This window comes from Glycomyces sp. NPDC049804, assembly GCF_040674615.1.
GTDB classification, from domain to species: domain Bacteria; phylum Actinomycetota; class Actinomycetes; order Mycobacteriales; family Micromonosporaceae; genus Glycomyces; species Glycomyces niveus.
The window spans coordinates 1-56898 of the sequence record NZ_JBFAMQ010000002.1; the positions used below are offsets into that span (position 1 = coordinate 1).

The 56898-nt window shown below is 70.1% G+C and carries 51 protein-coding genes and 2 pseudogenes (1 of these 53 only partly in view); 18 read left to right on the forward strand and 35 right to left on the reverse strand.

Annotated features, from left to right (window positions below; genetic code table 11):
• The 4 genes from AB0K52_RS02450 to rimP all read right to left on the reverse strand — a co-directional run.
• On the reverse strand, positions 1-662 hold a 662-nt coding region (locus AB0K52_RS02450; RefSeq protein WP_363525078.1), incomplete at its 3' end, for a translation initiation factor IF-2 N-terminal domain-containing protein.
• Positions 663-742: 80 nt separating this feature from the next.
• Complete coding sequence (locus AB0K52_RS02455; protein ID WP_363526142.1) at positions 743-1084, reverse strand: YlxR family protein; 342 nt, start codon at positions 1082-1084, stop codon at positions 743-745.
• A 7-nt stretch (positions 1085-1091) separates the two neighbouring features.
• The gene (gene nusA, locus AB0K52_RS02460; RefSeq protein WP_208493855.1) at positions 1092-2126 is read right to left on the reverse strand and encodes a transcription termination factor NusA; all 1035 of its coding nucleotides are present in this window, start codon (positions 2124-2126) and stop codon (positions 1092-1094) included.
• Positions 2127-2200: 74 nt separating this feature from the next.
• Positions 2201-2662 carry a ribosome maturation factor RimP gene (gene rimP, locus AB0K52_RS02465; RefSeq protein WP_363525082.1) on the reverse strand — a complete coding sequence of 154 codons (462 nt, stop codon included), beginning with the start codon at positions 2660-2662 and terminating at the stop codon, positions 2201-2203.
• A gap of 84 nt (positions 2663-2746) precedes the next feature.
• On the opposite strand from rimP, the gene AB0K52_RS02470 reads away from it, so the two are divergent.
• The 5 genes from AB0K52_RS02470 (at position 2747) to AB0K52_RS02490 (ending at position 7841) form a co-directional block, all read left to right on the forward strand.
• A complete protein-coding gene (locus AB0K52_RS02470; protein ID WP_363525085.1) occupies positions 2747-3142 on the forward strand; it encodes a hypothetical protein in 396 nt (131 codons plus the stop codon).
• Entirely contained in the window at positions 3139-3552 is a 414-nt protein-coding gene (locus tag AB0K52_RS02475) for a DUF4439 domain-containing protein (RefSeq protein WP_363525088.1), read from the forward strand. The genes AB0K52_RS02470 and AB0K52_RS02475 overlap by 4 nt, the downstream gene beginning before the upstream one ends.
• Before the next feature lie 116 nt (positions 3553-3668).
• The gene (locus AB0K52_RS02480) at positions 3669-4262 is read left to right on the forward strand and encodes a PadR family transcriptional regulator (protein WP_363525091.1); all 594 of its coding nucleotides are present in this window, start codon (positions 3669-3671) and stop codon (positions 4260-4262) included.
• A gap of 20 nt (positions 4263-4282) precedes the next feature.
• Positions 4283-5005, forward strand: coding sequence for an ABC transporter ATP-binding protein (locus tag AB0K52_RS02485; RefSeq protein ID WP_363525094.1), 723 nt, complete (start codon positions 4283-4285; stop codon positions 5003-5005).
• A 1-nt stretch (position 5006) separates the two neighbouring features.
• Positions 5007-7841: an FtsX-like permease family protein gene (locus tag AB0K52_RS02490; protein ID WP_363525097.1), complete on the forward strand. Its 2835-nt coding sequence runs from the start codon at positions 5007-5009 to the stop codon at positions 7839-7841.
• Positions 7842-7986: 145 nt separating this feature from the next.
• Here AB0K52_RS02490 and map read toward each other — a convergent pair whose 3' ends face one another.
• The 10 genes from map to AB0K52_RS02540 form a co-directional block, all read right to left on the reverse strand.
• Positions 7987-8883 carry a type I methionyl aminopeptidase gene (map, locus tag AB0K52_RS02495; protein ID WP_363525100.1) on the reverse strand — a complete coding sequence of 299 codons (897 nt, stop codon included), beginning with the start codon at positions 8881-8883 and terminating at the stop codon, positions 7987-7989.
• A 430-nt stretch (positions 8884-9313) separates the two neighbouring features.
• Entirely contained in the window at positions 9314-9844 is a 531-nt protein-coding gene (locus AB0K52_RS02500) for a hypothetical protein (RefSeq protein WP_363525103.1), read from the reverse strand.
• A 238-nt stretch (positions 9845-10082) separates the two neighbouring features.
• Complete coding sequence (gene ispG, locus AB0K52_RS02505) at positions 10083-11264, reverse strand: flavodoxin-dependent (E)-4-hydroxy-3-methylbut-2-enyl-diphosphate synthase (protein ID WP_363525106.1); 1182 nt, start codon at positions 11262-11264, stop codon at positions 10083-10085.
• A gap of 28 nt (positions 11265-11292) precedes the next feature.
• Complete coding sequence (locus AB0K52_RS02510; RefSeq protein WP_363526144.1) at positions 11293-12558, reverse strand: site-2 protease family protein; 1266 nt, start codon at positions 12556-12558, stop codon at positions 11293-11295.
• Positions 12559-12573: 15 nt separating this feature from the next.
• Positions 12574-13758 (reverse strand): 1-deoxy-D-xylulose-5-phosphate reductoisomerase, encoded by a 1185-nt coding sequence (gene dxr / locus AB0K52_RS02515; protein WP_363526146.1) that lies wholly within the window; start codon positions 13756-13758, stop codon positions 12574-12576.
• A 36-nt stretch (positions 13759-13794) separates the two neighbouring features.
• Positions 13795-14640 carry a formyltetrahydrofolate deformylase gene (gene purU / locus AB0K52_RS02520; protein ID WP_363525109.1) on the reverse strand — a complete coding sequence of 282 codons (846 nt, stop codon included), beginning with the start codon at positions 14638-14640 and terminating at the stop codon, positions 13795-13797.
• A 190-nt stretch (positions 14641-14830) separates the two neighbouring features.
• The gene (locus AB0K52_RS02525) at positions 14831-16144 is read right to left on the reverse strand and encodes an ABC transporter substrate-binding protein (RefSeq protein WP_363525112.1); all 1314 of its coding nucleotides are present in this window, start codon (positions 16142-16144) and stop codon (positions 14831-14833) included.
• 44 nt (positions 16145-16188) lie between these two features.
• Entirely contained in the window at positions 16189-16965 is a 777-nt protein-coding gene (locus AB0K52_RS02530) for a carbohydrate ABC transporter permease (RefSeq protein ID WP_363526148.1), read from the reverse strand.
• A 100-nt stretch (positions 16966-17065) separates the two neighbouring features.
• Complete coding sequence (locus tag AB0K52_RS02535) at positions 17066-18076, reverse strand: sugar ABC transporter permease (protein WP_363525115.1); 1011 nt, start codon at positions 18074-18076, stop codon at positions 17066-17068.
• A gap of 217 nt (positions 18077-18293) precedes the next feature.
• Entirely contained in the window at positions 18294-20459 is a 2166-nt protein-coding gene (locus AB0K52_RS02540; protein WP_363525118.1) for an MMPL family transporter, read from the reverse strand.
• Positions 20460-20616: 157 nt separating this feature from the next.
• Between AB0K52_RS02540 and AB0K52_RS02545 the strand changes: the two genes are divergently transcribed.
• Entirely contained in the window at positions 20617-21387 is a 771-nt protein-coding gene (locus tag AB0K52_RS02545) for a TetR/AcrR family transcriptional regulator (protein ID WP_363525121.1), read from the forward strand.
• Positions 21388-21697: 310 nt separating this feature from the next.
• Entirely contained in the window at positions 21698-21829 is a 132-nt protein-coding gene (locus AB0K52_RS02550; protein ID WP_363525124.1) for a hypothetical protein, read from the forward strand.
• Positions 21830-21877: 48 nt separating this feature from the next.
• On the opposite strand, the gene AB0K52_RS02555 is transcribed toward AB0K52_RS02550, so the two are convergent.
• Complete coding sequence (locus AB0K52_RS02555) at positions 21878-23443, reverse strand: Rieske 2Fe-2S domain-containing protein (RefSeq protein WP_363525127.1); 1566 nt, start codon at positions 23441-23443, stop codon at positions 21878-21880.
• 130 nt (positions 23444-23573) lie between these two features.
• Between AB0K52_RS02555 and AB0K52_RS02560 the strand changes: the two genes are divergently transcribed.
• On the forward strand, positions 23574-23792 hold the full coding sequence (locus tag AB0K52_RS02560; protein ID WP_208496595.1) for a hypothetical protein: 219 nt from the start codon (positions 23574-23576) through the stop codon (positions 23790-23792).
• 1986 nt (positions 23793-25778) lie between these two features.
• Here the strand turns inward: AB0K52_RS02560 and AB0K52_RS02565 are convergent.
• The 7 genes and pseudogenes from AB0K52_RS02565 to rpsB all read right to left on the reverse strand — a co-directional run.
• Positions 25779-26042 (reverse strand): annotated as a pseudogene (locus AB0K52_RS02565) (DivIVA domain-containing protein); the annotation flags it as partial.
• Between the two features lie 21 nt (positions 26043-26063).
• A complete protein-coding gene (gene rlmN / locus AB0K52_RS02570) occupies positions 26064-27212 on the reverse strand; it encodes a 23S rRNA (adenine(2503)-C(2))-methyltransferase RlmN (RefSeq protein ID WP_363525130.1) in 1149 nt (382 codons plus the stop codon).
• Between the two features lie 100 nt (positions 27213-27312).
• A complete protein-coding gene (locus AB0K52_RS02575) occupies positions 27313-28239 on the reverse strand; it encodes a phosphatidate cytidylyltransferase (protein WP_363525133.1) in 927 nt (308 codons plus the stop codon).
• A complete protein-coding gene (frr, locus tag AB0K52_RS02580) occupies positions 28239-28796 on the reverse strand; it encodes a ribosome recycling factor (protein ID WP_363525136.1) in 558 nt (185 codons plus the stop codon). Before frr ends, AB0K52_RS02575 begins: the two co-directional genes overlap by 1 nt.
• 119 nt (positions 28797-28915) lie before the next feature.
• Positions 28916-29641, reverse strand: coding sequence for a UMP kinase (gene pyrH, locus AB0K52_RS02585; protein WP_208496590.1), 726 nt, complete (start codon positions 29639-29641; stop codon positions 28916-28918).
• Positions 29642-29869: 228 nt separating this feature from the next.
• Positions 29870-30682 carry a translation elongation factor Ts gene (gene tsf / locus AB0K52_RS02590; protein WP_363525139.1) on the reverse strand — a complete coding sequence of 271 codons (813 nt, stop codon included), beginning with the start codon at positions 30680-30682 and terminating at the stop codon, positions 29870-29872.
• A gap of 11 nt (positions 30683-30693) precedes the next feature.
• The gene (rpsB, locus tag AB0K52_RS02595) at positions 30694-31512 is read right to left on the reverse strand and encodes a 30S ribosomal protein S2 (protein WP_208496588.1); all 819 of its coding nucleotides are present in this window, start codon (positions 31510-31512) and stop codon (positions 30694-30696) included.
• Positions 31513-31976: 464 nt separating this feature from the next.
• On the opposite strand from rpsB, the gene AB0K52_RS02600 reads away from it, so the two are divergent.
• The 4 genes and pseudogenes from AB0K52_RS02600 to dprA all read left to right on the forward strand — a co-directional run bounded on the left by AB0K52_RS02600 (position 31977) and on the right by dprA (position 35709).
• Positions 31977-32510: a M23 family metallopeptidase gene (locus AB0K52_RS02600; protein ID WP_363526151.1), complete on the forward strand. Its 534-nt coding sequence runs from the start codon at positions 31977-31979 to the stop codon at positions 32508-32510.
• A gap of 131 nt (positions 32511-32641) precedes the next feature.
• Positions 32642-32860, forward strand: a pseudogene (locus AB0K52_RS02605) (YraN family protein); the annotation flags it as partial.
• A 67-nt stretch (positions 32861-32927) separates the two neighbouring features.
• Positions 32928-34469 carry a YifB family Mg chelatase-like AAA ATPase gene (locus AB0K52_RS02610; protein WP_363525142.1) on the forward strand — a complete coding sequence of 514 codons (1542 nt, stop codon included), beginning with the start codon at positions 32928-32930 and terminating at the stop codon, positions 34467-34469.
• A 76-nt stretch (positions 34470-34545) separates the two neighbouring features.
• Complete coding sequence (gene dprA / locus AB0K52_RS02615; protein WP_363525145.1) at positions 34546-35709, forward strand: DNA-processing protein DprA; 1164 nt, start codon at positions 34546-34548, stop codon at positions 35707-35709.
• A 459-nt stretch (positions 35710-36168) separates the two neighbouring features.
• Here the strand turns inward: dprA and AB0K52_RS02620 are convergent, their stop codons facing one another.
• Positions 36169-37398 (reverse strand): hypothetical protein, encoded by a 1230-nt coding sequence (locus tag AB0K52_RS02620; protein ID WP_363525148.1) that lies wholly within the window; start codon positions 37396-37398, stop codon positions 36169-36171.
• 82 nt (positions 37399-37480) lie between these two features.
• Entirely contained in the window at positions 37481-38512 is a 1032-nt protein-coding gene (locus tag AB0K52_RS02625; RefSeq protein ID WP_208496628.1) for an SIS domain-containing protein, read from the reverse strand.
• A 451-nt stretch (positions 38513-38963) separates the two neighbouring features.
• Between AB0K52_RS02625 and AB0K52_RS02630 the strand changes: the two genes are divergently transcribed.
• The gene (locus AB0K52_RS02630; RefSeq protein ID WP_363525151.1) at positions 38964-39560 is read left to right on the forward strand and encodes a TetR/AcrR family transcriptional regulator; all 597 of its coding nucleotides are present in this window, start codon (positions 38964-38966) and stop codon (positions 39558-39560) included.
• A gap of 182 nt (positions 39561-39742) precedes the next feature.
• On the opposite strand, the gene rsrA is transcribed toward AB0K52_RS02630, so the two are convergent.
• The 4 genes from rsrA to AB0K52_RS02650 form a co-directional block, all read right to left on the reverse strand.
• Complete coding sequence (gene rsrA / locus AB0K52_RS02635; RefSeq protein WP_208496582.1) at positions 39743-40039, reverse strand: mycothiol system anti-sigma-R factor; 297 nt, start codon at positions 40037-40039, stop codon at positions 39743-39745.
• A complete protein-coding gene (locus AB0K52_RS02640; RefSeq protein ID WP_363525154.1) occupies positions 40036-40818 on the reverse strand; it encodes a sigma-70 family RNA polymerase sigma factor in 783 nt (260 codons plus the stop codon). Before AB0K52_RS02640 ends, rsrA begins: the two co-directional genes overlap by 4 nt.
• Positions 40819-41299: 481 nt before the next feature.
• Complete coding sequence (locus AB0K52_RS02645) at positions 41300-41653, reverse strand: WhiB family transcriptional regulator (protein ID WP_205327957.1); 354 nt, start codon at positions 41651-41653, stop codon at positions 41300-41302.
• 180 nt (positions 41654-41833) lie between these two features.
• Complete coding sequence (locus AB0K52_RS02650; protein ID WP_363525158.1) at positions 41834-42541, reverse strand: SOS response-associated peptidase; 708 nt, start codon at positions 42539-42541, stop codon at positions 41834-41836.
• Between the two features lie 134 nt (positions 42542-42675).
• Here AB0K52_RS02650 and aroA point away from each other — a divergent pair, with 134 nt between their 5' ends.
• The 3 genes from aroA to hisN all read left to right on the forward strand — a co-directional run bounded on the left by aroA (position 42676) and on the right by hisN (position 45888).
• Entirely contained in the window at positions 42676-44007 is a 1332-nt protein-coding gene (aroA, locus tag AB0K52_RS02655; protein ID WP_363525161.1) for a 3-phosphoshikimate 1-carboxyvinyltransferase, read from the forward strand.
• Positions 44007-45023 (forward strand): ribosome small subunit-dependent GTPase A, encoded by a 1017-nt coding sequence (gene rsgA / locus AB0K52_RS02660; protein WP_363525164.1) that lies wholly within the window; start codon positions 44007-44009, stop codon positions 45021-45023. Before aroA ends, rsgA begins: the two co-directional genes overlap by 1 nt.
• Before the next feature lie 64 nt (positions 45024-45087).
• A complete protein-coding gene (hisN, locus tag AB0K52_RS02665) occupies positions 45088-45888 on the forward strand; it encodes a histidinol-phosphatase (protein WP_363525167.1) in 801 nt (266 codons plus the stop codon).
• Between the two features lie 53 nt (positions 45889-45941).
• Here hisN and AB0K52_RS02670 read toward each other — a convergent pair whose 3' ends face one another.
• Complete coding sequence (locus AB0K52_RS02670; RefSeq protein ID WP_363525170.1) at positions 45942-46907, reverse strand: acetylxylan esterase; 966 nt, start codon at positions 46905-46907, stop codon at positions 45942-45944.
• A 242-nt stretch (positions 46908-47149) separates the two neighbouring features.
• Between AB0K52_RS02670 and AB0K52_RS02675 the strand changes: the two genes are divergently transcribed.
• Positions 47150-48100 (forward strand): pectate lyase, encoded by a 951-nt coding sequence (locus AB0K52_RS02675; RefSeq protein WP_363525173.1) that lies wholly within the window; start codon positions 47150-47152, stop codon positions 48098-48100.
• Positions 48101-48154: 54 nt separating this feature from the next.
• Here the strand turns inward: AB0K52_RS02675 and AB0K52_RS02680 are convergent, their stop codons facing one another.
• From AB0K52_RS02680 to gcvT, 6 genes are all read right to left on the reverse strand, one after another.
• The gene (locus AB0K52_RS02680) at positions 48155-49273 is read right to left on the reverse strand and encodes a Gfo/Idh/MocA family oxidoreductase (RefSeq protein WP_363525176.1); all 1119 of its coding nucleotides are present in this window, start codon (positions 49271-49273) and stop codon (positions 48155-48157) included.
• Entirely contained in the window at positions 49270-50628 is a 1359-nt protein-coding gene (locus AB0K52_RS02685; protein WP_363525179.1) for a mannitol dehydrogenase family protein, read from the reverse strand. The genes AB0K52_RS02680 and AB0K52_RS02685 overlap by 4 nt, the downstream gene beginning before the upstream one ends.
• Positions 50616-51908, reverse strand: coding sequence for an enolase C-terminal domain-like protein (locus AB0K52_RS02690; RefSeq protein ID WP_363525182.1), 1293 nt, complete (start codon positions 51906-51908; stop codon positions 50616-50618). The genes AB0K52_RS02685 and AB0K52_RS02690 overlap by 13 nt, the downstream gene beginning before the upstream one ends.
• A complete protein-coding gene (gene uxaC / locus AB0K52_RS02695; RefSeq protein ID WP_363525185.1) occupies positions 51909-53342 on the reverse strand; it encodes a glucuronate isomerase in 1434 nt (477 codons plus the stop codon).
• A gap of 13 nt (positions 53343-53355) precedes the next feature.
• Positions 53356-54663, reverse strand: a complete 1308-nt coding sequence (locus AB0K52_RS02700; RefSeq protein ID WP_363525188.1) for a Gfo/Idh/MocA family oxidoreductase — start codon at positions 54661-54663, stop codon at positions 53356-53358.
• Between the two features lie 77 nt (positions 54664-54740).
• Positions 54741-55823, reverse strand: coding sequence for a glycine cleavage system aminomethyltransferase GcvT (gene gcvT, locus AB0K52_RS02705; RefSeq protein ID WP_363525191.1), 1083 nt, complete (start codon positions 55821-55823; stop codon positions 54741-54743).
• Between the two features lie 75 nt (positions 55824-55898).
• Between gcvT and AB0K52_RS02710 the strand changes: the two genes are divergently transcribed.
• On the forward strand, positions 55899-56898 hold the 5' portion of the coding sequence (locus tag AB0K52_RS02710; RefSeq protein WP_363525194.1) for a leucyl aminopeptidase. The gene runs 458 nt beyond the window's last position; only the first 1000 of its 1458 coding nucleotides appear in the window; the start codon lies at positions 55899-55901; its stop codon lies beyond the right edge, outside the window.

Genomic DNA, 56898 nt, shown 5'->3' on the forward strand with positions numbered 1-56898 from the left:
CAGCTCGGGTCGGGGATGCAGTCGGGGTGATGCTTCGCCAGCCAAGCGGCCATGTGCTCGCGCAGCTCGCAGCGCAGGTCCCACTGGGCGCCGGGACGGGCGGCCGGAGCGGGCTTGGGGCCGGGCTTCGGAGCGGCGGCGGCGCGCTTGGCGGCCTCGGCCTGCTCCTGCTGGCGCTTGACCAGCTCCTCGGCGCGTTTCTGCTCCGCGGCCACCTCGATGTCGCGGGCGCTCGTGGGCTGGGCGGCCGGGGCCGGCGCGGGGACTGGCTTGGGTCCGGGCTTCGGCGCGGCCGCGCCCGGCTTCGGGGCGGCCTTCTTCACGGCCTTCTTCGCTTCGGCCTCGGCCTTCGCCTCGGTCTTGGCGTCCTTGGCCTCGACCTTGGCCTGCATGATCTTGGACGGGCTCGGTGCCGCCGGGCGCGGGCCCTTGGGGGCCGCCGCCTTGGCGGGCTCGGGCGTCGGCGCCGTCTTCGGCGCCGGCGCGGACTGGGCGCCCTGTGCGGCGTCGTATTCCTGCCGCAGTCGACGCGCCACCGGGGCCTCGACCGTGCTCGACGCTGACTTCACGAACTCGCCCATGTCCCCGAGGCGGGCGAGCAGTTCCTTGCTCGTCGTGCCCAGTTCCTTGGCAAGTTCATGTACGCGGGGCTTTGCTGCCACTGCACTCCTCAATTCGAGGTCGTACGGGCAGCGCCCGCCGACCTTATCTACCGACTAGCAACGCGTTCATTCGAAGAACTTCATCGCGTGGTCTTCATTCGGTCTCTACCTGCTTCGTGTGCGGGAGTCGGCCTCTCGGCCGACTCCGACTCGACATGGGTTCGCACCGCTCCAACGTCTACCGCTCCCTCGATTCTGAGGGCTCGGGCGAACGCACGCTTGCGAACTGCCTGTTCAAGGCAGTTCAGGTCGTGGTGCACATGGGCTCCGCGGCCGCTGAGGCGGCGCTGCGGGTCCGGAACCAGGCGGTTCGGGGAACCCTCAGAGCGTTGAACGACGACGCGCAGGAGCTCGGCGGCCGATGCGCGTCTGCGGCACCCCACACAAGTGCGGACTACCGCTGCGTCACGTTGCGATCCGATGTTCAGTCTACCTCCCGGACCGCCGACCGCCACCGGCCGGGCCGGTCTCCTCCTTGGCGCCGCCGGAGACGTGCGCGTCGGACTTGATGTCGATCCGCCACCCCGTGAGGCGCGCGGCGAGACGGGCGTTCTGGCCTTCGCGGCCGATCGCGAGCGAAAGCTGATAGTCCGGGACGATCACCTCAGTGGACCGTGTCGCCTCGTCCACGACCCGCACCGACAGGGTCTTCGCCGGGGAGAGGGCGTTCGCGACGAACCGTGCGGGGTCGGCGTCCCAGTCGACGATGTCGATCTTCTCGCCGCCGAGTTCGCTCATGACCGCGCGCACGCGCGAGCCCATCGGGCCGATGCACGCGCCCTTCGCGTTGACGTCCTTCGTTGTGGCGCGCACCGCGATCTTGGAACGGTGACCGGCCTCACGTGCGATCGCCGGGATCTCCACGGCGCCCTCGTCGATCTCGGGCACCTCGAACGCGAACAGCTTCTTCACCAGGGCGGGGTGGGTGCGCGACAACGTGATCTGGGGACCGCGGGCGGTGCGGTTCACCTGGATGACGATCGCGCGGATGCGCTTGCCGTGCTCGTAGTTCTCACCGGGGACCTGCTCGTTGAGGGGCAGGGTGGCCTCGATCTTGCCGAGGTCCACAGTGACGATCCCGCGCTCGTTGCGCTCGCCGTGGGCCTGGACGACACCGGTGACGATGTCGCCCTCCTTGCCGGAGTACTCCCCGTAGTTGACCTCGTCGGCGGCTTCGCGCAGCCGCTGCAGGATGACCTGCTTCGCGGTCTGGGCGGCGATGCGGCCGAAGCCCTCGGGGGTGTCATCGCGCTCCGAGACGACCTCGTCCTCTTCGTTCACCACCGGCACAAGGACATTGGCGATCCCATTGTCGCGGTTCACCACTACTCGCGCGCGCTCATCGGCCCCGGGGGTGTGCTTGTAGGCGGTCAGCAGCGCCGATTCGATAGCGCCGAGGATTGTCTCGAAAGGGATGTCGCGCTCGCGTTCCAGCGACCGCAGCGCGGCCAGGTCGATATGCACCCGTTCTCCTTAAGTCTTGAGTTGTCCTCACCGCGGCCGTTCAAGGCGTGCGAGCCGCGTCTTCGAGCAGACGCTCATCTCAGCTCGATCTGCACCTTGCCGGGCCCCAGCTCGGCATAGGTAGCCGAGCGGCGCACGCCGTCGGCTTCTAGTTCAATCCCCCGCTCGCTGGCGGCCGTGACGCGCCCGGCGACGGGCTCCTCCCCGATGTGCACGGCTACCAAGCGCCCAATATTACGCCGCCAGTGCCGAGGCTCGGTCAGCGGACGGTCCACGCCCGGCGAGGACACTTCCAGGGTATAGGGGGTGTCGGCGAAGGGCCCACCCGTGGAGTCCGACTCGTCCAGGGCCTTCGAGCAGGCTTTCGAGACAACCGCCACATCGTCCAGCGAGATCCCGCCGTCCTTGTCGACGAGCACGCGGACGAGCAGCCGCCGGCCGGCCTTGGTGACCTGCAGCCCTTCGAGGTCGAAACCGACCTTCGCCACGGCCGGGGCCAGGATCGCCTCGACCTCCGCTTGCCGCTCATTTCCCATGCGCAATTCCCCTCCATGTCGCCTGTTCGGCCGAGATTAACCGCCCGGAGACAGAATGGAAAGGCAGCCTGGGAAACTGGGTGGGTGTTCACGACCCGACGCGGACTCCTGGTCGGGGCGGCCGTTCTCACGGCCGCCGGATGCACCCGGGAGACGGCGCACATCATCACCTCGGACGCGGACCTCACCGCCGCGCTCCGCACCGCCCGCACGCTGGCCGCCGCCGGGGACGCCCTCGGCTACGGCGACTTCGCCGAGGACCACCGCACCCATGCGGCCACATTGGAACGGCTCCTGAAGCCCAATGTGGTCGCCGAGGAGATCGGCGAGCTCCCGGCCGACGCCGCCGCGCTCGCCGAAGCCGAGAGCGCGGGGAGCAAGGAGGCGGGCGACGCCTGCCTCGGCACCGACTCGGACTACGCGGTCGTGCTCGGGGAGATCGCGGCCTGCCGCGCCGCCCACGCGGCGGTGCTCGCATGACCGTCGTGGACACCGGCCTCGCCGCCGAGTACGCGGCGATCTACGCCTACAGCGCCGCCGCGGTGCATCTGGACGGCGACCCGCGCTGGATCGCCGAGGAGCTCGAGGCCGAGCACCGCTCGCGGCGCGACGCGCTGCTCGACTTCTACGACGAGCACGGGCTCGAAGCGGCCCCGTCCCTGGCGGGCTACGACATCGAGCCCATCGCCGACGCCGCCGGGGCGCAGCGGCTGCTGCTCGCCGTCGAGACGAGCGTGACCACCGCCTGGCGCGCGGGCGTGGCCTCGACCGAGCCGCGCGACCGCGAGATCTGCCTCAGGATGTACGGCGACGCCGCGGTGGCCCTGGCCCGCTGGCGGATCGCCGTCGGCGAGTCCGCCGCCGACCCGTGGCCGGGCCGCCCCGAGTAGGCGTTCGCCTGCGCCTCCAAGAAACAGCCTTACCTGTATCCGCCTTCTGCATACCAGCTATGCCATACTCGGTATCTCTCCGCTTGGAGAGGACTAGTAGCGATACGAGGTAGCTCATGAGTGTCAAACACAGCCTCCTCGCGCTGCTCGAACGGGGACCCGCCTACGGCTACCAACTGCGGGCCGCGTTCGAGAGCGCCACCGGCAACACCTGGCCGCTCAACATCGGACAGGTCTACACCACCCTCAACCGGCTCGAACGCGACGAGCTCGTCGAGGCCATGCCGGAGAACGACTCCGGCCAGCGCCCCTACCGGATCACCGAGAGCGGCCGCCGCCACCTGGCGGGCTGGTTCGCCTCGCCGGTGCAGGCCGCCGACCGGCCCCGGGACGAGCTCACCATCAAGCTGGCGCTGGCGGTGACCACGCCCGGCGTGGACGTCGCCGACGTCATCCAGCGCCAGCGCGGGGCGACCCTGCGCCTGCTCCAGGAGTACACGCGGCTCAAATCGGCCGAGGACCACCCGGAACTGGCCTGGCGGCTGGTGCTCGAGTCGATGATCTTCCGCGCCGAGGCGGAGATCCGCTGGCTCGACCACACCGAGGCCGTGGTGGCCCGCGCAGAACCGCAGGCGACGTTGCCGTTCGGCGTCGGCGAGCACGACTCGGCCGACGCGGCATCCGAAGTCAACCGATCCCGATCCCACTGAGAAGAGAACGCGGTACCCCCATGACCGTTCTGCATCTGAAAGGCGTGAGCCGGACCCACGGCTCGGGCGAGAACATCGTCCACGCCCTGATCGACGCCGAGCTCACCATCGCGGCCGGTGAACTCGTCGCCATCATGGGCCCTTCGGGGTCCGGCAAGTCGACCCTGCTCAACCTCGCCGGCGGCCTGGACGCCCCGACCTCGGGCCAGGTCCTGGTCGAAGGCACCGTCCTGGCCTCGCTCAACAAGAAGAAGCTCGCCGCGCTGCGCCGGCGCAGTGTGGGCTATGTGTTCCAGGACTACAACCTGGTGCCGAGCCTGACCGCGGCCGAGAACGCCGCGCTCCCGCTGGAACTGGACGGGATGTCCTCGCCCAAGGCCCGCAAGATGGCGCTCGCGGCCCTCGAAGAGGTCGGGCTGGATGTGAAGCAGGCCGACCGGTTCCCCGATGAGATCTCGGGCGGGCAGGCCCAGCGCGTGGCCATCGCCCGGGCCCTGATCGGTGAGCGGCGCCTGGTGCTGGCGGACGAACCGACCGGCGCGCTCGACTCCCACACGGGCGAAGAGGTGCTGAAGCTCCTGCGCCGCCGCGTCGACGCCGGCGCGGCCGGACTCCTGGTCACCCACGACGCCAGGCACGCGGGCTGGGCCGACCGGGTCGTGTTCCTGCGCGACGGCCGGATCATCGACACCTCCGCGCCGCTCGCCGGAGCGGACAGCCTGCTCGAAGGCGCGGGTTCGTAGCGTGAAGCGACTGCTGGCGAGCCAACGTCTCGCTTTCAGGATCGCGCGCCGCGAGGCATGGCGCTACAAGGGGCGCTCGGCGCTCTCGATCTCGCTGCTGGGGCTGCCGCTGCTCGGCGTCGCCATCGGGGCCAGCGCGTTCGACACCGTCACGCTGGACGCCGAACAGGAGGTGGAGCAGTACGTCGGAACGAACGACGCGTACATCGAAGAGGTCTACGCCGGACTGCCGATCTCCCAGTTCACCTGGGACGAGAGCTACCCGTGGTGGGAGTGGACGGACCCCGAGACCGATCAGGAGCCCCCGGGGATCACCGAGGGGGGCATCCTCAACCGGCTGCCCGTCGGGACCCGGATCGCCCCGTACAGCACGTGGCCGGGCGGCGCGGAGCAGGCCGAGGTCGAGACGCCGAGCGGCATCGGCGAGGTCGACGTCATCGGCTACGACCTGAGCCACCCCAACTACGAGGCGGCCGGCTTCACCTACCTCGAGGGTTCGGCGCCGATCCGCGACCAGATCGTGCTCAGCGAGGACGCGGCCGCGCGCCTCGAGGTGGGCGTGGGCGACACGGTCACGTTCCTGGCCGGGCCGTCCGGCGAGGAGCACGAGGTCAGCGGGATCGTGGAGATCCCGTGGGACATCAACGGCCAGTACGCGATCGCCTCGTTCTTCCCTACCGACACCACCGGATGGCTGGTGGACACGCCTGAGACGTTCACGCGCGAGGACGCCTCGGCGCTCAACGAGGTCGGGCTGACCGTGTGGTCGGAGGCGCTGCTGGACACGCCGCCCACCACCCCCGGGGGCATGTACTACGACGACCCGATGGACTCGTTCTACCTCACGTTCTACGCGCTGATCGTGGTCTCCGTGGTCATGGAGGTCATCCTGCTGGCGGGTCCGGCGTTCGCGATCAGCGCGAAGCGGCGCACCCGCGAGTTCGCGCTCATGAGCGCCAACGGCGCGACGCCGCGCCAGATCCGCGGCGTCGTGCTCGCCGGCGGCATCCTGTTCGGCATCATCGCGGCGGTGGTCGCGGTCCTCATAGGCGTCGGCGTCGTCGCCGTCGGGCGGCCGCTGCTCGAGCAGCTCGTCGGCCACCGCACCCCGGGCCTGGAGATCCTGCCGTGGCTCCAGGGCCTGCTCGTCCTCGCCGCCATCGCCACAGGACTGCTCTCGGCGCTCGCCGCCGCGATCAGCGCCTCGCGCATCAACGTGGTCGCGGCGCTCATGGGCCGCACGCCGAACCGCAAGGGTTCGAAGCGCTGGCTCGTCATCGGCCTGGTCATGGTCGCGGGCGGCATGGTGGCGGGCTTCGCGGGCATCTCGATCTGGAACATGCCGCTCATGGCGAGCGCCATCGTGCTGCTGCAGCTCGGCCTGGTCGCCTGCACGCCGGCGCTCCTGGCGGTGACGGCGAAGCTCGGGCGCTGGATGCCGCTCGCGCCGCGCATGGCGCTGCGGGAGGCCGGCCGCAACCGCGGCTCCGCTGCCCCCGCGATCGCGGCGGTCCTGGGCGTCGTGGCCGCCGGCATGGCGTTCACGCTGACGATGGCCGCGGACAACGTGCGCAACGAGGCCGGGCAGGAGCGGCTGCTGCCGGAGGGCACCGCGTCGCTGGTCCTGTACAACGACACCGACGAGTACGACCCGGAGACGGGCGAGCCGATCGGCGATCCCGACTGGGAGAGCGGGCTCGCCGAGTCCGAGGCGCGGCTGGCCCAGCACCTGGACGACCTCGAGCTGATCCCGGTGCAGACGGTGGGCGAAGCGCAGGGCTGCGGCAGGGAGGCCGACTTCCCCGACGCCGAGGAGATCTGGTGCTGGGTGCAGCTCGTCCGGCCCGACGAGAACGTGTGCGTGTACTGGGAGCTCCCGACGGAGACCGAGGAGCAGGCCGCGGCGGCCGTGGAGCAGGCCCGCCAGGACCCGCGCTGCGACGAGGAGTCGGCCGCGTACGGGTACGGCATGTACGACGTCCCCACCACCACCGATCCGGCGGTGGTCGCCGCCTACACCGGGCTCGATGGCGACGAGCTCGACGCTGCCGTGGCGGTCCTGGAGGACGGCGGCGTGCTCGTGGCCGACAAGTGGGCCGTCACCGCCGAGGGCACCGCGGTCTTCGAGCAGGAGGTCTCTGAGATCGTCGAGGAGGGGCCGGACCAGGAGCCCAAGTACTACGAGGTCGAAGTGCCCGCCATGGCGGTGCACCGGGATCTGCTGGGCTACGCCGGGGTCATGTTCAGTCCTGCCGCGGCCGAGCAGGTCGGCATGAAGCCGTCGGTGTGGTCGCAGCGGTACCTGATCGAGACGTCCACGCCGATCGACGAAGCGCTCCGCGAGACGATCAGGGCGGACATGCGCGCCAAGCTGTCTGACGAGTCGGTGTCGGCGGGCTTCGACGTGGCCGATTACCGGGACACCGAGACGCTCTACATCCTGCTGGCCGTGGCCGGGCTGTGCGCGCTCATCACCCTCGGTTCGACCGCCGTGTCGACCGGGCTCATCATCGCCGAGCAGACTAAGGACATGACCACGCTCGGCGCGGTCGGCGCGGCGCCGGGCCTGCGCAAGCGGTTCGCGATGTGGCAGACGACGATGATCGCGGTGTTCGGCACGCTGATGGGCACGTTCGCGGGCCTGATCGGTTACGCGCTGATCCGCGCGGCGCTGAACCGGCCCCTGACGAACAGCTACCCGTTCGAGACGCTCTACGGCTGGGAGCTGCCGTGGGCGAGCTTCGTGATCATGCTGGTGGCCGTCCCGGTCATCGCCGCGGTCGGGGCGCTCCTGTTCACCAAGGCGCGGCTCCCCAGTGAGCGGCGCTTGACGTAACCCTCCAAGGAGGCCAAGGGCCCCAGTGCGGTTCGCACTGGGGCCCTTGGTCTGTCTCGTGGGGGCGGCGCCGGCTCAACCCCTCGGAGACATCGGCATCTCACGGACCGGCGCCGCCCGCGTCAGGGTAGGAACCCGCTGCCACTCAACGCTTGTGCTCGGGCGTCCCGGCCGGGACGCCGCTGGAGGGCATGGTCAGGATCTCGAAGCCGTCGTCGGTGACCAGCAGGGTGTGCTCGAACTGGGCGGTCCACTTGCGGTCGCGGGTGACGGCGGTCCAGCCGTCGTCCCACATCTCGTGCTCGGCGGTGCCGAGGTTGATCATCGGCTCGATCGTGAAGGTCATGCCGGTCTCGATCTCGACCTCGAGGCCCGGGTTGTCGTAGTGGGGCACGTAGAGGCCGGAGTGGAACGCGGTGCCGATGCCGTGGCCGGTGAACTGGCGGACGACGCCGTAGCCGAAGCGCTTCGCGTAGGCCTCGATGACCTTGCCTACGACGTTGAGCTGGCGGCCGGGCTTGACGGCCTTGATGCCGCGCCAGGTGGCCGCCCAGGTGCGCTCCACGAGGTCGCGGGCCTCCTGGGAGACGTCGCCGGCGAGGAAGGTGGCGTTGCAGTCGCCGTGGACGCCGCCGATGAAGGCGGTGATGTCGATGTTGACGATGTCGCCGTCCTGCACCACGGTGGAGTCGGGGATGCCGTGGCAGATGACCTCGTTGAGCGAGGTGCAGCAGGACTTCGGGTAGCCGCGGTAGCCGAGCGTCGAGGGGTAGGCGCCGAGGTCGCACAGGTATTCGTGGACGATCCTGTCGAGTTCGTCGGTGGTGACGCCGGGGGCGACGGCCTTGCCGACGTTCTCGAGGGCGTCGGCGGCGATGCGCCCGGCGACGCGCATCCGCTCGATGGTCTCGGCGTCCTTCACCTCCGACCCGGTGAAGGGGGACGGCGCGGGCTTGCCGACGTACTCGGGCCGCTCGATCGCTTCGGGGACGCTCCTGCGGGGGCTCTGCCTGCCTGGGCGCAGCGCGGGACGGGTTTCCATCCGCCAAGCCTAACTTGAGGGTCCGCGGGGGCCGCCGCGGCGAAGCCCGCGGTCCACCGCCGGGCGGCGTCCCTGTTACCGAGCGGCCGCCCGGAAATCGGCCCGCGGATGCGAAAACCTCTTGCGTTCCCGCTCGCCAGGCCGCATGCTGGGACGACCGGCGCACCCCTGTCCGAATGCTCGGGCGGGGCGGTCCGGGACCCCGTGACGACTCTCCTACCGAGCCGGCGCGGGGCGCGGCTCCCGCGAGAGCGCCGCCGCCCGGCTCCGGCCGGACGCGGCAATACGACACCTCCCGCGGTCGAGCGCCCCGCCTGACCAACCCAGGCGGCGTGCAGTCGCCCCGCGTCGGCTCACCACCCCCTCCCCCGCGCAACGCGAAGGCCCGCGACCTTCGGATCGGCTGCGGGCCTTGGCGAAAGCCTCGTGATCAGGCGGCTTCGAGCGCCTTGGTGGGCGCTTCCGCGTCGGCCTCGGCGGCCGCGTCCATGTCGGCGGTGCCGACCTCCTGGGCCAGCCGCTCCCAGAGCATCCCGCCGGAGTGGGCGAGGGCGCCGATGATCGAGGGCACGAACGGCAGCACCCAGTCGGCGAGGAACCCCGAGTGGGGCACGTTCAGCACGAGCATGGCCGAGCCGGCGCACAGCAGTCCTTGGAGGGTTCCGCGCCAGGCGGCGCGAGTGCCGTCGACGACCGCCTCGCGGCGCTCGGTCGCGGGGTCGTGGAACTCCGAGAGGCCCGCGGCGTCACGGCGGCCCAGGTAAGCGCCGACGACCGCCTGGACGGCGGTGCCGGAGACGACCGCGGCGAGCAGGCTGTTCTTGGTGACCACGTAGATCAGGGCGAAGAGCAGGCCGCCGCCGAGGACGGTGAGCGCGCCTCGGATCCAGTCGATCTTCTCGCCCGGGTACCAGTAGTACTTGGTGACGCCCTCGGAAATCTGCCGTTCGAACTTCCCCATGCCGGTCGCCCTCCCCTTTCGCGGACGCAGCCGTCAGCTGCGCTTGACACGCACGGAAGTCATTATGCGCGGCACCGGACGGCGGTTCGGCGGAATCCCCTGTAGTCACCTTTGTGGAATTTTGCACAAGATGCGCTCTATGTCGGGTTTTCGGTCGTACCGCGAAGCCCTCAACTGGTGCTACGGACCAGCCTAGGGAAGGATCGCCGACGGGTGAGTCGGCGATCCGACAGTTCCATCAGTGGACTTGGACTACCGGTCCGGCCAGGCCCTTGAGCTCCTCGGGCAGGTCCGCGCCCATCGCCTCGGCCAGCTTCACGGCCTCCTCGATGAGCGTCTCCACGATCTGCGACTCCGGGACGGTGCGGATGACCTCGCCCTTGACGAAGATCTGGCCGCGGCCGTTGCCGCTCGCCACGCCCAGGTCGGCCTCTCGGGCCTCGCCGGGGCCGTTCACGACGCAGCCCATCACGGCCACGCGCAGCGGGACCGGCAGGCCCTCGAGCCCGGCCGTGACCTGCTCGGCGAGTGTGTACACGTCCACCTGAGCGCGCCCGCACGACGGGCACGAGACGATCTCCAGGCCGCGCTCCTTGAGGCCCATCGACTCCAGGATCTGGTTGCCGACCTTGACCTCCTCGACCGGCGGGGCCGAGAGGGAGACGCGGATGGTGTCGCCGATGCCCTCGGCGAGCAGCGCGCCGAACGCGGCGGCGGACTTGATGGTGCCCTGGAAGGCGGGGCCGGCCTCGGTGACGCCCAGGTGCAGCGGGTAGTCGCACTGCTGGGAGAGGAGCCGGTAGGCCTTGATCATGACGACCGGGTCGTTGTGCTTGACCGAGATCTTGATGTCGCGGAAGTCGTGCTCCTCGAACAGCGAGGCCTCCCACAGCGCGGACTCGACCAGCGCCTCCGGGGTGGCCTTGCCGTACTTGGCGAGCAGCCGCTTGTCGAGCGACCCGGCGTTCACGCCGATGCGGATCGGCGTCCCGGCGCCCTTGGCGGCCTTGGCGATCTCCCCCACCCGGTCGTCGAACTGCTTGATGTTGCCGGGGTTGACGCGCACGGCGGCGCACCCGGCGTCGATCGCGGCGAAGACGTACTTGGGCTGGAAGTGGATGTCCGCGATGACCGGGATCTGCGACTGCTTCGCGATGACCTTGAGCGCGTCGGCGTCGTCCTGGGTCGGGCACGCGACGCGGACGATCTGGCAGCCGGTGGCGGTGAGCTCGGCGATCTGCTGCAGCGTCGCGCCGATGTCCGAGGTGCGGGTGGTGGTCATCGACTGCACGCTGATGGGCGCGCCGCCGCCGACGAGCACGCCGCCGACGTTGAGCTGCCGGGTCGGGCGGCGCGGGGCGAGCGGTTCGACCTCGTGGTCGTGGCGCTTGGTGGGGATACCGAGGTTCACTGCGGTCATGTGGCCAGTTTCCACCCTGATTCGCGGGTTAGTTGAAGATAGTGATCGGGTTGACGATGTCTGCGGTGATCGTCAGCAGCATGAAGCCGCCCAGGAGGACGATCACAGCGTAGGTGAGCGGCATGAGTTTCATGTAGTCGACACGCCCGGGATCGATTTTTCCTCGCTTCACGGCGAGCCACGACCGGGCCTTCTCGAACCAGGCGATCGCGATGTGCCCGCCGTCCATCGGCAGGAGCGGCAGCAGGTTGAAGATGCCGATGAAGTAGTTCAGGACCACCAGGAGCATGAAGAACATCGCCCACTGGTCGTACTGGACCATCTCGCCGCCGAGACGCGAGGCGCCCACCACGCTGACGGGCGAGTCCGCGCTGCGCTCGCCGCCCATGATCGCGTCCCACAGCGGCGGGATCTTCGAGGGCAGCTGGCCGAGGGCGATGAACGTCTCCTTGAACATCTCGCCGGTGGAGCTGAAGGTCTCGCCGACGCCGTCGATCGGGCCGACCGCGACGGTCGGGGCGATCGCGGGGTCGCTGTACACGAAGACGCCAAGGCGGGCGACCGTCTCGGTCGTGCCGTCCTCCTTCTCGGCGGTGGCCGCGTACGGGACGACCTCGACGGTCTTCGCGGCGCCGTCGCGGTCGACGGTGACCTCGACCGGCTGCTCCGGGGTGAGGCCGGAGACGGTGTCGACGAGCGACTCCCAGTCGGTGACGGCGGTGCCGCCCACGGAGGTGATGGCGTCGCCGTCCTCGATCCCGGCGGCGTAGGCCGGGCCTTCGATCTGGCCTGCGGCGCAGTCGCCCGCCGCGGGGGCGGCGGTGTCGGTGGACTCGACGCACGGCGCGACCGTGACCTGCGCGTTCTGCTCGGACTCGGTGATCTGCTCGGCATAGGCCGGGTTGGCGACCACGCCGACGAAGGAGACGAGGATCCACAGGGCGATGAAGCCGATGATGAAGTGCGTGACCGAGCCGGCCGCGAGCACGACCGTGCGCTGCCACAGCGGCTTGCGCCAGAACACCCGCTTCTTGTCGGCCTCGGAGAGCTCCTCCTCGTCCTCCTCGAGCGGCGTCATGCCGACGATCTTGACGAAGCCGCCGAGCGGGATGCCCTTGAGGCCGTATTCGGTCTCGCCCTTGCGGAACGACCACAGGGTGGGTCCGAAGCCCACGAAGTAGCGGGTGACCTTCATGCCGAAGCCCTTGGCCGTGAGCATGTGGCCGAATTCGTGCAGGCTCACGGAGATGAGGATCGCCAACGCGAACAGGACGATCCCGGTGATGTAGGCCAGCAAGTCGGTCTCCTTCTAACGCTCGGACGCGTCCAACACTAGCCGTCGGGCGCACGCGCGCGCCCAGTTCTCCGCCTCGAGTACGTCTGCGACACTTCCGGGTCGGCCGAACTCGGGAGCGGCCTCGAGCACGCTCGAGATCGTGTCGACGATGCCGAGGAACGGGAGCCGCCCGTCGCGGAAGGCCGCGACGGCCTCCTCGTTGGCGGCGTTGTACACGGCGGGCATGAGGCCGCCGGCGCGGCCGGCGTCCTTGGCGAGGGCGACGGCCGGGAACGCGGTCGCGTCGAGCGGCTCGAAGTGCCAGTCGGCGGCCTTCGTCCAGTCGACCGGGCGGGCGGATCCGGGGAGGCGGTCGGGCCAGGCGAGCGCGTGGCCGATGGGCAGGCGCATGTCCGGCGGGGAGGCCTGGGCGATGGTGGAGCCGTCGGTGAACTCGACCATCGAGTGGATCACCGACTGCGGGTGCACGACCACCTCGATGTCGCCGTACGGCACGTCGAAGAGCTCGTGCGCCTCGATCACCTCGAGCGCCTTGTTCACCATGGTCGCGGAGTTGATCGTGACGACCGGGCCCATGGCCCAGGTCGGGTGCGCCAGCGCCTGTTCGACCGTGACCTCGGCGAGCTCGCCGCGCGACCTGCCGCGGAAGGGCCCGCCCGAGGCGGTGAGCACGAGCTTCGCGACCCGCTCCATCGCACCCGAGCGCAGGCACTGCGCCAGCGCGGAGTGCTCGGAGTCGACCGGGACGAGCTGGCCGGGCCGCGCGACCTCCCGCACGAGCGGGCCGCCGGCGACGAGGGACTCCTTGTTGGCGAGGGCCACTCGGCGTCCCGCCTCGAGGGCGGCGAGGGTCGGGGCGAGCCCGATGGAGCCGTTGATGCCGTTGAGCACGGTGTCGCAGGGCCAGGCGGCGAGCTCGGTCATGGCGCCGCGGCCCGCGATGAGCTTGGGCATGCGGGCGTCGCCGGAGGTCCAACCCTGCTTGGTCGCCGCGGCGAACAGGCGCAGCTGCACGTCCTCGAGGGCCTTCGCGTCGGCGACCGCGACGACGTCCACGCCCAGTTCGATGGCCTGCTCGGCCAGGAGCGCCGGATTGCCTCCGCCCGCGCCGATGCCGACGACGCGGAAGCGGTCGGGGTTGCTGCGGACGATGTCGATGGCCTGAGTCCCGATGGAGCCGGTGGACCCCAGGAGCACGATCTCGCGTTGGTCAGTCACGGGAATGATTATCCGCTAGCGGAAAACCACCGTTTTGGTGCCGTTGATGAGGACGCGGTCGTCCAGGTGGGCGGCCAGGCCGCGGGCCAGGCAGGTCGATTCGAGGTCGCGGCCGGCGGCCACCAGCTCCTCGGGGCTGTGCGCGTGGTCGACGCGCGCGACCTCCTGCTCGATGATGGGGCCCTCGTCGAGGTCGGCGGTGACGTAGTGGCAGGTCGCGCCGATGAGCTTGACGCCGCGGTCGTGCGCTTGGTGGTAGGGCTTGGCGCCCTTGAAGCTCGGCAGGAACGAGTGGTGGATGTTGAGGATCTTGCCGGGGAGCTTGGCGCAGAAGTCCGAGGAGAGGATCTGCATGTACCGGGCCAGGACCACGGTGTCGATGCGCTCCGCTTCGATGAGGTCGAGGATCCGCTGCTCCTGCGCGGCCTTGCCCTCGGGGCCGACGGGCAGGTAGTGGAAGGGCACGCCGGAGGAGGCGGCCAGGTCGGCCCAGTCGGGGTGGTTCGAGACGACCGCGGCGGCCTCGCCGTGGAGGGCCCCGATGCGGAAGCGGTAGAGCAGGTCGTTGAGGCAGTGGCCCTGCTTGGAGGCCATGATGAGGACGCGGCGCTTGACGGCGCGGTCGTGGAGCTGCCAGTCCATGTCGAATTCGCGGGCGATCTCGGTGAAGCCCACGGCCAGCTCGTCGCGCGCGGCGGCGGTGTTGAACTCGACCCGCATGAAGAAGCGGCCTGATCCGTGCTCGGAGAACTGCTGGGAGTCCTCGATGTTGGCGTCGCGGCGGGTGAGGAAACCCGAGACGGCGTACACGATGCCGAGGCGGTCGGGGCACGAGAGCGTGAGCACGAACTGGCTGGTCATCCTACCAATGATACGGAGGTGTCCGGGCGGGCGACAATGGAGTTCACTCACGGGCGGATTGTCACGGGGCGTCACGCTCGGGGAGGCGGACCCTGGACAAGGAGGAAGGGCGGACTCTTTCAAGTTCGCCCTTCGACCTTTACTTTACCACACCCAGAGTGAAATGCAAGTCACCCTCGGTATTTGTTTTCTAGGCGCCGATCTCCGCGCTCAGCTGCTCCATGAACGACGCCGTGGTCTCCTCGACCGTGGTCGAGTCGAAGATCATCGTCTCGAACACCCCGAGCATGATGTCCGCCGCCGAGCCCGAGCCGACCGGCGGCACCGGCGGGCCCGCGGCCAGGTCAGGCGTCAGGTCGGCGATGTACGCCGCGCCCAGCGCCTGGTCCGCCGGCAGCTGCGGCAGGATCCGCTCCCGCTGCGCCATGTTCGCGGGCAGGCCCCGGTCGCCGAGCATGAGGTCCAGCGACTCGTCGCTGTTGAGCAGGAAGTCCACCAGCTTCGCCGCGGCGGCCCGGTCCGAGGTGGTCCGCGAGACCGACCAGAACATGGCCGACTTCAGGTACAGGCCCGGCTGCGCGCCCTCCGACTCCCCCGGCACGCGCAGCAGCACCAGCTCCGACCCGAGCACCTTCTGGAGCGCCCCGATCTGGTTCGTCCAGTAGAACTCGGTCGCCCCGGCGCCGGTCGCCAGCGGGGCCTGGTCCTGGCCCGCGGCGAAGGACTCGACGATCTTGCTCGCCTCCGGGATGGCCCCGGAGTCGCGCAGGTCGAGGACCATCTGCCACCAGGCGTTCATCGTCTCGGGGGTGAAGCCGAGCTTGCCGTCCTCGGTGTACAGGCTCTCGCCGCGCTGGCGGGCGAACACGTTGAACAGCGACTCGTTCGGGAAGGTGATGGCCGAGTTGCCGATCGCCTTGCCGGACGCCGAGATGTCCGCGGTGAACTGCATGAAGTCGGCCCAGGTCCAGGTCTTGTCGTCGGGCATGGCCACGCCGGCGGCCTCGACGAGCGCCGGGTTGACCACGAGTGCCATCGCGTTCACGCCGGTGGGGATGCCGTAGGTCTTGCCGTCGAACCGGCCTGTCTCGAGGGTGCCCTCCTCGATGTTCGACAGGTCGATGTCGAGCTCTTCGAGCGCGAGGAGCGCGTTCTTGTCGGCGTAGTCGCGCAGGTAGCGGTCGTCCTGCTGGAGGACGTCCGGCGCGTTGTTGCCCGAGACCGAGACGTTGAGGGCGTCCCAGTAGGAGTCGAACTCGTTCGGGCTGGGCTTGATCGTGATGCCCTCGTTCTTGGCGAGGAAGGCGTCGACGATCTTCTGGGTGTACTCGTGGCGGGGGTCGGAGCCCCACCACCAGAAGTCCAGTTCGCCGTCGCCCTTGTCGCCGCCGCCTTCGCCGCCGCAGGCCGCGAGGAGGGGAGCGGCCGCGGCGCCGGCGGCGCCGAAGATCCCGGCTTTGGCGAGCGTTCTCCGAGAGACGCCCGAGGGGTTGGATGACTTCATTGTCTGTCGTCCTTTCAGGACTGTGCGAGGGTCGGTTGCCGGATTTACTTGATGCCGGTGGTGGCGATACCCCGGACGAGGTAGCGCTGCCCGGCGAGGAAGAACCCGAAGATCGGGCCAAGAGCCACAATAGACATCGCGAAGAGCGCGCCCCAGTTGGTGGTGCCCGTCGAGTCCATGAACAGGCGCAGCGCCAGGGGCACGGTCTGGAGGTCGACGTCGCGCAGGTAGATGAGCTGCGAGTAGAAGTCGTTCCAGGTCCAGATGAAGGTGAAGATCGCGGTCGTCGCCAGCGCGGGCATGCACAGCGGCATGATGACGCGCAGGTAGGTGCCCCAGTAGCCGCAGCCGTCGATGGAGGCGGCCTCGTCGAGCTCCTTGGGCAGTCCGCGGATGAACTGGACCATGAGGAAGACGAAGAACGCGTCGGTCGCCAGGAGCTTGGGCACGATGAGGGGCCAGAAGGTGTCGACCCAGCCGAGCTCGTTGAACAGGATGTACTGCGGGATGATCACGACGTGGATCGGCAGCATGATGGTGCCGAGCATGATCGCGAAGAGCATGCCGCGCATGGGGAACTTGAGCCGCGCGAAGGCGTAGGCGGCCATCGAGCAGGAGACCAGGTTGCCGAGGATGGACCCGGCGACGATGACCATCGAGTTCCAGATGTACTTCTCGAACGGGTGCGGCAGGGCGTTCCAGCCCTCGGCGTAGTTGCCCCACTCCCAGGAGGAGGGGATGAGGCCGGGGTCGGAGAAGATCTCGTCGAGCGGTTTGAGGCTGGCCGAGAGCATCCACAGCAGCGGGTAGATCATGACCATCGCGGCGGCGATGAGCACCAGGTGGAAGACGAATCGTTGCAACCCGACCGTGGCGGAGGACTGCTTGGCGCGCGGCCGGGCCGGCGCGGGGGTCGGAGTCTCAGTCATTGTCGCCATAGAACACCCAGAATTTCGACATGAGGAAGTTGAGCGCGGTGAAGATCGCGATGATGGCCAGCAGGAGCCAGGCGATGGCCGAGGCGTAGCCCATGTCGAACTGGGTGAAGCCCTGGTCGTAGAGGTAGAGCGTGAGGAACATCGTGGAGTCGGCCGGGCCGCCCTTGCCGCTGGAGATGATGAACGCCTGCGTGAAGGACTGGAACGAGTTGATGATCTGCAGCACGAGGTTGAAGAAGATGATGGGGGTCAGCAGCGGCAGGGTGACGCTCCAGAACCGCTGCAGGACGCCGGCGCCGTCGATCTTGGCGGCCTCGTAGTACATGCTCGGGATCTGCCGCAGGCCCGCCAGGAAGATGATCATCGGTGAGCCGAAGGTCCACACGTGCAGGATGATCAGGGTGCCGAGGGCGTAGTCGGGGTGGGAGACCCAGCCTTCGCCTTGGATGCCGAACAGGGCGAGGAGCTGGTTGACGAGGCCTTCGGTGCCGAAGACCTGCCGCCACATGATCGCGATGGCGACGGAGCCGCCGAGCAGCGAGGGCAGGTAGAAGATCGAGCGGTAGAAGGCCATGCCGCGCAGGCCGCGGTCGAGGACGATCGCGAGGAGGAGTGCGGCGGCGAGCTGCAGGGGCACCGAGACGAAGGTGTAGACGGCGGTGACCTTGATGGCGTTGGCCAGTCGCGGGTCGTCGAGCATGCGGGCGTAGTTCTCGCCCCCTACCCATTCGCCGTAGCCGAGGCTGTAGTCGGTGAACGAGAGGTAGAACGAGGCGATCATGGGGCCGATGGTGATGGCCAGGAGGCCGATCAGCCACGGCGACAGGAAGCTCAGCGCGGCCCACCGCTCGCGGGAGCGGATCGTCGTGCCGGTCGTGCCGGTCCTCCTGCGGGCCTGTGCCGGGCCTGCGGAGGGTGCGGAGGCGGCGGGCCCGGGGGGTGCTCCCGAGCTGCGCTGCTTCGGGCGCACCACAGCGACATCGTTGTCGGTCATAAGGGTTCGGGACCTTTCGGAGGTGAGGGCTCCTAGATCACATCAGGCTATGCAACCGCTTGCCTCTTGTCAATGCTTCGACTTAAATTCATGGATATCTTTCAGGTCGCGGAGTGGGAACGTTCCCGCGCAGCGGTTTCGCCACTCCCGCGACACGGAGACGGCCCGCCCGGTTCGCACCGGGCGGGCCGCTGGTTCCCTAGTGAACGGTCGGGACTCAAACGTGCGCGTGCGACCGATCCTCGACGGGCGCGACCGAATCGTCGCTCTCCTTGATGCCGTACTTGGAGTAGAGCTTTCCGAGCGGTCCCGGGACCCACCAGTTGGCCCGCCCGAGCAGCCGCATCGTGGCGGGCACGAGGAGCATCCGCACCACGGTGGCGTCCAGAAAGATCGCGATCGCCATGCCCAGGCCGATCATCTTCATGAAGGTGATGCCGCTGAAGGCGAACGCGCCCACCACCACGATGAGGATCAGGGCCGCGGCCGTGATGATCGAGCCGGTGGACTGCATGCCGCGTAGGACGGCGGTGCGGTTGTCGGCGCCCTTGTCCCACTCCTCGCGCACCCGCGAGAGCAGGAAGACCTCGTAGTCCGTGGCCAGCGCGAACAGCAGCGCGATCATGAGCAGCAGGTTCGACGGGTCGATGTACCCCGAGGGCGTGAAGCCGAGCGGGCCGGACATGTGTCCCTCCTGGAAGATCCAGACCACGATGCCGAGCGCGGCGCCGAGGGAGACGGCGTTCATCAGGACCGCCTTGAGGGGCAGCAGGACCGAGCCGAAGGCCAGGAAGAGGACCACCATGGTGACGATGACGATGTAGCCGAGCATGTAGGGCAGGCCCTCGCCGATGGCGTCGAGCATGTCGACGCGGTCGGAGGCGCCGCCGGTCACGTACAGCTCAGCGCCGCTGACGTCGATGGCGCGGGCGTCCTCGATGAGGGCGCGGGCGTCGGCGCTGAACGGGTCGAGGTCGTAGAGGACGTCGAGGAGCGTCGCGTCGTCGTGGGGCTGCGCGGCGGGCAGCACGTCGTCGACGTTCTCGAGCGCCAGGAGCGCTGCAGTGGCTTCCGCGGCCGCTTCTTGGCTACCGGTGACCATGACTTGGAACCGCTCTTCGTCCCCGCCGGGGAAGTCGGCGGCGATGGTCTCGGTGACGACGCGGGACTCGGCGTCCTTGGGCATGTCGCGCTCGTCGACGCCGCCGAACTGGACGCCGAGGATCGGGCTCGCCAGGAGGGCCATGAACCCGAGGACCGGCAGCAGCACGAGGACGGGGCGGCGCATGACGCCGGCCGCGAGGCCGTGCCAGAACCCGGTGTCGGTCTTGGGCCGCTTGTGCTTCCGCCAAGGGAGCCGGCCCTTGTCGACGCGGTGGCCGAGCAGGTAGAGCACCGCGGGCAGGGCCACGAGCGCCGAGAGCATGGCGACGCCGACCGCGGACATCACGCCGTACGCGATGCCGTGCAGGAAGGGCACGTCCACCAGGAGCAGGCCGCCCATCGACAGGACGATGATGATGCCGGAGACCATGACGGTGCGGCCGGCCGTGGCGACGGTGTTGAGCACTGCGGCGCGCTTGTCGCGGCCGTGCGCCAGCTCCTCGCGGAACCGGCGCAGCACGAACAGCGAGTAGTCGATGGACATGCCGAGGCCGATGATGGTGATGACGTTCGCGGCGAAGACCGAGACGTCGGTGAACTCGGTGATGACGCGGGTGATCGCGAAGCCGCCGAGGATCGACATGCCGCCGATGAGCAGCGGCAGCGAGGCGGCGACGAGCGCGCCGAAGACCACGATCATGATGAGCAGCAGGATCGGCATCGAGATCATCTCGGCGATCTCGAGGTCGTGCTGGACCTGCTCGTTGAGGTCGGCGAAGATCGCGGCGCCGCCGCCGAGGGAGACGGTGAGGTCGCCGGTGTCCCCCGCGTCCCGCAGCTGGCTCTCGATCGTCTCGAAGACCTCGGCCTGCGCCTCGTCGGAGGAGCCCGCGAGCGAGACGGCCGCGTAGGTGGCGTGCCGGTCCTCGGAGACGAACGAGGGCAGTTGCGTGTCGTAGTAGGAGGTGACGCTCTCGACCTCGTCGATGCCGTCGATGTCCGCGACCGCGCTCTGGACGGCCTCGGCGAACGCCGGGTCGTCCACGGTCAGGGAGTCGGACTCGTACAGGACCACGACCTCGGCGCCGGTGGAGCCGAACTCCTCCTCGATCGCCTCGGCGTCGAGCACCGACTGGGAGTCGGCGGAGACGTAACCGCCGTCGGTGAACTCGTCGAAGACGCCGAGCCCCCAGGTGCCGCCGATCGCGAAGACGGCCGCGATCCCGGCGACGATGAACCAGCGGGCCCTGATGACCGCTCTGCCTAGCAGGGAGTACATGAGCTTCTCCAAGAAATGGTGAGCCGTTGACCGCTGGTGCGCGAGGGGCGTCCGGCGGTAGGATGGTGAGCGTTGATTAGTTTGCTAACGGTGTTAACTTTATTGAACACCAATAGCCGAGTCAACACCGTTCACTAAATTGTGGCAGAGGAGAGCAGTGACTTCGAACACCGCGGGAGGCCCGTCCCGCCGCGAGCGGATGCGAGCCGAGACGATCGCCGAGATCAAGGCGAGCGCCAGGAGCCAGCTGCTGGAGCACGGCCCGAGCGGGATCTCGCTGCGGGCCATCGCCCGCGACGTCGGCGTCACCGCGGCGGCGCTGTACCGCTACTTCGACAGCCTCGACGCGCTCCTCATCGAGCTGTGCTGCGACCTCTACGACGAACTTATCTCCGAAACCCGCGCCGCGATGGACGCATCGCCGCCTGAGGCGCACCTCGAACGGATGAAGGCCTGGGTGTGGGCCTTCCGCGACTGGGCCGTGGGCAACCGGCGCGAGTTCGAGCTCATGATCTCCTACCCCGAGGGCAACGCCGCCATGTCCGTGGACAGCCGGGTGCTCGAGCAGTCCCCCGAGCACATGGACCCCGTGACCCGCAAGTCCCTCGAGCACTCGCGCCTGTGCGGCCGGGAGCTCGCGGCGTTCTACCGCAAGTCCGAGAACGGGGAGGTCCAGGCCGCCGGGCCGATCGAGGTCCCGGAGATCTCCGACGCGCTCAAGAACGAGCTCATGGAGACATGCGCGACGTTCATCGTGGGCGAGCCGATCCCCCTCCCGTGGGTGTTCACGTTCACCTCGGCCTGGGTGCGGGTCTTCGGGCTGGTCGTCATGGAGGCCTTCGGGAACCTGCCGGTGCAGGAGAACGTCGACGAGTTCTACAAGACCCAGATCATGACCATGATGCGCGACTTCGGCATCGAAGGCTGAGCGTCCGAAACCCGGCACCGCGTTTCCACCCTTTCCCCGCTGACGGGACCGCCCGACCCCACACTGGGGATCAGGGCCGGGCCGTCGGGCGCGGCCCGGGAAGAGGGGGGCGCCATGTCACACCGGTCGGCCAGTACGGTGATCGCGATCGGCGCATCGGTCGCACTCGTGTTCGGCGGCACGGCGGCGGCGTCCGCCGCCGACACCGCGCAGCCCGAACAGGACTGCGTGGCCGCCACTTCGGCGGACAACGTCCATGTGCGGGACGGACCCGGCGGTTCGTTCGACAGCCTCGGCAAGCTGCAGCCCGGTGGACTACGAGTGGAACTGCCTGTACATCGACGGCGAGCCGTACACCGCCTGCGGCTACACCGACAACGTGTGGCTCGGCCTCTGGTTCAACGGGCGATGGGGCTTCGCCGCGGGCGGGTGCCTCCACTGACGGCATGCGAAAGGGCCGGGACGCGAGCGTCCCGGCCCTTCGGCGCGTCTAAGTGGCGGCGGCCTCGTCGGCGGGGCAGCTCCTGATGTCGTGCCCGACGCTCGTCATGCACTTGCCGGACTTCAGGTTCCACTTCCAGCCGTGCATCTGGCAGGTCAGGACCCCGTCCTCGACCTTGCCGAACACCGAGAGGTCGGCCTTGAGGTGCGGGCAGCGGCGCTGGAACTGCCAGCCCTGCACCGTGATGTCCTCGTCGTCGGGGCGCTGCTCGGCGTACCAGCCCTCGGCGTACTGCAGGCGCTCCTCGGAGAGGCACTTGAAGAACGCGTACACGTACTCGTTGTACTGGCCGATGCGCGCGGCCGTGAAGCGGCAGGACAGGAACAGCGAGTTGACCCAGTCGACCTCGCGGACGTGCAGCAGGTGCTCGATGAGGCGCCGCTCGGTGCGGAAGCGGTAGCGGACCTTCGCGCCGTCGTCGGGGTAGATCTTGCGCTCGAGGAAGTCGAACACGATCGACTCGACCACCTGGTCGGAGTCGGGGGCCGTGAGGTCGAAGCGGACGGGCCCGCCGATGCCGGTGGCGATGTGCTCGGCCTGCGCCATCAGCGGCTCGATGCGCTCGCGCAAGGTGGTGAGGACGTCGATCTCCGGGTGCGACCAGGAGGCCTTCTCCGCTTCGAGGCGCGGCTGCATCCGCTCCTTGTACTCGTCCAGGTGCTGCTTCTTGCTGTCGAACCACTCGCGCAGGTCGTCGACCGGGTGCGCGACCGAGGCCGAGCCGTCGGCGCTGATCTCGGCCACGGAACCGGGCAGCAGGATGATGTTCTGCTTGCGGCCCTGCTCCTCCAGCCAGTCCACATAGGCCATCTGGTCGGGGAAGATGTTGCCCTCGTCGCCGAACACGTCGTTGAACTGGTACAGCGAGTCGTCCAGGAAGCAGGGCGGGCCGGCGATCGGGAACACCCAGTCGCCCTTGACGTCGTCGATGTACCGCAGCGAGCGGTCGAAGCCGCGCTCGCGCTTCTGCTTCCCGAAGGCGCGCTTGGCGTTGTCGGGCAGCTCGTAGACCATCGGGAACCAGATCGCGCCCGAGAACTGCAGCAGGTGGGCGTGGATCTTGCCGTGCTGCAGGAACACGCTCATGTCCGTGGGGCGCGCGTCGTTCTGGTTGAGCATGCGGGTGCCGTCGGCGTCCTCGACCCACAGCGACGAGTCGCCGATCGGGCCGTCGGTGGGGCTGGTGAGCGCCTGGATCATGACCTTGACGCCGCCGGGGAGCTCCACGATCTCCTCGGAGACGGTCTTGATGAACTTGTGGAAGCCCAGGGCTCGCAGCTCGGTCTCCAGCTCCGAGGTGGGGTACTCGGGCAGCAGGACCGTCGTCTCCTTGCTGATGCGCCCCGAGAGGTGCTCCTCGTCGAAGTGGTCGCGGTGCAGGTGCGAGACGTACAGGTAGTCGGCCCGGCCGAGGGTGTCCCAGTCCAGCTGCGAGTTGTCGGGGAAGGGGAACCACGAGGCGAAGTAGGCGGGGTTCACCCAGGGATCGCACAGGATCGACCCCGCGGCGGTCTCGATGAACATGCTGGCGTGGCCAGTACCGGTGATTCGCACAGTGACCCTTCCGGACAAGAGGACGACGACGCCTTCCAGCCTACAAGTCACAGCATCGACGGGGCCCGGACGTTCGGGCTTGTGGCGTGGGAGACTGTGGCCGAACAACGAAGAGGTCGGAGGAAGTCACATGGCCGCAGAAGAGCAGGTGCTCTCGCCCGCGCAGCGCAAGCCCACCAGCCGCAAGGCCCTGTACACCGCGCTGAGCGTCGCCATCGTCATCAACCTGGCGTACCTGTTCGGCAACCACCAGGGCTGGATCGAGGACGTCTTCATCGGCATCACCGTCCTCGTGCTCCTGGGCGTCATCGTCTCCGACGCCTGGATGCGCAAGACCGGCCTGCGCTAGGCCGCCGCCCCGGGAACGGGGTCACGAACGCCGGAGGGGCGGGTCCGCTGTCGCGGACCCGCCCCTCCCTCGCGTCTCGTGTCAGTGCATCATGCCGCGGCGGGCGAACATCTCGCGCACCTCGCGCAGGGCCGAATCCACTTCGGCCTCGAAGTACCCGCCCTGGACCAGGGAGAACTGGCTCGTGTCGAGTTCGCGGTCGGAGAGCGGCACGGGGTTGCGACCGGTCATCGCCGCGGAGACCGCGTCGAACATCTGGTCGACCTGGCTGGGGTCGTAGCCCGAGCCGAAGCGGCGCGGCTGGAAGGCCCGGCGCATCTGCTCGAGTCGCTGCACGTCGTCAGGGGTGAACGGGGAGTCGGACGCCCGCATCTCGGTCGTCATCTCCTCGCGGCCGTGGCGGCCGGGGGCCTCGAACGCGCCGCGCCCCTCGTACGGGTTGCGGCGGCCGAAGTCCGGCGGGGTCGCCGCGCCGCGCGGCGCGCCGCCCTGCTGGCCGAACCCGCCGGTGTTCTCGACGGGAGGCGCGGGCGGGGCGCCCTGCGGCCCGCCTTGGGGGCCAAACCCGGGGCCGTCGGCGGGGCCGGGAGGCGGCCCGGCGGGCGCGCCGAAGCCGCCCGTCGGCTCGTGCTGCGGGCCGCGGTCGAAGCCCTGCGGCTGCATGGGCGGGCTCGGTGCGGCCGCGCGGCGGCCGTATCCGGTGTCCTCCTGCGGCTGCGGGCCGCCCTGCGGGCCAAAGCCGCCGCCCGGCTGGCCGTAGTCGCGGCCGCGCGGGCCGCCGTACGGGTCGGACTGCTGCGGCTCGGGGCGGCCCATCGGGTTCTGCCCCATGCCGTTCACGAGGTTCTGCGGGATCGCCTGGGTCGGCGCCGCGGGCGGCATCGGCTCGGGTTCGGGCGGGGCGTAGCGGTCGGCGCGCGGGATCGCGCCGGACGGCGGGCCCTGGTGGCCGCCCTGCATGGGCGGCTGCTGCATCGGGGGCTGCTGCGGCATGCCGCGGCGGCTCCCGGTGTCGCTGAACTCGTCGTCGTAGGCCGCGCCGAACCCCGGGGCGGGCTCGGGGGCGGAACGCCGCGCCTGGCCGTACACGCCCTCGCCCTGGCCGAAGCCGGGGCCGTCGTTCGGGCCGAAGCCGCCGGGGCCGTCGCCGCCCGGACCGAAGCCCGCGGGGGCGTCGTTCTGCCCGAACGGGGCGGGAACGTCGTTCGGCGCGCTCGGCTGGCCGAAACCACCGCCGCGGCGGGGGTCGGACTGGAGCGGCAGCTGCTCGGTGGCGCCGTGCGGGATCGGGCCGGCCTGCGGGCCGTCGTGCATCGGCATCCCGGCTCGCGGCACGGCCTGGGTGGGCGGGGCGAAGTCGCCGCGCACCGGCTCAGGGGCGCGGGGGGCGCCGTACTCGTTGCCGAAGCCGGGCTCGGGGGCGCCGCCGCGCGGGCCGAAGCCGTTGCTGCCGTTGGCGCCGCGCTGTCCGGCGAAGTCGCCTGGGGGCGGGCCGAAATCGTTCGCGGGGGCGCCGAAGTCGGGGCCGCCGCGGCCGAAATCGCCCTGGCCGGGACCGAAGTCGTTCGGGCCGGGGCCGAAGTCGCCCTGGCCGCCGCGGCCGAAGTCCTGGCCGCCGCCGCGCTCGGCGCTGAGCCCGTGGTTGGCTCCGTTGCGCTGCGCGAACGGGTCGTCGTAGTCGTCGTCGGGGGGGCCGGCGAGGAAGCCGAAGCCCTCGTCGTCGCCGCCGCGCAGGTCGCCGAAGCCCTCGTTGTCCTGGGGGGCGGGGGCGGCGGCGCGACCGCCGCGGCCGCGGCCGACCGGTTCGGGGGCGGGGGGCGGTGGGGCCATCTCGCGGGCGGCCATCATCTCGTGCGCGGGGATCGCTTGCGTCGCAGCGGGAATGACCTGGGTGGCCTGCGGTTCGGGGGCGCGCCTGGAGCCGGGGGCCGCCTGCATCGGCGGGGCGGGGGCGGCGCCGACCTCGGCCTTCCCGTAGTCGGGGGCGGGGGCGGTGCCGAGGACGCCGCGCTCCTCGAGCTCGGCGAGCTGGCGCGCGACCCGGTCGAGGTAGACGTCCACCTGCCACTCGTCGTAGCCGCCGAAGCGGACCCTGAAGACGACGTCGTCGACCTCGTCGGCCGACACGGGGCTGCCCACCGGCTCCCCGGCGAGGGTCGCCTCGACGCGGTCCAGGAACGCGTCGACCTCGTCGACCTTGTAGCCCCGGCTCAACGCCCGGCGCCGGAACCGGTCACCATGACTCGCCACTACCAAGCCACCCTTCTCCGCCTAATCCTCGGCGCCGGTGGCGCCGAGCGGCTTCGCGCCGGCGCGGCCGGGCGTGCCGGCCTCCCGGACCGAAGCGGCCAGCTGCCCGCAGGCGCCGTCGATCTCTTGGCCGCGCGTATCGCGCACCGTCGTGGACACACCCGCGGCTCGCAGCCGCCGTACGAACTCCGCTTCGACCGGCTTGGGACTGGCGTCCCAGCGGCTTCCCGGAGTCGGGTTCAATGGAATCAGGTTGACGTGCACGAGCTTGCCCGCGAGCAGCTTCCCGAGGAGGTCCGCCCGCCACGGCTGGTCGTTGACGTCCCTGATCATCGCGTACTCGATCGAAACACGACGTTTAGTCACCCGAGCGTACTCCCAGGCCGCGTCGAGCACTTCGGCGACCTTCCAGCGGGTGTTGATGGGGACGAGCTCGTCGCGGAGCTCGTCGTCGGGGGCGTGGAGCGAGACCGCCAGCGTCACCGGCAGGCCCTCCTCCGCGAGCTTCTTGATGGTGGGCACCAGGCCGACCGTGGAGACGGTGATGTTCCGCGCCGACATGCCGATCCCGTCCGGCACGGGGCCGGTGATGAGGTGCAGGGCGCTCTTGAGCCGGGCCCAGTTCGCGAGCGGTTCGCCCATGCCCATGAACACGAGGTTCGACAGCCGCCCCAGCCCGCGCTCCTCGGCGATCCGCGCGGCCGCGACCACCTGGTCGACGATCTCGGCGGTGGTGAGGTTGCGGGTCAGCCCGGCCTGGCCGGTGGCGCAGAACGGGCAGGCCATGCCGCACCCGGCCTGGGAGGACACGCACGCGGTCACCCGGTCGGGGTAGGCCATGATGACGCTCTCGACGAGCGCGCCGTCGTAGAGGCGCCACACGGCCTTCACGGTCTTGCCGTCGTCGCACGAGTCGACGCGCACCGGGTCGAGGAGCCGCGGGAGCAGCGCCTCGCCGATGGCCTCGCGCGCGGCGGCGGGGAGGTCGGTCATGAGGGACGCGTCGCCGACGTGGCGGCCGAAGTACTGCTGGCGCAGCTGCTTGGCGCGGAAGGCGGGCTGCCCGATCTCGGAGAGAACGGACTGGCACCCGGCCAGGTCGAGGTCGGCGAGGTGTCGCGGCGCGGCCTTGCGGGGGCGCGGTTCGGTCAACGTGAGTGCTACAGACATGTCACGACCTAGTCTCGCATGACAGGACCGGAACCCGCCAACCCCGGATCATGGAATTCACCCCGGGCCCTCCTTCACCGGTTACACCAATCAGGACACATCACCCGAGCAGGTAGCGGAACCACACGTAAGCCACGGGTGCGACCATGAGGATCGAGTCGAGCCGGTCCATGACCCCGCCGTGGCCGGGAATGAGATTGCTCATGTCCTTGATGCCGAGGTCCCGCTTCAGCAGCGAGACCGACAAGTCCCCCAACGTAGCGGCCAGGGCGACGCACACGCCGAACGCCACGCCCATGGGGAAGGGCACGTCGAAGAACAGCCACAGGGTGACCGAACCGCCTATGGCGGCGGCCACGACCGACCCGCCGAGGCCTTCCCAGGACTTCTTGGGGCTGATCCGCGGCGTCATCTGGTGGCGGCCGATGAGGACCCCGGCGGTGTAGCCGCCGGTGTCGGAGCAGACGACCGTGAACAGCGCGATGATGACCTGCGCGGCGGCGCCGTCGATCCAGCGCGCCGAGTCGTTCTCGGCGGTCGCCAGCAGCATGATGAACCCGGCCAGGAACGGGACCTGGACGAGCAGGAGCGCGGCCGCGGCGGTGTCGGTGCGGTAGCCGGTGGCGCCTTCGGAGAGCCGCCACACGAACAGGGCGGCGACGCCGACGGCGGTGCCGAGCAGCAGGCCGGTGGCGCCGCCGAACCAGGCGAGGACCACGATGAGCGCGCCGGCGGCGGCCAGCGGGAACACCGGGACGTTCCTGCCGCCCTTGCGCATCGCGATGCCGGTCTCCCAGCAGGCGACGCCGACGGCGATGACGGCGACGCCGAGGAACGCGGCGGGCCAGATCAGGAGGGAGGCCAGGACGACCGCGGCCATGCCGAGCCCGGCGCCGATGGCGACGGGCAGGTTGCGGCCGGCCTTGGGCTTGCGGTCGTCGTGGTCGGTCTCGGCGGCGCCGGGCCCTCGCCCGTCCGGCGACGGGTGCGGGCGACGGCCGGGCGGACCGTCGGGAAGGGCGCTCATCAGATCTCGAGCAGCTCAGACTCTTTGGAGCCCATGAGCTCGTCCACGTGGCCGACGAAGCGGCCGGTGAGGTCGTCGAGCTCCTTCTCCCCGGAGCGGCCCTCGTCCTCGGAGACCTCGCCGTCCTTGACGGCCTTGCCGATCTCGTCCTTGGCCTTGCGGCGGACGTTGCGGATGGCGATCTTGGCGTCCTCGCCCTTGGTCTTGACCACCTTGATCATCTCGCGGCGGCGCTCCTCGGTCATGGGAGGCAGGTTGAGGCGCAGCTGGGTGCCCTCGTTGGAGGGGTTGACGCCGAGGTTCGAGTTGCGGATCGCGTCCTCGATGTCCTTCATCTGGGAGGCGTCGAAGGGCTTGACGATGACCATGCGCGGCTCGGGGATCGCGATGGAGGCGACCTGCGGGATGGGGGTGGGCGCACCGTAGTAGTCGACGGTGATCCGGTTGAACATGGCGGAGGAGGCGCGCCCGGTGCGGATGGCGGCGAATTCCTCCTTGGCGTGCTCGATGGCCCGCTCCATCTTCTCCTCGGCTTCGAGGAGGGCGTCGTCAATCACGGCTTTTCTCACAATCTCTCGCGGCCTGACAGCACTTCTGACCGTACCGTCCCGGCGGCGTGGCTCGGTGGCGTGGATGTCGATGGACGCGGCCGGTTTCGTGGGCGGCGTCCGCGAGGTCAGTCGTCGGCGGCGTGGATGAGGGTGCCGAGCTGCTCGCCGACGATGGCGCGGCGGAGGTTGCCGTCGTCGTCGGCGCCGAAGACGAGCATCGGCAGGCTGTTGTCCTTGCAGAGGCTGAAGGCGGCCTGGTCGACGACCATGAGCTCGCGCTTCAGGGCCTCGTCGAAGGTGATGTCGTCGAGGCGCTGCGCGTTGGGGTCGGTGCGCGGGTCGGCGGTGTAGACCGCGTCGACGCCGTTCTTGGAGACGAGCACGACCTGCGCGCCGATCTCGAGGGCGCGCTGCGCGGCCACGGTGTCGGTGGAGAAGTAGGGCATGCCGGCGCCGGCGCCGAAGATGACGACGCGGCCCTTCTCGAGGTGCCGGATCGCCCGCAGGGGCAGGTAGGCCTCGGCGACCTGGGCCATGGCGATGGCGGTCTGGACGCGCGTGTCGACGCCCTCCTTCTCCAGGAAGTCCTGGAGGGCGAGGCAGTTCATGACGGTGCCGAGCATGCCCATGTAGTCGGCGCGCGCGCGGTCCATGCCGCGGCGCTGGAGTTCGGCCCCGCGGAAGAAGTTGCCGCCGCCGACGACGATGGCGACCTGGACGCCCGCGGCGACGCCCGCCGCGATCTGGCGCGCGACCGCTTGCACGACATCGGGGTCGACGCCGACGGCGCCGCCGCCGAAGGCCTCACCCGACAGTTTCAGCACGACCCGGCGGTACTGGTCTTGACTCATGGCACTCCCCTGCTCTGACGTGTCCCTCGGTGGCTGCGCTGCCGTTGACCGTACTGCCCGCGCCCGTCCCGGCCCACTCCGGTGCTGCGTTCGGGGCGCTCCTGTTCCCGGGCATGGAACGGGGCGGCGGCCTGCGCCGCCGCCCCTTCCATGCGAATTCACAGTCGCAAGCTTCGCTGAGAAGGCTTACGGCTGGAGCCAGTGTAGTCCGCGCGTGCGGACCGCTCGCTACTCCTGGCCGACTTCGAAGCGGATGAAGCCGGTGACCTCGGTGCCCGCCTCGGCGAGCACCTGGGAGACGGTCTTCTTGTTGTCGAGGACCGAGTTCTGCTCGAGCAGGGCGAAGTCGCGGTAGTAGGCGTTGACCTTGCCTTCCACGATCTTGTCCCAGGCGCGCTCGGGCTTGCCCTCTTCCTTGGCCGTCTCGAGCGCGACGCGCTTCTCGCCCTCGATGATGTCCGCGGGGACCTCGTCGCGGGTGAGGTACTTCGGACGCATCGCGGCGGCCTGCATGCCGACCTGGCGGGCGGCCTCGGCGTCGCCGGTGTACTCGACGATGATGCCGACGGCCGGCGGGAGGTCCGCGGCCTTGCGGTGCATGTAGACCGCGACGTCGCCCTGGAGCGAGCCGACGCGGCCGAGGGCGAGCTTCTCGCCCAGCTTCACCGACTCCTCGGCGATGACCTCGGCGACGGCCTTGCCGTTGAACTCGGCCTTGGCGAACGCCTCGGCGTCCGCGGGGCGGACCTCGTCGGCCAGCTCGACCAGCGTCTGGGCGAGTTCGATGAACGCGCCGTTCTTGGCGACGAAGTCGGTCTCGCACAGCAGCTCGAGCAGCGTGTTGCCGGACTGCGCGACCAGGCCCTGGGCGGTGGTGCGCTCGGCGCGCTTGCCGACGTCCTTGGCGCCCTTGATGCGCAGGGCCTCGAGGGCCGCGTCGTAGTCGCCGTCAGCCGCTTCGAGGGCCTTCTTGACGTCCATCATCCCGGAGCCGGTGGCTTCCCGGAGCTTCTTGACGTCAGCCATCGTGAAGTTGGCCATTGCTCCCCTTCTTACTTCTCGTCTTCGACGGTCTTCTCGCCGGACGGCTCGACGACCTTCACGGAGTCTTCGGTGTTCTCTGCGGAGAGGAGGTCCTTCTCCCAGTCGGCGAGCGGCTCGCCCTCGCCCTTCTCGACCTGGCCGCCGGAGCGGGCCAGCAGGCCTTCGGCGGCGCCGTCGGCGATGATCTTGGTCAGGAGGGCGACGGAGCGGATGGCGTCGTCGTTGCCCGGGATCGGGAAGTCGACCTCGTCCGGGTCGCAGTTGGTGTCGAGGATCGCGACGACGGGGATGCCGAGCTTGCGGGCCTCGTCGACGGCGATGTGCTCCTTCTTGGTGTCCACGATCCAGATCGCGGCCGGGGTCTTCTCCATGTCGCGGAGGCCGCCGAGCGTGCGCTCGAGCTTGTCCTTCTCGCGCATGAGCTGGAGCATTTCCTTCTTGGTGCGGTTGGCCGCACCGTTGGCCTCGATGATCTCGAGTTCCTTGAGGCGCATGAGGCGCTTCTGGATGGTCTGGAAGTTGGTGAGCATGCCGCCGAGCCAGCGGTGGTTCACGAAGGGCATCCCGACGCGCTGGGCCTGCTCGGCCACGGCTTCCTGGGCCTGCTTCTTGGTGCCCACGAACAGGACCTCGCCGCCCTCGGCGACGACGTTCTTGACGAAGTCGTGGGCCTTGGCCGCGTAGTCGACCGTCTGGCGCAGGTCGATGACGTAGATGCCGTTGCGGTCGGTGAGGATGAACCGCTTCATCTTCGGGTTCCAGCGACGGGTCTGGTGACCGAAGTGCACGCCGCTCTCGAGGAGCTGACGCATAGTGACAACCGACACGGTTGTATTCCTTTCGTTCCCTGGTTCATTCGCGGAGGCCGCCCGAAGTCCGGGCGTCCCGCGCCTGGCGCTCGCCTCCGGCGATCTGCAACCGGGAAGTCCCGGACCTGGGAGATCGCTAGGGCCGGACCGCATTCCGCCGCAGTGCGCCCCTGAAGGGCGTGCGATGGAGGTCGGGCCGCGGCGAGCGCGCGAAGTCGGCTCGGCGCACAGTGCGCCTTACCGCTCCGATCAGTGTACTCAGACCCCCGTGGACACTACGAACGCGGTGGACCGCAGTGACAGACGCAATGGACGCCGGCCCGCCCGGCCGCCCCCGGAACCACCCACCGACCTCGCCGCGCACCGAACCGGACGGCCGGCCCGGAACCACTCGAAGAAAGTTATCCACAGGCGAAAAACTATTTGTTGCCGATACCTGGCAACCGCGCCAGCATTGAGTCATGCGACAACTACACAACGCGATGATCATCAGTCTCATAACCGCATCACTCCTGGCCGCAGCGGCCATCGTCACCCCCACCCTCGCCAGGGCCGAGCAGCCCACCGCCCCGCACGGACCCGCCACCGGCCCCTGGCGCTCACCGGTCGGCGGTCTCGACCCCCTCACCCGCTTCGACCCGCCGCCCGAGCCCTGGCGGTCCGGCCACCGCGGCGTCGACCTCGCCGCGAGCACCGACCTCCCCGTCACCGCAGCGGGCGCGGGCACCGTGCTCTTCGCCGGCGACCTCGCCGGCCGTGGCGTGGTCAGCATCGTCCACGCCAACGGCCTCCGTACCACCTACGAACCGGTCGAACCCCTGGTCGCCGCCGGCGACACCGTCACCGCCGGCCAGACGATCGGACACCTCCTGCCCGGCCACGACTCCTGCCCCGGCCAGATATGCCTCCATCTCGGGCTCAAACGCGGCCCGCTCTACCTCGACCCGATGCTGCTCTTCGGCACGGGCAAGGTCCGCCTGCTCCCCCGCCCCGGCCGACCGGAGGCCGGACGATGACGGAGCAGACCGCCGCCGCGCCGCCGCAACCGCCACCACCCGAGCCCGCCGTGAACCTGCGAAGGCTCACCCCGCACCAGCTCGGCCGGCTCGGCGAGCAACTCGCCGCCGCCCACCTCCAACGCGACCGGATGCAGATACTCGCCCGCAACTGGCGCCACCGCCTCGGCGAACTCGACCTCATAGCACGCTCGGCCGACACCGTCGTCTTCTGCGAAGTCAAGACCCGCCGCTCCGACCGGTTCGGCGGTCCGCTCGGGGCGGTCGACGGCGAGAAGCTCCACCGCATCGAACTCCTCGCCCGCGCCTGGCTCAAACGCCACTGCCGCACCGATCAGCCCTGGCGGATCGACCGCCTCGCCCTGACGGTGGCCGGCCGCCGGCGCCTCGCTCTCGAACACCGCCAAGGGAACCGCCATGGGTTACGCGCGCACGAACACCGTCTGCATGATCGGGGCGACCGCCGTCGCCGTCACCGTCGAGGCCTCGGTCTTCAAATCGTCAGCGAAGGGCGCGGACACGGTACGCATGTCGGGCCTGCCCGACAGCGTCGTCAACCAGGCGCAGACGCGGGTCCGCTCGGCGATGGCGAACTCGGCCCTGCGCTTCCCTGACAAATCGGTGTCGGTCAATTTCGGCCCGGCATCGATCCCCACCACCGGTTCGGCGGCTGACCTCGCGCTGGCGCTCACGATCATGTGCGCGGACGACACCCTGCCGATCGAGCAGCTCAACGACACGGTCCTCCTGGCGGAACTCGGCCTCGACGGCAGCCTGCGGGCGGTGCCCGGCACGCTCCCGGCCCTGATCGAGGCCCGGAAGTCGGGGCTGCGCACGGCGATCGTCGCTCCGGCGAACGCCGCCGAGGCGGCCTTGGTCGACGGGCTGGCGGTCTACGCCCCGCCCGATCTCGCGACCCTCGTGGCGTGGCTGTTCGGGCAGACGACCCTCGACCCCGTTATGCGAACGCCGCCTGACGCGCCGCCGCCATTGCCCGACCTCGCCGACGTCAGCGGCCAGTCGAAGGCCCGGCGCGCCCTGGAGATCGCGGCGGCGGGAGGCCACCACATGCTGATGGTCGGTCCGCCGGGCGCGGGCAAGACGATGCTCGCCGAGCGGCTGCCCTCGATCCTGCCGCCGCTGTCCGACGCCGAGGCGGTCGAGGTCACCTCGCTGCATTCGCTGCGGGGCCGCATCTCGGGAGGCGCGGCGACCCTCATGCGCCACGCGCCCTTCGAGGCTCCGCACCATTCGATCACCATGCAGGCCTTGGTGGGCGGCGGGAACGGCTTCGTAGGCCCGGGTGCACTGGCCCTCGCCCACCGAGGGGTGCTCTTCATCGACGAAGCCCCTGAGTGGAAGCGGTCGGTCCTGGACTCGCTCCGCCAACCGCTCGAGTGCGGTGAGGTGCGCATCAGAAGGGCGAACACCTCGATCTGCTACCCGGCCAAGGTGATCCTGGTCCTCGCCGCGAACCCATGTCCGTGCGCGCCGAACAAGCCGTACGACTGCACCTGCGCCCCGCAGGTGAAGCGCGGCTACCTGCCCAGGATCTCGCGGCCGCTGATGGACCGGATCGACCTGCGAGTGGACCTGCCCGCGGTGCCGCCCTCGGCGATCCTGGCCGAGCAGTCGGAGGCCGAGCCGTCGGAGCAGGTCGCGAAACGGGTGGCGAGGGCTCGGGAAGCGGCCGCGGCGCGATGGTCCGAAGGGGGCGAGCCCTGGCAGTGCAACAGCGAGGTGCCCGGGCCGGCCCTGCGGTCCGACCGCTGGCGGCTCCCCGCACCGGTGAGGAAGTGCGTCGACGACCTGCTGACGAAGGAGCGGATCACGGCGCGCGGCTACGACCGAATCCTGAAGCTCGCGTGGACGATCGCGGACTTGAAAGAACACGAACGCCCCACGGCCGAGGACATAACGATCGCCAGCGAACTGCGAATCGGCTACACGCTGAGCTGAGCACCCCGACCCGCACCCCACGCCGCACAACCCGACCCAGACCCACCGACTCACCGACTCACACCGAGGAGGCACCGTGACGAATCTGCCCGACGATCCCCGCCTCGCCCTCATGCTCCTGTCATCGATGATCGAACCCGGAGACGCGGAACTCGACGACCTGCTGGACGAGGTCGACCCGATCGAAGTGGTCAAGCGCCTCTGGGAGGGCGACGTTCCCGACCGGTTGCGGCGCATCACGAGCGCGATGGTCTCGTGCACCCACGATCCGGCCGTTCGAGCCGCCGACATCGCCTCCGCGACAAGGGCATGCGGTGCCAGGGTCCTGATGCCCGGCGATCCCGATTGGCCCGACCAGCTCCGCGACCTGATGCTCGTGTGCGATGCCGACGAGCCGCATGTACGGCCGCCGCGCTGCCTCTGGGTCCGGGGCGAGCAGGATCTGGCGCACCTGTGCCGCCGCTCGGTCGCGATCGTCGGTGCAAGGGCCGCGACCGAATACGGGCAGCACCTCGCCGACGATCTCGCAGCGGACCTGACCGACGCGGGTTGGACGATCGTGTCGGGGGGCGCCTTCGGCATCGACAGGGCCGCGCACCTCGGTGCATTGGCTCGGGGCGGTTCGACGGTGTCGGTGCTGGCCTGCGGGGTGGAACTGCCGTATCCGAAGGGCAACCACTCGATGTTCAACCTGATCGCCGAGAAGGGCCTCATCATCAGCGAGTGGCCGCCGGGGACCACGGTCATGAAGCACCGCTTCCTGACCCGGAACCGGGTGATCGCGGCGCTGACCGCGGGCACGGTGGTCATCGAGGCCGCCCACCGCTCAGGGGCGCGCAACACGGGCCGGTACGCGGCCGAACTCGGCCGAGTCCTGATGTTCACCCCGGGACCGGTGACCTCGTCGATGTCGGTCGGGGTCCACCAGCTGGCAAGGGAGCCATGGGAAGCGCGCCTGGTGACCCGGGCCGAAGAGGTGATCGAGGACCTCACCGGCATCGGCGGTCCGCTGGCCGCTCCCCCGCCCCCGCAGCGGCGCCCCTTCGACCGCCTGACGGAAGTCGAGGCGCGCCTGGTCGAGTCCCTGCCGCGGGGTTACGTCGTCGAAACGACCCGCCTCGCGGCCGCCGCCGGCGTCCCCACCGAGGTCGCAGCCGAGACCCTGGACCGACTCCTCCGCACCGGCTGGGTCGACCGCATCGACGACCGCTGGCGCCTATCGAGAGGAGACCGCTCCTGACCGCGAACCGAGCCCGAGCCCCGCCCCGACGACCCCGCCGACCTGGATCGAACCACACCGCCCACACAAGAAAGGAGGCACCGCCTGAACAACCCCCGAGCGCCGCCTGCGCAGCGCCACAACACGACACGTCCGTAAATGCGGTGCGCACCGCATCCGATATCGAGGGGTGGGCGGGGTGGGGGCGGGGGGAGGGGCCCCCGGGAGGGCGCAGCGGCGGCTCCGGTGGAGCAAGGTCGGCCGGCGCAACCCGGCCCGCGGCAGCGAGCGGTCAGGTAGCGGCCCGCCGAAGCCGGCTTCGCCGTCGCGCGACGCAGGGCACGAGCCAGTCCTCGACGAACTGGACGCCAGGCCGTCGCCGGTGGCCTCGGTGTTCGCGAACAAGCCCCGTGAGGCGCCACGGCAGGCCGCCGCAGCAAGCCCGGTCGAGGCCGCTCAAGGCGAGCGGCAGTGGCCAGGTCAGGCGAGGCCGGGTTGGTCGGGATTGGGGTAGTCGGTCACGACCATGCGCGGGTTCTCGAGTTCGGCGAGCGGGGCCCAGCATTCATAGACGCCGCGCTCGACACAGGTCGCGTCGGTGGCCATGATCGCCTCGAGGTCGGGCTGGCTGAGCCGCACCCGCACCCAGTCCTCGTTGCGGCCGAGCGCGAGCACCTCGATGTCGCGCCAGCGCGCCCGCGTGTGGAACCGCTGCGGGCGGGTCACCGGGCTGCGGCTCGTAGCGCCGCGCGCGTAGACGCTGAAGCCGTGGCCGGGGTCGGCGGTGACGGGGACGCGTTCGCCCTCGTGCTCACCGATGAGTCCAGCGTGGACGGACGGGTCGGTGCGGAAGAGCGCGCGTCCGGTCTCGAGGCCGGGGATGCGGTTGACGAGGTCGCGGTGGCGGGCGCCGGCCATGCGGTCCCAGACGTTCGTCTGCGGCTGGTACTGGAAGAGCGAGATCTCCGCGCCGTCGGGCGTGTACGCCAGGATCTCGGCCCGCGCCGTCAGGGGCAGGTCCGCGAAGCCGGCGGTCGCGAACTCGGGGATGAGGTGCGTGCCGCTGGGGAGGAATCCGGTGCCGAGGATCATCGAGCCGCGCCGTTCCCGCCCGGGCACGCTGACGAGTCCGGGGAAGTTGGCGGCCTCGGTGCTCTGGTAGTCGCCGGGGCTGATCGCCTTCCAGCGCAGGGCGAACGCGGTGTCGCGGGCGTCGTCGGGGTCGCCGGAGAGGACGACCCGGTCGTGGGGTGTGCGCAGGTGGGCGACGTCGAATTCGCGGAAGCACACGCCGGAGACGACCGGCGCGGAGGTGAGCTGCCGGGTCACCTGGTGGCGGCTGAGCGGCTTCACCATGCGGGTGCCGGCGGTGACGAACGCGGTGGCGCGCACCGCGGTGACGAGCGCGCGTTCGGCGGGGCCGATGCGCGGGTTCTGGCTGTAGCGGTGGACGGTGGCGGCGTCGACGCCCGGCATCACCGGGATGGCGAGCGGCGCGACGCCGGCGAGGAGGAGTTCGCCGCCGGGGCTGGTCACCTCGGAGGCATGCACATACCGGTGGAACGCGTTGCCGCTGGGGTGGAATCCGTCTTCGCGAGTGTCCGAATAGATCTCGAATGCGGCGCCGCCCGCGATCGCTCGCGCCCGGTATCGCCGTTCGTGCCAGACGATTTCAGTGGTGCCGGTCGGCGCGGCTGGTGGTGCCTGCATGACTCAGAGTGTAGGGAAACGGGTGAACATTTCGGTGAACCGAAGGTGAACACCCGCTTCGACCATGCCCGCCGAGCTGGGGTCACACCGTCTCTGTGACCTTCTTGAGACCTCGCGGGGCGTCCGGGTTCTCGCCGCGCTCGATCGCCAGATGGAGCGCGAGTTGTTGCAGCGGAAGGATATCGAGGAGTGCGGCGATGCGCTCGTCGACGGCCGGGGTGGCGAGTCGGGCGGTTTGTCCCGGGACGTCGGCGGCGCCGACGACGACCACGTCCGCGCGCTGTTTGCCGAGTTGGGTGAGGACGTTCCACATTGCATGGCCGCCGGGGCCGGAGCCGACGACGGCGAGCACGGGCACGCCGGGGTCGGTCATGGCGAGCGGCCCGTGGAGGAGGTCGGCGCCGGAGAACGCGAGCGAGGGGAGGTAGGAGGTCTCCATGAGCTTGAGCGCGGTCTCGCGGGCGGTCGGGTAGGCGTAGCCGCGGCCGGTGGTGACGAACCGGGAGGCGAAGCGGTAGCGGCCGGCGAGTTCGGCGGCGCCGGGGTTGGCGAGGACGCCGCGGGCGAGTTCGGGGAGCTTGCCGATGGCAGTGGCCTCGGCGGCGTCGAGGCGGCCGGTGCCGGTGCGGATGCCTTCGATGAGGAGCAGGAGGGTGAGCAGTTCGGCCGTGTAGGTCTTGGTGGCCGCGACGGCGCGCTCGTGGCCGGCGCGGACGTCGAGGTGGAGTTCGGCTTCGCCGGCGAGGCGGGAGTCGGGGTTGTTGGTGACGGCGAGGGTCAGGGCGCCGGAGGCGCGGGCGGCGGCGACGACCTGGGCGAGGTCGGGCGAGCCGCCGGACTGGGAGACGGCGATGACGAGGGAGTCGGACCAGTCGGGGCGGGCGTCGTAGACGGTGACGACGGAGGGGCTGGCGAGGCTCGCGGGCAGGCCGAGGCGGATCTCCGTGAGGTAGGCCGCGTAGAGGGCGGCGTGGTCGGAGGTGCCCCGGGCGGTGAAGACCACCGAGCGGGGGCGCCGCTCGGCGATGACCGCGGCGATGCGGGCGATCTCGCCGGCGCCGTGGTCGAGCACGTCGGCGTAGACGTCGGGCTGCTCGGCGATGTCGGCGGCCATGCCCTTTCCGGGCTCGGTGGCGTTGTCGGTGGCGCCGACCTGGGGCTGGTTCACTTGACGCTCCTTGTGAAACGGGTACCGCTAAAATATTAAACAAACCTTTTTAATGAAGCGTAGTCGACCGGCACCACGCGCGTCCACCGCACTCGGGCCTTCCCGTGGCGCCGTGTCCGCTCCTCCAACCCTGCTACGACTCGGGTCGCTCGTCAATGAAGTGTGTCCACTGCCCTCCGTGCAGCCGCGCAGCTGCCGGTAAGGTTGACCCCTGAATTCCCGACCGAACTAGGAGGAAGCCGTGGCGAAAGCAGCCCGCAAGCGCAAGTCGCGTAAGAAGAAGTCCGCCAACCACGGGAAGCGCCCGAACAGCTAGCGCGTGGCGGGGCAGGCGGCCGAGGCCGCGACTGCCCCGCAGATCGCACTGGACACCCGGCGCAGAACGAGAATTGCCCACATGACCGAAGCGCCGCGCGAAGCGCGCGAGCAGCAACAGCCGAGCACCCGAGAGCGGATCCAGCAGACCGCGATCGCGCTCTTCAGCGAGCACGGCTACGAGCACACCTCTCTACGGGAGATCGCCGAGCAGCTCGGCGTCACCAAGGCCGCCCTGTACTACCACTTCAAGACGAAGGAAGACATCGCGGCCAGCTTCTTCGACTCCTACGCGGAGGACTTGGACCGCATCTGCGACTGGGGCGACACCCAGCCGCGGGGGCTGGAGACCCGCACCGAACTCCTGCGCCGCTACGCGGAGGTCATCCGCGCGCACCAGCCGGTGCTCAGGTTCATGCAGAACAATCAGGCCGCGCTCACGCGCCTCGACCGCATGTCGGTCTTCAGGCTGCGGCAGCGGCGCCTGCACGCGCTGCTCGTCGAGTCGGACGCGCCGCTCATCCACCGCCTGCGGGCGTGGGACGCGATCACGACCCTCTACAGCAACTGGATCACCTATCCGCGCGTGGACGACTCCGAGGACGACCTGCGTGAAGCGTCGGTGCAGATCTCGATCGGCATGATCCGGGCCAACGCCGCCGAGGAGTCGGATTCCTGAACGCGGTCGGCGCTGCTGGACGCGGTTCCCGGATTTCCGCGGCAGGCAGCGCGCACCGCACATGGAATGAACGTCGACTGAGGCGGGGTTAACAAGCGCCGTCGTCGCAGGAGTCGTTGCAGAGCGCAGTCGGGCCCGGGGCCACCGTCGGGCCCGATCGGCGTGAAAGGGAGCGGCCGGCCTCAGCGCTCGCGCTCGGCGACTTCGCTGAAGATCTCACTGACCTGCTCGATGGCGCTGAGCTTCTGGCGCAGGCGCGCCTTCACCTCGTCGGGCGCCTTCTCCTGGCTGCAGCAGCGGTGCACGATGGTGCGCACCTCCTGCTCGATGCCGTACTCGGAGAGGCAGGGCGTGCACTCTTCGAGATGGTCGCGGATCACGCCGCGGCGGCGGTCGGAGCACTCGTCGTCGAGGTAGAGGTAGACCTCTTCAAGGACCTCTCGACAGTCGAGTTTGGGCTTCTCCGGTTCGGCGGTCACTGCTGTACCTCCCGTGCGGGCGAAAGGCCGCGGTCCGCGGCGTACGAGCTCAACAGCTGGCGCAGCTGCCGCCGGCCCCGGTGCAGTCGGGACATGACGGTGCCGATCGGGGTGCCCATGATGTCGGCGATCTCCTTGTAGGAGAACCCTTCGACGTCGGCGAGGTAGACCGTCAGGCGGAAGTCCTCGCCGAGCTGCTGCAGGGCGTCCTTGACGTCCGAGTCCGGCAGGTGGTCCAGCGCCTCGGTCTCGGCCGAGCGCAGCCCGGAGGCGGAGTGCGACTCGGCGTCCGCGAGCTGCCAGTCCGTGATCTCGTCGGTGGGCGAGGTCAGCGGCTGGCGCTTCTTCTTGCGGTACGAGTTGATGTACGTGTTGGTGAGGATCCGGTACAGCCACGCCTTGAGGTTGGTGCCCTCGCGGAACTGGTGGAACTTCGAGTAGGCCTTGAGGAACGTCTCCTGGACCAGGTCCTCGGCGTCGGCGGGGTTGCGCGTCATGCGCAGGGCGGCGCCGTACAGCTGGTCGATCAGGGGCATCGCGTCGCGCTCGAACCGCTCGCGCCGCTCCTGGGTGTTCTCGCTGCCTGCCTCGGTCACCGTCTCCCTCTCGTAGCCGACCAGTTCCGAGCCTACGGCAGGGGTCTGGGCGGGGGCGGAGGAAATACCGGCGGTCGTGACGCCGCCGACGCGGGTGGCGCCGTTGGGCGAAGGAGACCATTCGGGGCCGCTCAACAGGGCGGTCAGGCGCTCGTGTTCGCGTCCGCGGAGGGTGGTGGTCATGCGTTTGGGCTCCTTGCTTAGACAGACTTCGTGGCCCGTGAGCCCTTCGCCGCGACTCGCGCGGCGGGTGGCCGGCGCGCCTCGGCGGGAGACTCGTCCCGAACAACAGCACCGGGCGCGGCTTCATTCCGCCGTCCGCGAAACCCCCGTAGTCGTATCCGCCACACCACCCGATCGGCGTAACCGCATAGCCGTTATTTAGGGCAAAGCGTACTAAATTCGGAATATGACCTGAAATCATTACTTAATGGATCGAAACGGTAACTTTCGGTGGGCGGAGTCGTTATCGTGTGTGGACCCGGAAGGGTCCTGATCGCACCGGGAGACCGGTGCGTGAACTCCCAGTACCTGCCCCGGGCCGGCGAACCATGACACCGTCGCCGGTCCGGGGAGGCTACCTCCCCCGCTCCCCCAGGACGGCGAAAAGCCGCGACCTTCGCTGGGGCTGCAGCGGTCGCGGCTTTCGATTCGGCGGGCTCGGCTAGGCGCCGACCGCCAGGGGGTTGATGTCCTTCCAGACTTCGATCATCGCCCGGCGCTCGCGGGGCGCGGTGGCCCCCCAGACGCCGTGGCGGTCGCGGGCCTCGAGGGCCCGGACCAGGCAAGGGGTGCGGACCGGGCAGGACGCGCACATGGCCAGGGCCTCGTCGATGGGCTCGCGGGGCTCGGGGTACATGACGTCGGGCTCGGCGTCGGCGCAGTTGCCCTGGCGGAGCCAGGCGTCGCCGCTCATCCGGTAGGCGCCTCGGATGATCTCGTTGCGGTACTCGGCGGCATCGAGCAGCCGGGGGTCTCTCCGGGCTCGGGCCACCTCGTCGGGGCGGATTCGCCGCATTGCTGCCTCCCATGTTCGTTGTGGATGCAGAGCCTTGTGGTTGCAGGGGCGTTGCGCCGCCGGCCCCTCCACGCGTCGATCAGCTCGGCGCGGGAAGTGATTCCCTATGGCCGGCGGCGGCTTGTACACGAAAGACCGCCGACATGGGGTACAGATACGTTTCACCGAAAGTGATTGGGCTCACAATCCGGGAAGGGTCGCGGGGCCCTCGTCGGCGTCGACGGGTTCGACCAGTTCGGGGCCCTCGTTGTCGGCCCGGCCGACCGCGCGGCCGACCTTGCGGATCTCGATGTCGTCCGGGAGCGAGGCGGCGGGACCGGCCAGCAGTTCGCCTTCGCCTGCGGCCTCCTCCCCCAGCCACGCCGCGTACCGCTCGGGCGGCAGGACGTACGGCATCCGGTCGTGCACGGTCTCGAACGCCTCCCCCACGGCGGGGCAGGTGAGGACCGTGAAGGTCATGAGGTGAACATCGCCTCGGTTCCAGGTGTCCCAGAGCCCCGCGAAGACGACGCCGCCGGGGCGGGTGAAGAAGTAGGGCTGCTTGCCGCCGCCGGGGAGCTTGCGCCACTCGTACCAGCCGTCGGCCGGGACGAGCGCGCGCCGCGACGCGAACGGCCGCTTGTAGGCGCGCGAGGTCGACACGGTCTCGATGCGGGCGTTGAACATCCGCGAACCGATCCCCGGGTCCGACGCCCAAGGCGGGACGAGCCCCCACCGGGCCAGCTCGACCACGCGCTCGTCCTTCGACTTCGAGCGGCGGACCACCGGAGCGAGCGTGGTGGGCGCGATGTTGTAAAGCGGGGACCACGCCCCCGCGATGAGGTCTTCGGCGTCGAAGAGCGCGGCCATGCTCGGGCTCGACTTGCTGTTGGCGTACCTTCCGCACATGCCCACACGGTAACCCCCGCCACCGACACTCCGGCTCCTCAATTTCCGCGCGGCCGGCGAGGGCGGCCCCGGCCGCGCCACCCCGGTGCGCCGACCTTCGGGTGCGCAGCTCGCGGGCCTCTAGAATGGCTGGCGTGAACGCAACCGCCGCCCCCAAGAAGCGCCGCTGGGAGACTCCGTACGCCGAGGCCGAGCTGGACGCGGTCGTCCGCGTGCCCGGCTCGAAGTCGATGACGGCCCGCGCCCTCATCCTCGCCGCGCTCGCTTCCGGCCCCTCCACGATCCGGCGCCCGCTCATCGCCCGCGACACGCTCCTCATGGTCGAAGGGCTCCGGTCCATCGGCGTCGCGGTCGACACCGGCGACGACGAGCTGTGGACCGTCACCCCGGGGACGTTCAGGGGCGGCACCGAGGTCGACTGCGGCCTCGCCGGGACCGTGATGCGGTTCCTGCCCCCGGTCGCGGCGCTCGCCGACGGCCCGGTCGCCTTCGACGGCGACCCGCACGCGCGCAAGCGCCCCAACGACGGCGTCATCAAGGCCCTGCGCGACCTCGGTGTCGCCATCGAGGACGGCGGCCGCCTCGCCCTGCCGTTCACCGTCGAGGCCACCGGCTCGGTCGAAGGCGGCGTCCTCGAAGTCGACGCGTCGAAGACCTCGCAGCTCGTCTCCGCGCTCCTCATGGCCGGCCCCCGCTTCAAGCACGGCCTCGATCTGCGCCACGTCGGCGACAAGCCCGTCCCGAGCCGCCCCTACCTCGACATGGTCGTGCACATGCTCCGCCAGGCCGGGGCCGAAGTCGACGACTCGGAGCCCGACCGCTGGCGCGTCGCCCCCGGCGAACTCCAGGGCCGCGAATGGGTCATCGAACCCGACCTGCAGAACGCCGCGCCGTTCCTCATCGCGGCCGCCGCCGTCGGCGGCCGGGTCACCATCGAAGGCTGGCCGACCGAGACCACCCAGGCCGGGGACAAGATCCGCGACCTCCTCGTCCAGCTCGGCTCCCGCGTCGAATGGAGCCGCGGCGGCCTCACCGTCGTCGGCTCGCCCTCCGTGCTGCCGGTCGAACTCGACCTCGCCGACGCCGCCGAGCTCACCCCGACGCTCGCCGCGCTGTTCGGCGTCAACAACGGCCCCTTCGCCATCCGCGGCGTCGCCCACATCCGCGGCCACGAGACCGACCGGGTCTCGGCGCTCGTCACCGAGCTGCGCAAGATCGGCGCGGACGTCGACGAGTTCGAGGACGGCTTCCGCGTCAACACGGGCGGCCACACGACCGGGACCTGGGCGACCTACGCCGACCACCGCATGGCCCACGCGGGCGCGGTCGCCGGCCTCGTCGTCCCGGGCCTGGTGCTCGACGACGTCGCCTGCGTCTCCAAGACCTGGCCCGACTTCGCCGAAGTGTGGGAGCAGGCCGTGCGTGGGCACGGGAACGCCGCACCGACCGAGGGGACTGACGCCTAGTGCCGCAGCCGGACTGGGACGCCGAAGAGGAAGACGAGTGGGACGAGGACGACGTCAGGGTGCGGCCGACCCGCCGCTCCCGGCCGCGCACCAAGATCCGGCCCAAGCACGAGCACGCGCAGGAGGGGTTCGTCACCGCGGTCGACCGCGGCCGCTACACCTGCCTGGTCGACGGCGTCACCGTCACGGCCATGAAGGCCCGTGAACTCGGCAAGCAGTCCATCGTCGTCGGCGACCGCGCCGCGCTCGTCGGCGACCGCTCCGGCGACCCCGGCACCCTCGCCCGGATCGTCAGGATCGAACCGCGCCACGGCGAACTGCGCCGCTCCGCCGACGACGAGAACGCCAACGAGCGCGTCGTCGTCGCCAACGTCGACCAGCTCGTGGTCGTCGCCAGCCTCGTCGACCCGCCACTGCGGTACGGCTTCGTCGACCGCTGCCTCGTCGCCGCCTACGACGCCGGGGTCGCGCCCGTGCTGTGCCTGACCAAGCACGACCTCGCGCCCGAACTCGTCGCCGAGGTCCGCTCCTACTACTCGCAGCTCGACCTCACCATCACCACCACCGAGCCCGAAGCGCCCCTCGACGAACTCGTGGAACTGCTGCGCGACAAGGAGAACGTGTTCTTCGGGCACTCCGGCGTCGGCAAGTCCACCCTCGTCAACCGGCTCGTGCCAGGCGCCGGTCGCGCCGTCAGCGAGGTCCGCGCGATCGGCAAGGGCTCGCACACCTCGACCAGCACCATGTCGTTCCAGCTGCCCGCCGGCGGCTGGGTCATCGACACCCCCGGCGTCCGCTCGTTCGGGCTCGCGCACGTCACCGCCGACTCGATCCTCAAGGCCTTCCCCGAACTCGAGGAGGTCGCCGAGGACTGCCCGCGCGGCTGCACGCACACGCCCGAGATCGGCGACTGCGCCCTCGACGCCGCCATCGGCCCCGACGACCCGCGCGCCGGCCGGCTCGCCTCGTTCCGCCGCGTCCTCGCCTCCCTGCACGAGGCCGACACCAAGAACTAGGCCGTTCACCTGTTCGTTGCCTCGCTGGTCGAGGCCTCCTCCAGGGGCTCAGTAGGATGTGCCCATGCCCACCTCCAGCTACAACGACGATCTCGGCCTCGCGCACCTGCTCGCGGACAGCGCCGCCCAGATCGGCAACAGCCGGTTCCGCTCCTCCGACCTGCGGGTCTCCTCCAAGCCGGACATGACCGAGGTCAGCGACGCCGACACCACGATCGAGGAGGTGCTGCGCTCGACGCTCGGGCGCGCCCGCCCCCGCGACGGCATCTTCGGCGAGGAGTACGGCGACAACCCCGGGGCCTCGGGCCGCAAGTGGGTCATCGACCCGATCGACGCCACCCGCAACTACGTTCGCGGCGTGCCGGTCTGGGCCACGCTCATCGCCCTGTTCGACCGGGGCGAGCCCGTCGTCGGCGTCGTCAGCGCACCTGCGCTCGGCCGCCGCTGGTGGGCGATGAAGGGCGCGGGCGCGTTCGCCGGGCGCGACCAGCGCGCGGGCAAGCGGATCCAGGTGTCGAAGGTCGCGAAGCTCTCCGACGCCTCGGTGAGCATCTCGTCGATCACGAGCTGGTCGAAAGTGGACCGGCAGGGGGCGATGCTCGGGCTGCTGCACGAGGCGTGGCGCGAGCGCGGCTTCGGCGACTTCTACTCGTACTGCCTGCTCGCGGAGGGCGCGGTGGACATCGCGGCCGAACCCGAAGTGGCCCTGTGGGACCTGGCGCCGCTGGCGCTGATCGTCGAGGAGGCCGGCGGGACGTTCACCGACCTGCGGGGCCGTCCCGGTCCCGACGGCGGCACGGCGCTGGCGACGAACGGGCTGCTCCACGAGCAGGCTCTGGAGCGGTTGAGGATCCGGGAGTCTTAAGGCGTACAGCGAAGGGGCGCGGCCGGAAACGGCCGCGCCCCCGCTGCGTCCCCCTAGCGTTCGGCGAGGAACTTGAGCTGCTCGGCGCGCTGCAGGATGCCGCCGCCTTCGTGGCCGTTCCAGGGCCACACGGTGATCTGCTTCTCGCCCTGCCAGCGGTTGTAGGCCGCGAACACGGTCGAGGGCGGGCAGACGTCGTCCATGAGGGCGACGGAGTAGAGCGCGGGGGCGGTGCCGCGGGCGGCGAAGTTGACGCCGTCGAAGTAGTCGAGGGTCGCGAACGCCCGCTCCTCGCTGAGGCGCTGCCCGGCGAGGAACTCGCCGATCTCCCGGTAGGGGAAGGCGTCGGTGATGGTCGTGGCGCGGCGGAAGTAGGTCAGGAAGGGCACGTCGATCATCGCGCCCGCGAGGTCGTCGCGGAGGCCGCCCACGGCCTGGGCGATGCCGCCGCCCTGGCTGCCGCCGGCGACGACGACCCGGTTCGGGTCGATCCCGTCGAGGCCCTTCGCGACGTCGACCGCGCGGACGGCGTCGGTGAAGACGCGCCGGTAGTAGTAGTGCTGGGGGTCTTCGATGCCCTGGGTCATCCAGCCCTTGTTGGTGGGGCCGGTGGTGCCGTAGGGGTCGCCGGTGTCGCCGGGCTGCCAGTGGCCGAAGCCCTGGCCGCGGGTGTCCATGACGAGCTGGGCCCAGCCCGCGGCGGGGATCGTGGTGTGCGAGATCGGGATCGAGCGGCCGCCGGAGTAGCCGATGTACTCGACGACGCACGGGAGGGGGCCTTCGATGCCCTTGGGCTTGACGAGCCAGGCCTTGATGGGGTGGCCGCCGAAGCCGGCGAAGGTCACGTCGAACACTTCCAGGGTGACCAGGTCGGTCGCGAACGGCTCGAGCCGAACGTCGAGGTCGTGGGCGGCGGCGTCGGTGAGCGTGGTCTTCCAGAACTCGTCGAAGTCGGCCGGTTCGGGGACGTCGGGGCGGTATTCGCGGAGCTGTTCAAGGGGAAGGTCGAAAAGAGCCATGCAGAGTTTGTAGCACGACCAAACGAATTTCTGCAATCGTCGCTAGCGGCGGGCCAGTCCCTGGGACAACATCGGTTGCCAGATGGCAGACGGAGTGGTCGACACATCGTGCGCCCCGTTTGCCCCTATTTCAGGCCAAGGTCTTGCAACCGCTGTCCATAGGGGCTTACCGTCATATATAGAGGCACATCGATATTATGGATCGATCGCCGTGCCTTCCCATCTACGAAAGGACATCGTCAATGTCGACGATCACCCTCCACGCCAGGCGGGCCCTCGGGCTCGTCGTGGCCGTGGTGCTGACGAGCCTGTCGATCAGCGTCTTCAACCCGGCACCGGCGCTGGCCCAGTCCGGACCCGTCGGCTACGCCTCCCTCAACGGCGGCACCACCGGCGGCGCCGGAGGACCGACCACCACCGTCACCTCCGCCTCGGCGTTCGTCTCGGCCGTCGCGAGCAACTCGGCCAAGATCGTCCGCGTCAGCGGGACCATCGCCCTCTCGGGCATGGTCAACGTCGGATCGAACACCTCGATCATCGGCAACTCCGGCGCGACCTTCACCGGCGGCGGGCTCAACTTCGACTCCGACCGCAACGTCATCGTGCAGAACATGCGGTTCAACAACTGGTCCGACGACGCCATCAACGTCCAGGACGCCTCCACGAACCTGTGGTTCGACAACAACACCTTCGGCACCGGCTACGACGGCGCGCTCGACATCAAGCGCGGCTCGGACTACATCACGGTGTCCTGGAACCGGTTCAACGGCACCGACAAGACGATGCTCCTCGGCCACTCGGACTCCAACGGCGGCCAGGACATCGGCCACCTCCGCGTGTCCTACCACCACAACTGGTTCAACGGCACCAACCAGCGCACCCCGCGCGTGCGGTTCGGGTCCACGGTGCACGTCTTCAACAACTACTACGTCAACATCGGCGCGTACTGCGTCGCGACCACGATGAACGCCGGCGTCCTCTTCGAAGGGAACTACCTCGAGAACGCGGACGACGCCGTCCACATCGGCGAGGGCGACTCCGACCCCGGCCGGATCCTCTCCCGCAACAACCACCTGGTGAACACCGGCACCCCCGCCTCCAGCGGATCGGTGTCCGGCGTCCCCTACTCCTACACGCTGACCACGCCGTCGTCGGTCAAGTCCGTCGTCACGGCCGGCGCGGGCGCGAGTTAGCCCGAAGAAGCTGGACGGCGCCGCGAAGCATCGCGGCGCCGTCCTTTCGCGGTCCTAGGCCCAGGGGAGGCCGAGTTCGCTGAAGAGCTTGCCCTGCTTGGCGGCGGCTTCAACGGCCTTGTCCGCGCCCTTGAGGATGGTGACGGGGTCGTCGCCGACGCGTTCGAGGTGCTCGGGGGCGACCAGGCGCGGGATCGGGTCGTTGAGGACGGTCTCGAGGACGCCGGTGAAGGTCTTGGCGCGGCGCAGCCCGGAGATGAGGCCGACGCCCTTGTTGCGGTGGGCGAGGAGGTTGTCGAGGAGGTCGGTGCGGCCGTACTGCCTGGGCTCGGACTCGCCGGGCAGGAGGAGCCGGTCGGTGGGGTACTCGAACCAGGCCTCGCCCTTGGTGCCGCGCACGTAGACGTCGCCTTCGAGCTTCTTGTCGCCGCAGAGGGTGACGGCGACGGTGATCGTGACGCCGTTCTTGTTGGTGGCGCGCCAGACCGCGGTGTCGTCGACCTCGATGTTCTCGCGGGTGCGCAGGCGCTCGAGTTCGATGGGGCCGTCGAGCGGCCAGTCCCCGGCGAGGGCGATGGCCTCCTGGGAGGCGTGCGCGAAGGGGTTGGCGAGGGCGCCGTCGGCGATGAGGTTGCCGTTCGCTTCGCGCTTGCCGGCCCACGGGGAGCGGCGGTAGTAGGAGTCGGGGCGCTGCCAGGAGCCGGCGACGGAGACGGCTTCGACCTCGCCGAGTTCTCCGGCTTCGATGGCGTCGCGGAGGGCGTTGAACGCGTGGGAGCCGAGGGCCTGGAAGCCGACCTGGACGTTGCGGCCGGTCTCGGTCATGACGTCGTAGAGCTCGGCGTATTCGGCGAGGCTGGCGACGGGGGGCTTCTCGAGGTAGACGTCGGCGCCGTGGCGCATCGCCGCGCCGGCGATGGGCAGGTGGGTGGGGGGCGGGGTGGCGATGATGACGACGTCGGGGTCGGTGGCGTCGAGCATGGCGCGGTAGTCGTCGAAGACCGGGAGGTCGCCCACCGGGATCTCGTCGTCCTCGTAGATCTCGGCGGTGTCGCACAGGGCCACGAAGTCGAGCTCGCCGCTGCGGCGGCGCGGTTCGAGGTTGTGGCGGTGGTGCAGGCCGTATCCGTTGGCGCCCACGAGGGCGATGCGGGGCGTGCGGGTGTCGGTCACAGGTGCTCCAGGGTGGTGGCGACGCCGTGCCGGTCGAGTTCGCGCAGCCATTTGGCGGCGGCCCGGCGCAGCTGGTGGTTCTCGGCGACGGTGGGGGGGACGATCTGGTGGAGCCCGAGGATAGCGTCGATGCGCGCGGCGGGGTTGCCCCCGGCGGCCGCGAGGCTCTGGCGGATCACGTCTTTGAGCGGGTCGTCGAGGGGCAGTTCGGCGCCGTCGTCGCTGCGTCCGGCGCAGAAGCGGGTCCAGGCGGCGAGCGGGAGCGCGATGAGGTCGAGGTCGACGTGCGCTTCGGCGAGGTCGGCGATGGTGGCGAAGAGCCGCTGCGGGAGCTTCTGGGAGCCGTCCATGGCGATCTGGAGGCACCGGTGGCGAATGCCGGGGTTGCGGAAGCGCTCGAGGACGCCTTCGCCGTAGGCGACTGTGTCCTGCCCGTCGGGCGGGGTGAGGCTGGGCGCGATCTGCTCGGCGATGAGCCAGCGCGCGAAGGATTCGGCGCCGGGCAGGGCGAGGGTCTCACTGATGTGGACGACGTCGGCGAGGGCGCCGAGGTAGGCGAGGGTGGAGTGGACGCCGTTGAGGGTGCGCAGTTTCAAGCGCTCCCAACCGGCGACGTCGCGGGTGTAGGTGGCGTCCCAGGGCGGGCGCGGCCCGGCGAAGTCGTCTTCGATGACCCACTGGGTGAACGGTTCGGCTTCGACGGCGGCGAGGTCGGTGACGCCGAGGTCGGCGAGGGCGCGTTCGTAGGTGGCGTGGGTGGAGGCGGGGACGATGCGGTCGACCATCGAGGAGGGGAAGGCGACGTTCCCTTCGGCCCAGTCGCGGGTGGCGGCGTCGAGGAGGGGTTCGACGGCGGCGCGGGTGGTCTTGCCGTTGTCGGGCAGGTTGTCGCAGCACAGGATCGTGAGCGGCGGGCCGCCTTGCGCGGCGCGCTTGGCGAGTCCGGCGGCGAGGAGGCCGGGGACGCCGGCGGGGTCGCGGTAGGCCTTCTCGGTGACGGTGAGGGTGACGACGTGGGTGGTCTCGGCGGCGACGAGGTCGACGGCGCGTTCGTGTTCGGAGGCGATGTGGACGGTGTCGGCGATGGCGCCGACGACGCGCATCGAGGCGCCTTCCGGTCCGAGGGTCGCGACCGAGAAGAGGCCGTCCTGTTCGGCGAGGGCGTCGATGACGCCGCGCGAGTTCGGCGCGGCGACGGTGATGCCCCAGTCGGTGTCGTCGGTGTAGACGGCTTGGTGGGCGCGGTGGAATGCGCCCGCGCCGAGGTGGAGGATGCCGGAGGTCTGGGGGCGGTCCCCGGGGACGCGCACGTCCCCGGGGAGCCGCTTGAGGACCGGATTGCCTAGGCGTTCCATGCGGGCCCGTTCGGGAACGAGAACTCGGCGATGGACTCGGGCTTGAGCGTCACGGAGTAGCCGGGCTGGGTGGGCAGCCGGTAGCGGCCGTCGACGACGGTGACCGGGTCGGTGTAGTGCTCGTGCAGGTGGTCGACGTATTCGATCATGCGGCCCTCCAGGGTCTTCCCCACTCGAAGGTATTCGAACATGCCGAGGTGCTGCACGTATTCGCACAGTCCGACGCCGCCGGAGTGGGGGCAGACGTCGACGCCGTGCTTGGCGGCCATGAGGAGGGTGGCGAGGACTTCGGGGATGCCGCCGACGCGGCAGGCGTCGATCTGGCAGACCTTGATGGCCTCGGCCTGGAGGAGCTGCTTGAAGATGACGCGGTTGGCGGCGACCTCGCCGGTGGCGACGCGGATGGGGGCGACGGCTTTGGCGATCTTGGCGTGGCCGAGGATGTCGTCGGGGTGGGTGGGCTCCTCGATCCAGTACGGGTCGAAGGCGGCGAGCTGCTTCATGTTGGCGATGGCCTCGGGGACGGACCAGATCTGGTTGGCGTCCATCATGAGCTTGCGGTCGGGGCCGAGCACGTCGCGGATGATGGCGGCGCGGCGCACGTCGTCGGCGACGTCGGGCGAGCCGACCTTCATCTTCGCGGCGGTCCAGCCTTCGGCGACGGCCTGCTCGGTGAGGGCGCGGACCTTCTCGTCGGAGTAGCCGAGCCAGCCCACGGAGGTGGTGTAGGCGGGGAAGCCGTCGGCCTCGAGGACTTTGAGGCGGTCCTCGTAGCCGATGCGGCCCTCTTCGAGGATGGCGACGGCCTCGTCGTAGGTGAGCTCGTCCTCGATGTGGCGGTAGTCGATCTGGGCGGCGAGTTCGGCGGAGTCCATTTCGGCGAGGAGGCGCCACATGGGCTTGCCTTCGAGCTTGGCGCGCAGGTCCCATACGGCGTTGACGATGGCGCCGACGGCCATGTGGGTGGCGCCCTTCTCGGGGCCGAGCCAGCGGATCTGCGGTTCCTGGACGATGGAGCGGGAGAACTCGACCGGGTTCGCGAAGATCTCCTCGACGGTCTTGCCGACCACGAGGTGCTCGAAGGCCTTCACGGCTTGGACGCAGATCTCGGTGCCGCGCCCGCCGGTGAAGGTGAAGCCGGTGCCGGTGGGGCCGCCGTCGGTGAACAGCTCGACGTAGCAGGCCGAGTAGTCGGCGCGGTTGATCGAGTCGGAGCCGTCGCCGGCGGTCGCGGTCGGGAACCGCACGTCGTGGACTTCGAGGCGTTCGATCAGGGTCACTTAGCTGTCCAATCCATAGATCTTGCGGGGCTGGTGGTAAGCGAGGTCGACGGCGACCTCGGCGGCTTCCTGCTCGGTCATCCGATGCTCGGCGACGAGGCGGGCGAGGTAGGCGGCGTCGATGCGGCGGGCCACGTCGTGCCGGGCGGGGATGGAGCAGAACGCGCGGGTGTCGTCCACGAATCCGGCCGTGTTGTAGAACCCGGCGGTCTCGTGCACCGCTTCCCTGAAGCGGCGCATGCCCTCCGGCGAGTCGAGGAACCACCAGGGCGCGCCGAGGAACACCGAGGCGTAGCCGCCCGCGAGCGGGGCGAGCTCGCGGCTGAACACGGTCTCGTCGAGCGTGTACAACACGATCCGGAAGCGCGGGTGGTTGCCGAACGCGTCGAGGAGCGGTTTGAGGGCGCGCGTGTACTCGGTGGCGTTGGGGATGTCGCCGCCCACATCGCGGCCCCAGCCTTCGTACAGCCACTGGTTGTGGTTGCGGTCCGCTCCGGGGTGGAGCTGCATGACCAGGCCGTCGTCGACGCTCATGCGCGCGAACTCGGTGAGCATAAGCGCGGGGAAGCGCAGGATCTCGGTCTCGTCCGCTTCGCCGTTGAGGGCCTTCGCGTAGATCTCGGCGGCGGCCTTCGGGTCGTCTTCGGTCGCGGCCGTGAGGTTCCCGTGGTCGGTGCAGGTGGCGCCGGCGGCGATGAAGTCCTGGCGGCGCCGGCGAAGCGCCGTGAGGAAGCCGTCGAAGGTCGAGGTGTCCTCGCCGGTGATCTCGGCGAGCTGCTCGACGCGCTCCTTCCAGCCGGGCCAGCCGGGTTCGACCATGTTGTCGGGCCGGAACGTGGTGACGACCTTGCCGCCCTTGCCGCCCCACTTGCGGCCGTTCTGGGCCGGGAGTGCCGCGAGCTCGGCGTGCGGGTCGAGGGAGTCCACCGGGGACTCGGTGGTGGCGAGCACTTCGATGTTGAAGCGGTCGAACAGGGCCCTGGGACGGTAGGCCGGTTCGGTGAGCCGCGCGGAGAGATGGTCGTAGAACTCGTCGGCGGTGTCGGGGCCGAGCTCCTTGTAGATCCCGAAGACCTCCGCGAACGTGTAGTCGAGCCACATCTTCGAGGGGGTGCCGCGGAAGAGCCGGTAGTGCGCGGCGAAGCGCCGCCAGATCGTGCGGCCGTCCACTTCAGACGGCGCCCCGGCGGTGGACGGGACGCCGAGCTCGGCGGGGGTCACGCCCTGGCTGTAGAGCATCCGGGTCAGGTAGTGGTCGGGGACGACGAACAGCCGCGCCGGGTCGGGGAACGGCCGGTTCTCCGACATCAGACGCGGGTCGACGTGCCCGTGGGGGCTGACCAGCGGCAGGTCGGCGGTGCGCTGGTGGAGCTCCCGGGCGATGGCGCGCGTGCGCTCGTCCGCCGGGAACAGCCGGTCGGGGTGGAGATTCATATTCGCGGGCTTCCTACTTCAGGAGGTCGGCTACGTCGACCGGGAGGCCGGTCTCGATGGACGCGTTCGCGGCGAGGCCCGCGGCGAGGGCGTTGACGCCGTCCTGGGCGTTCGCGGAGCGGTCGTGCGGGTCGGTGTCGCCGTCGAAGAGGACGCCGAGCATCCGCACGTCGCCGCCGCCGTGCCCGGCGCGCTGGTAGTCGCCGAGGTCGATCTTCTGGGGCTTGGTCCAGAAGGGGTGGAGGGTGAGCTCGTACCAGCCCTCTTCGGGCGAGGCGTCGGTGCCGTGCAGCGAGGCGCCGTTGGGGCCCTTCAAGGCCGGGTTGACGTGGTCGTTCTCGACGACGAGGAGTTCGAGGCGGCCCTGGGTGCCGTTGAAGTGGACCCGGTAGCCCTCCCACGGGGAGTAGGCGGTGAGCCGGTAGGAGAGCGTGACGCCGGAGTCGTAGTCCACGAGGGCCATCATGTCGTCGTAGATCGTGATGCCCGGCGCGAACACGGACTGGTCGCGGACGTAGCCGTCCTCGGTCTCGGCGTCGAGGTACATCTGCTTGAGGCCGGGGCTGTCCTCCATGTGGAGCGCGAACGGGTCGTCGGCGGCCTCCGGGGAGCCGTGGGCGCGCTCGTAGCCGCGATCGTGGCCGGTGCGCTTGCCGTTCTCGCCGTAGAACGCGAGCTTGCCTTTCGCGAAGGCGCGCACGGGGGCCGCGTCGAGCCACCAGTTGACGAGGTCGAAGTGGTGGCCGGACTTGTGGACGAGCAGCCCGCCCGAGTTCGCGGCCTCGCGGTGCCAGCGCCGGAAGTAGTCGGCGCCGTGGCGGGTGTCGAGCAGCCAGTCGAAGCCCACGGAGGTGATCTCGCCGATGGCGCCCTCGCGCAGGAGCTCGGCGACCTTCTCGTGCAGCGGGTTGTAGCGGTAGTTGAAGGTCACGGTGACCGTGCCCTTCGACTTCGCCTCGGCCTCGAGGATCGCGGCGGCGTGCGCGCCGGTGGTCGTCAGCGGCTTCTCGCAGATGACGTCCTTGTCGGCGGCGAGCGCGGCGAGGAGGTACTCGTGGTGCGTGGCGTCGACCGAGGTGACGATGACGGTGTCGGGCTCGGTCTCGGCGAGGAGCCGGTCGAAGTCGGCCGCGGCGTAGACGGCCGGCGCGGGATGGCCAGCGGTTTCGATCGCTTCGACGTGGGCGGCGACGCGCTTGGGGTTGGTGTCCGCGAGTGCGACGAGGCGGGCCTTGCCGCTCCGCTCGGTGATGGCGTTGCGGTACATCGTGGCGCGAGAACCGGTCCCCACAAGGGCGTAGCGATGCGGCGTGCCAGTCATGTGACTCCTTCGTCGGCGAGTTTTGGTAAACGCTATCGGAGAAACTTGCCGCAATCAAGAGCCGACTCTGGCTGGGCTTACTTCGGCGTGGCTTTCGTGAAGGGGGGCTTGACGACCCGAATTGGCAACCGGCGGCCACGCACATCGAGCTCAAGCTCGGCCCCCGGCTTGTAGGCCGCGTCGAGCAGGGCCAGCGCCACGCCCTTCTTCAGGGTCGGCGCGTGCGTGCCCGATGTGGTCTCCCCCACCACTTCGTCGCCGTCCATGACCGCCATGTGGGCGCGGGGGACGCCCTTGCCCGTCGCCTCGAGGCCCCACAGCCGCCGCTTCGGCCCCTCGGCGCGCTCCGCCTCCAGCGCGGCCTTGCCCCAGAACTCGGGCTTGTCCCAGCCGATCGCCCAGTTCAGGCGCGCCTGCACCGGTGTGATGTCGAGGCTCAGGTCCTGGCCGTGCAGCGGGTAGCCCATCTCCAGGCGCAGCGTGTCGCGCGCGCCGAGCCCGCACGGGGCCGCGCCCGCCACGAGGATCCCGTCCCACAGGTCCACCGCCGCCTCGTTCGGCACCACCAGTTCGAACCCGGTCTCGCCGGTGTAGCCCGAGCGGCAGACGATCACGTCCGCGTGGTCCACCAGGTGCTCGCGGAAGGTCATGTACTCGTGGTCGTGCGGCAGCCCCAGGTACTCGAGGATGCGCGGCGACTCGGGGCCCTGGACCGCGATCACCGCGAACCCGCGGTGCACGTCGCGCACCTCGATCCCCTCGGGGGCGGCCTCCTCCAGGCGGCGCGCGACCTCGGCCGTGTTGGCGGCGTTGGGGATCAGGAACACCTCGTCGTCCGAGAACCGGTACGCGATGAGGTCGTCGACCACGCCGCCGTCCTCGTCCAGGCACAGCGTGTACTGCGCCCCGCCCGCGGCGATCCGGTCGAGGTCGTTCGCCAGGCACCGGTTCACGAACGCCGCCGCGCCCGGGCCGGTCACCCAGACCTTGCCCAGGTGCGAGACGTCGAAGACGCCGACCCCGGTGCGCACCGCCTGATGCTCGGCGAGCACGCCGTTCTCGTACTGGAGCGGCATGTTCCATCCCGCGAACTCGGCGAACTTCGCGCCGTGGGCGAGGTGGCGTTCGTGCAGGGGCGAGGTGAGCAGTGTCTCCGACATGGGACAGAGACTATCGCGGCCGTCTCAGTGACTAGGATCGGAGCATTTGGTCCCCAGAACAGCTAAGGATGGATCGTGACAGCTCTGAACGCCGCCTCAGGTGACATCGCCGCCGCCGAGGCCGAAGTGCTCGTCGTCGGCGTCTTCTCCGGCGAGGACGCCCCCGTGCTCCCCGACAGCCTCGCCGGGATCGACGCCGCCTTCGGCGGGCGCCTCGCCGAGCAGCTGGCGGTCCTCGGCAACACCGGTTCGGCCTCCTCCCTCACCCGCCTCCCCGCCCCCGCCGGCCTGGGCGCCGCGCTCGTCTACGCCGTCGGCCTCGGCGACGCCGAGGACCTCGACGACGAGACCCTCCGCCGCGCCGCCGGCACGGCCGTGCGGGCCGCGTTCGGCAAGGACACCGTCGCCATCGCGTTCGAGGGCGACCCCGAGGCCACCGCCGTGGGCGCCGCGCTCGGCGCCTACAAGTTCGAGGGCTACAAGACCGGTGACGGCGGCGACGCCGCCCCCGCCGAGGTCGCCGTCTACGGCGCCACCGCGGCCGCCGTCGCGAAGGCGACCGTGCTCGCCGAGAGCGTGGCCCTCGTCAAGGACTGGGCCGACGCCCCCGCGAACCTCCTGCGCCCGCCCACGTTCGCCGTCGAGATCGAGCAGGCCGCCACCGCCGCGGGCGTCGACGTCGAGATCCTCGACGCCGAAGCGCTCTCCGCGGGCGGCTACGGCGGCGTCCTCGCCGTCGGCGGCGGCTCCTCCGCCGAGCCCCGCCTCGTCCGCCTCTCCTACCGCCCCGAAGGCGCCACCCGGCACGTCGCGCTCGTCGGCAAGGGCATCACCTTCGACTCCGGCGGCATCAACATCAAGCCCGGCGCGGGCATGTGGGACATGAAGGGCGACATGGCCGGCGCCGCCGCCGTGGTCGGCGCCACCCTCGCCGCCGCGAGACTGGGCCTCGACGTGAACGTCACCTGCACCGTGGCGCTCGCCGAGAACATGCTCTCGGGATCCTCGTTCCGCCCCTCCGATGTGATCACCATCCGCAACGGCATGACCGTGGAGGTGCTGAACACCGACGCCG

Coding starts and splice junctions, on each gene's coding strand:
- ispG (WP_363525106.1), bottom strand. CDS start 11,264: ATGACCGCAGTGAACCTCGGTATCCCCACCAAGCGCCACGACCACGAG.
- AB0K52_RS02645 (WP_205327957.1), bottom strand. CDS start 41,653: ATGCGGCGAATCCGCCCCGACGAGGTGGCCCGAGCCCGGAGAGACCCC.
- AB0K52_RS02485 (WP_363525094.1), top strand. CDS start 4,283: ATGACCGTTCTGCATCTGAAAGGCGTGAGCCGGACCCACGGCTCGGGC.
- AB0K52_RS02600 (WP_363526151.1), top strand. CDS start 31,977: ATGATCATCAGTCTCATAACCGCATCACTCCTGGCCGCAGCGGCCATC.
- tsf (WP_363525139.1), bottom strand. CDS start 30,682: ATGGCCAACTTCACGATGGCTGACGTCAAGAAGCTCCGGGAAGCCACC.
- rimP (WP_363525082.1), bottom strand. CDS start 2,662: ATGGGAAATGAGCGGCAAGCGGAGGTCGAGGCGATCCTGGCCCCGGCC.
- rlmN (WP_363525130.1), bottom strand. CDS start 27,212: ATGTCTGTAGCACTCACGTTGACCGAACCGCGCCCCCGCAAGGCCGCG.
- AB0K52_RS02640 (WP_363525154.1), bottom strand. CDS start 40,818: ATGACCACCACCCTCCGCGGACGCGAACACGAGCGCCTGACCGCCCTG.
- gcvT (WP_363525191.1), bottom strand. CDS start 55,823: ATGTCGGAGACACTGCTCACCTCGCCCCTGCACGAACGCCACCTCGCC.
- AB0K52_RS02675 (WP_363525173.1), top strand. CDS start 47,150: ATGTCGACGATCACCCTCCACGCCAGGCGGGCCCTCGGGCTCGTCGTG.
- AB0K52_RS02535 (WP_363525115.1), bottom strand. CDS start 18,076: ATGACCGACAACGATGTCGCTGTGGTGCGCCCGAAGCAGCGCAGCTCG.
- AB0K52_RS02540 (WP_363525118.1), bottom strand. CDS start 20,459: ATGTACTCCCTGCTAGGCAGAGCGGTCATCAGGGCCCGCTGGTTCATC.
- AB0K52_RS02500 (WP_363525103.1), bottom strand. CDS start 9,844: ATGGGGAAGTTCGAACGGCAGATTTCCGAGGGCGTCACCAAGTACTAC.
- AB0K52_RS02650 (WP_363525158.1), bottom strand. CDS start 42,541: ATGTGCGGAAGGTACGCCAACAGCAAGTCGAGCCCGAGCATGGCCGCG.
- AB0K52_RS02530 (WP_363526148.1), bottom strand. CDS start 16,965: ATGGTCATGATCTACCCGCTGCTGTGGATGCTCTCGGCCAGCCTCAAA.
- map (WP_363525100.1), bottom strand. CDS start 8,883: ATGGAAACCCGTCCCGCGCTGCGCCCAGGCAGGCAGAGCCCCCGCAGG.
- AB0K52_RS02575 (WP_363525133.1), bottom strand. CDS start 28,239: ATGAGCGCCCTTCCCGACGGTCCGCCCGGCCGTCGCCCGCACCCGTCG.
- AB0K52_RS02620 (WP_363525148.1), bottom strand. CDS start 37,398: ATGCAGGCACCACCAGCCGCGCCGACCGGCACCACTGAAATCGTCTGG.
- pyrH (WP_208496590.1), bottom strand. CDS start 29,641: ATGAGTCAAGACCAGTACCGCCGGGTCGTGCTGAAACTGTCGGGTGAG.
- AB0K52_RS02625 (WP_208496628.1), bottom strand. CDS start 38,512: ATGGCCGCCGACATCGCCGAGCAGCCCGACGTCTACGCCGACGTGCTC.
- AB0K52_RS02475 (WP_363525088.1), top strand. CDS start 3,139: ATGACCGTCGTGGACACCGGCCTCGCCGCCGAGTACGCGGCGATCTAC.
- purU (WP_363525109.1), bottom strand. CDS start 14,640: ATGACCAGCCAGTTCGTGCTCACGCTCTCGTGCCCCGACCGCCTCGGC.
- AB0K52_RS02525 (WP_363525112.1), bottom strand. CDS start 16,144: ATGAAGTCATCCAACCCCTCGGGCGTCTCTCGGAGAACGCTCGCCAAA.
- AB0K52_RS02685 (WP_363525179.1), bottom strand. CDS start 50,628: ATGGAACGCCTAGGCAATCCGGTCCTCAAGCGGCTCCCCGGGGACGTG.
- uxaC (WP_363525185.1), bottom strand. CDS start 53,342: ATGAATCTCCACCCCGACCGGCTGTTCCCGGCGGACGAGCGCACGCGC.
- hisN (WP_363525167.1), top strand. CDS start 45,088: ATGCCCACCTCCAGCTACAACGACGATCTCGGCCTCGCGCACCTGCTC.
- AB0K52_RS02610 (WP_363525142.1), top strand. CDS start 32,928: ATGGGTTACGCGCGCACGAACACCGTCTGCATGATCGGGGCGACCGCC.
- AB0K52_RS02670 (WP_363525170.1), bottom strand. CDS start 46,907: ATGGCTCTTTTCGACCTTCCCCTTGAACAGCTCCGCGAATACCGCCCC.
- AB0K52_RS02700 (WP_363525188.1), bottom strand. CDS start 54,663: ATGACTGGCACGCCGCATCGCTACGCCCTTGTGGGGACCGGTTCTCGC.
- AB0K52_RS02480 (WP_363525091.1), top strand. CDS start 3,669: ATGAGTGTCAAACACAGCCTCCTCGCGCTGCTCGAACGGGGACCCGCC.
- AB0K52_RS02560 (WP_208496595.1), top strand. CDS start 23,574: ATGGCCGCAGAAGAGCAGGTGCTCTCGCCCGCGCAGCGCAAGCCCACC.
- AB0K52_RS02630 (WP_363525151.1), top strand. CDS start 38,964: ATGACCGAAGCGCCGCGCGAAGCGCGCGAGCAGCAACAGCCGAGCACC.